This is a genomic window from uncultured Maribacter sp., from assembly GCF_947495965.1.
GTDB lineage: Bacteria > Bacteroidota > Bacteroidia > Flavobacteriales > Flavobacteriaceae > Maribacter_B.
Window position 1 is genome coordinate 115,344 of the sequence record NZ_CANMBB010000009.1, and the last position, 48,669, is coordinate 164,012.

General features: G+C 32.5%; 41 protein-coding genes and 1 tRNA gene (1 of these 42 cut by a window edge). 17 read left to right on the forward strand and 25 right to left on the reverse strand.

Annotated features, from left to right (window positions below):
• From Q0820_RS15145 to Q0820_RS15165, 5 genes are all read right to left on the reverse strand, one after another.
• On the reverse strand, positions 1–108 hold the beginning of the coding sequence (locus tag Q0820_RS15145) for an App1 family protein (protein WP_298488841.1). The gene continues 891 nt to the left of window position 1, outside the view; 108 of the gene's 999 nt are visible here — the first part of the coding sequence; it begins with the start codon at positions 106–108; the stop codon falls past the left edge of the window.
• Positions 109–193: 85 nt separating this feature from the next.
• The gene (locus tag Q0820_RS15150; RefSeq protein WP_298488843.1) at positions 194–2,479 is read right to left on the reverse strand and encodes a sodium-translocating pyrophosphatase; all 2,286 of its coding nucleotides are present in this window, start codon (positions 2,477–2,479) and stop codon (positions 194–196) included.
• A 110-nt stretch (positions 2,480–2,589) separates the two neighbouring features.
• Positions 2,590–3,117, reverse strand: a complete 528-nt coding sequence (locus Q0820_RS15155) for an inorganic diphosphatase (protein WP_121068922.1) — start codon at positions 3,115–3,117, stop codon at positions 2,590–2,592.
• A gap of 81 nt (positions 3,118–3,198) precedes the next feature.
• Entirely contained in the window at positions 3,199–5,700 is a 2,502-nt protein-coding gene (locus Q0820_RS15160; protein ID WP_298488845.1) for a DUF5686 family protein, read from the reverse strand.
• Between the two features lie 115 nt (positions 5,701–5,815).
• On the reverse strand, positions 5,816–6,793 hold the full coding sequence (locus Q0820_RS15165; RefSeq protein WP_298488848.1) for a pyruvate dehydrogenase complex E1 component subunit beta: 978 nt from the start codon (positions 6,791–6,793) through the stop codon (positions 5,816–5,818).
• Between the two features lie 178 nt (positions 6,794–6,971).
• Between Q0820_RS15165 and Q0820_RS15170 the strand changes: the two genes are divergently transcribed.
• The 8 genes from Q0820_RS15170 (at position 6,972) to Q0820_RS15205 (ending at position 14,391) form a co-directional block, all read left to right on the forward strand.
• On the forward strand, positions 6,972–7,718 hold the full coding sequence (locus Q0820_RS15170; RefSeq protein ID WP_298488850.1) for an electron transfer flavoprotein subunit beta/FixA family protein: 747 nt from the start codon (positions 6,972–6,974) through the stop codon (positions 7,716–7,718).
• 50 nt (positions 7,719–7,768) lie between these two features.
• Positions 7,769–8,737: an electron transfer flavoprotein subunit alpha/FixB family protein gene (locus tag Q0820_RS15175; protein ID WP_298488852.1), complete on the forward strand. Its 969-nt coding sequence runs from the start codon at positions 7,769–7,771 to the stop codon at positions 8,735–8,737.
• 86 nt (positions 8,738–8,823) lie between these two features.
• Positions 8,824–9,453 carry a bifunctional nuclease family protein gene (locus Q0820_RS15180; RefSeq protein ID WP_298488854.1) on the forward strand — a complete coding sequence of 210 codons (630 nt, stop codon included), beginning with the start codon at positions 8,824–8,826 and terminating at the stop codon, positions 9,451–9,453.
• A gap of 19 nt (positions 9,454–9,472) precedes the next feature.
• A complete protein-coding gene (locus Q0820_RS15185; protein ID WP_298488856.1) occupies positions 9,473–10,924 on the forward strand; it encodes a nucleoside transporter C-terminal domain-containing protein in 1,452 nt (483 codons plus the stop codon).
• Positions 10,925–11,035: 111 nt separating this feature from the next.
• Positions 11,036–11,860: a thymidylate synthase gene (locus Q0820_RS15190; protein WP_298488858.1), complete on the forward strand. Its 825-nt coding sequence runs from the start codon at positions 11,036–11,038 to the stop codon at positions 11,858–11,860.
• Positions 11,861–11,955: 95 nt separating this feature from the next.
• Positions 11,956–13,116 carry an ergothioneine biosynthesis protein EgtB gene (gene egtB / locus Q0820_RS15195; RefSeq protein ID WP_298488860.1) on the forward strand — a complete coding sequence of 387 codons (1,161 nt, stop codon included), beginning with the start codon at positions 11,956–11,958 and terminating at the stop codon, positions 13,114–13,116.
• Between the two features lie 16 nt (positions 13,117–13,132).
• Entirely contained in the window at positions 13,133–14,104 is a 972-nt protein-coding gene (gene egtD, locus Q0820_RS15200) for an L-histidine N(alpha)-methyltransferase (protein WP_298488862.1), read from the forward strand.
• Between the two features lie 5 nt (positions 14,105–14,109).
• Positions 14,110–14,391, forward strand: coding sequence for a DUF427 domain-containing protein (locus Q0820_RS15205; RefSeq protein ID WP_298488864.1), 282 nt, complete (start codon positions 14,110–14,112; stop codon positions 14,389–14,391).
• A 46-nt stretch (positions 14,392–14,437) separates the two neighbouring features.
• Here Q0820_RS15205 and Q0820_RS15210 read toward each other — a convergent pair whose 3' ends face one another.
• Positions 14,438–14,734: an isoamylase early set domain-containing protein gene (locus Q0820_RS15210; RefSeq protein ID WP_298488866.1), complete on the reverse strand. Its 297-nt coding sequence runs from the start codon at positions 14,732–14,734 to the stop codon at positions 14,438–14,440.
• Positions 14,735–14,877: 143 nt separating this feature from the next.
• On the reverse strand, positions 14,878–15,963 hold the full coding sequence (locus Q0820_RS15215; protein ID WP_298488868.1) for an aminotransferase class V-fold PLP-dependent enzyme: 1,086 nt from the start codon (positions 15,961–15,963) through the stop codon (positions 14,878–14,880).
• 54 nt (positions 15,964–16,017) lie between these two features.
• Between Q0820_RS15215 and Q0820_RS15220 the strand changes: the two genes are divergently transcribed.
• Positions 16,018–16,404 carry a 2TM domain-containing protein gene (locus tag Q0820_RS15220; protein WP_298488870.1) on the forward strand — a complete coding sequence of 129 codons (387 nt, stop codon included), beginning with the start codon at positions 16,018–16,020 and terminating at the stop codon, positions 16,402–16,404.
• A gap of 14 nt (positions 16,405–16,418) precedes the next feature.
• A complete protein-coding gene (locus Q0820_RS15225) occupies positions 16,419–16,895 on the forward strand; it encodes a dihydrofolate reductase (protein WP_298488913.1) in 477 nt (158 codons plus the stop codon).
• Here Q0820_RS15225 and murI read toward each other — a convergent pair.
• Together murI and pafA are read right to left on the reverse strand one after the other, a co-directional pair.
• A complete protein-coding gene (gene murI, locus Q0820_RS15230; RefSeq protein WP_298488871.1) occupies positions 16,884–17,672 on the reverse strand; it encodes a glutamate racemase in 789 nt (262 codons plus the stop codon). The two genes, Q0820_RS15225 and murI, sit on opposite strands and share 12 nt — an antisense overlap.
• A 5-nt stretch (positions 17,673–17,677) precedes the next feature.
• A complete protein-coding gene (gene pafA / locus Q0820_RS15235) occupies positions 17,678–19,351 on the reverse strand; it encodes an alkaline phosphatase PafA (protein WP_298488873.1) in 1,674 nt (557 codons plus the stop codon).
• Between the two features lie 113 nt (positions 19,352–19,464).
• Here pafA and Q0820_RS15240 point away from each other — a divergent pair, with 113 nt between their 5' ends.
• Both Q0820_RS15240 and Q0820_RS15245 read left to right on the forward strand, forming a co-directional pair.
• Positions 19,465–20,202, forward strand: coding sequence for an ABC transporter permease (locus Q0820_RS15240; RefSeq protein WP_298488875.1), 738 nt, complete (start codon positions 19,465–19,467; stop codon positions 20,200–20,202).
• Entirely contained in the window at positions 20,202–20,969 is a 768-nt protein-coding gene (locus Q0820_RS15245; RefSeq protein WP_298488877.1) for an ATP-binding cassette domain-containing protein, read from the forward strand. The genes Q0820_RS15240 and Q0820_RS15245 overlap by 1 nt, the downstream gene beginning before the upstream one ends.
• Here the strand turns inward: Q0820_RS15245 and Q0820_RS15250 are convergent.
• The 9 genes from Q0820_RS15250 to porV all read right to left on the reverse strand — a co-directional run bounded on the left by Q0820_RS15250 (position 20,966) and on the right by porV (position 30,569).
• Positions 20,966–22,429: a DUF389 domain-containing protein gene (locus Q0820_RS15250; RefSeq protein ID WP_298488879.1), complete on the reverse strand. Its 1,464-nt coding sequence runs from the start codon at positions 22,427–22,429 to the stop codon at positions 20,966–20,968. The genes Q0820_RS15245 and Q0820_RS15250 overlap by 4 nt on opposite strands.
• Before the next feature lie 15 nt (positions 22,430–22,444).
• Positions 22,445–23,524 (reverse strand): mannose-1-phosphate guanylyltransferase, encoded by a 1,080-nt coding sequence (locus Q0820_RS15255; RefSeq protein ID WP_298488881.1) that lies wholly within the window; start codon positions 23,522–23,524, stop codon positions 22,445–22,447.
• An 11-nt stretch (positions 23,525–23,535) separates the two neighbouring features.
• A complete protein-coding gene (locus Q0820_RS15260; protein ID WP_298488882.1) occupies positions 23,536–24,138 on the reverse strand; it encodes a SprT-like domain-containing protein in 603 nt (200 codons plus the stop codon).
• 74 nt (positions 24,139–24,212) lie between these two features.
• The gene (locus Q0820_RS15265; RefSeq protein ID WP_298488883.1) at positions 24,213–24,893 is read right to left on the reverse strand and encodes an SDR family NAD(P)-dependent oxidoreductase; all 681 of its coding nucleotides are present in this window, start codon (positions 24,891–24,893) and stop codon (positions 24,213–24,215) included.
• A gap of 1 nt (position 24,894) precedes the next feature.
• Entirely contained in the window at positions 24,895–25,905 is a 1,011-nt protein-coding gene (locus Q0820_RS15270; RefSeq protein ID WP_298488915.1) for a M28 family peptidase, read from the reverse strand.
• An 82-nt stretch (positions 25,906–25,987) separates the two neighbouring features.
• Complete coding sequence (locus tag Q0820_RS15275) at positions 25,988–27,595, reverse strand: pyruvate dehydrogenase complex dihydrolipoamide acetyltransferase (protein ID WP_298488885.1); 1,608 nt, start codon at positions 27,593–27,595, stop codon at positions 25,988–25,990.
• Between the two features lie 5 nt (positions 27,596–27,600).
• Entirely contained in the window at positions 27,601–28,599 is a 999-nt protein-coding gene (gene pdhA, locus Q0820_RS15280) for a pyruvate dehydrogenase (acetyl-transferring) E1 component subunit alpha (protein ID WP_298488887.1), read from the reverse strand.
• A 199-nt stretch (positions 28,600–28,798) separates the two neighbouring features.
• On the reverse strand, positions 28,799–29,284 hold the full coding sequence (gene cdd / locus Q0820_RS15285; RefSeq protein ID WP_298488889.1) for a cytidine deaminase: 486 nt from the start codon (positions 29,282–29,284) through the stop codon (positions 28,799–28,801).
• Between the two features lie 133 nt (positions 29,285–29,417).
• Positions 29,418–30,569, reverse strand: coding sequence for a type IX secretion system outer membrane channel protein PorV (gene porV, locus Q0820_RS15290; protein WP_298488891.1), 1,152 nt, complete (start codon positions 30,567–30,569; stop codon positions 29,418–29,420).
• Positions 30,570–31,023: 454 nt separating this feature from the next.
• Here porV and gldJ point away from each other — a divergent pair, with 454 nt between their 5' ends.
• Positions 31,024–32,691 carry a gliding motility lipoprotein GldJ gene (gldJ, locus tag Q0820_RS15295; RefSeq protein WP_298488893.1) on the forward strand — a complete coding sequence of 556 codons (1,668 nt, stop codon included), beginning with the start codon at positions 31,024–31,026 and terminating at the stop codon, positions 32,689–32,691.
• A 66-nt stretch (positions 32,692–32,757) separates the two neighbouring features.
• Complete coding sequence (gene murF / locus Q0820_RS15300; protein WP_298488895.1) at positions 32,758–34,035, forward strand: UDP-N-acetylmuramoyl-tripeptide--D-alanyl-D-alanine ligase; 1,278 nt, start codon at positions 32,758–32,760, stop codon at positions 34,033–34,035.
• Between the two features lie 325 nt (positions 34,036–34,360).
• Here the strand turns inward: murF and Q0820_RS15305 are convergent.
• From Q0820_RS15305 to Q0820_RS15335, 7 genes are all read right to left on the reverse strand, one after another.
• Positions 34,361–34,435 (reverse strand) — tRNA-Val (locus Q0820_RS15305).
• Positions 34,436–34,496: 61 nt separating this feature from the next.
• The gene (locus tag Q0820_RS15310; RefSeq protein ID WP_298488897.1) at positions 34,497–35,708 is read right to left on the reverse strand and encodes a folylpolyglutamate synthase/dihydrofolate synthase family protein; all 1,212 of its coding nucleotides are present in this window, start codon (positions 35,706–35,708) and stop codon (positions 34,497–34,499) included.
• Positions 35,705–36,604 carry an energy transducer TonB gene (locus Q0820_RS15315; RefSeq protein WP_298488899.1) on the reverse strand — a complete coding sequence of 300 codons (900 nt, stop codon included), beginning with the start codon at positions 36,602–36,604 and terminating at the stop codon, positions 35,705–35,707. The genes Q0820_RS15310 and Q0820_RS15315 overlap by 4 nt, the downstream gene beginning before the upstream one ends.
• Entirely contained in the window at positions 36,604–36,990 is a 387-nt protein-coding gene (locus Q0820_RS15320; RefSeq protein WP_121068890.1) for a biopolymer transporter ExbD, read from the reverse strand. The genes Q0820_RS15315 and Q0820_RS15320 overlap by 1 nt, the downstream gene beginning before the upstream one ends.
• Before the next feature lie 11 nt (positions 36,991–37,001).
• Complete coding sequence (locus Q0820_RS15325) at positions 37,002–37,694, reverse strand: MotA/TolQ/ExbB proton channel family protein (protein ID WP_298488901.1); 693 nt, start codon at positions 37,692–37,694, stop codon at positions 37,002–37,004.
• A 59-nt stretch (positions 37,695–37,753) separates the two neighbouring features.
• Positions 37,754–39,148 carry a sodium:proton antiporter NhaD gene (gene nhaD, locus Q0820_RS15330; RefSeq protein ID WP_298488903.1) on the reverse strand — a complete coding sequence of 465 codons (1,395 nt, stop codon included), beginning with the start codon at positions 39,146–39,148 and terminating at the stop codon, positions 37,754–37,756.
• A gap of 208 nt (positions 39,149–39,356) precedes the next feature.
• Complete coding sequence (locus tag Q0820_RS15335; RefSeq protein ID WP_298488905.1) at positions 39,357–40,589, reverse strand: Glu/Leu/Phe/Val dehydrogenase dimerization domain-containing protein; 1,233 nt, start codon at positions 40,587–40,589, stop codon at positions 39,357–39,359.
• A gap of 274 nt (positions 40,590–40,863) precedes the next feature.
• On the opposite strand from Q0820_RS15335, the gene Q0820_RS15340 reads away from it, so the two are divergent.
• The 3 genes from Q0820_RS15340 to Q0820_RS15350 all read left to right on the forward strand — a co-directional run bounded on the left by Q0820_RS15340 (position 40,864) and on the right by Q0820_RS15350 (position 48,313).
• Positions 40,864–42,006 carry an acyl-CoA dehydrogenase family protein gene (locus tag Q0820_RS15340; protein ID WP_298488907.1) on the forward strand — a complete coding sequence of 381 codons (1,143 nt, stop codon included), beginning with the start codon at positions 40,864–40,866 and terminating at the stop codon, positions 42,004–42,006.
• Positions 42,007–42,341: 335 nt separating this feature from the next.
• A complete protein-coding gene (gltB, locus tag Q0820_RS15345) occupies positions 42,342–46,847 on the forward strand; it encodes a glutamate synthase large subunit (RefSeq protein WP_298488917.1) in 4,506 nt (1,501 codons plus the stop codon).
• 2 nt (positions 46,848–46,849) lie between these two features.
• Positions 46,850–48,313, forward strand: a complete 1,464-nt coding sequence (locus Q0820_RS15350; protein ID WP_298488909.1) for a glutamate synthase subunit beta — start codon at positions 46,850–46,852, stop codon at positions 48,311–48,313.
• Positions 48,314–48,669: the final 356 nt, after the last annotated feature.

A 48,669-nucleotide genomic window follows, 5' to 3' on the forward strand; every position in this document is an offset into this window, starting at 1 on the left:
ATTTATATCTATATTCTCATCTTCTAAAGCTCGTCCTCTTAAATATATATGATCTAAAGTACCATAGGTCTTAAAAGGAATAATTTGCAACTTATCTTTCTTAAACATAGCTCTAATTACACTAGAAATTAAAAGTATAAAAAAACCGCCTTACAAAGTGCAAGACGGTTAAATATAAATTAATTAAAAAAAATTATTTTTTAGTATTCTCTTCATTTTTAAATGCTGCATAAGCTACATTCATTTCTTTATTATTCTCTGTTTTTATAGTTGTTTCTATATTTACACTATTAGTATCCTGAACATGATTTGCAAGACCCTCTTCTGTAATTGCAATACTAGGGGCTATTACCAAAGCAACAACAGACATTAATTTTAACAAGATATTTAAAGAAGGCCCGGAAGTATCTTTAAAAGGATCCCCTACGGTGTCTCCTACTACGGCAGCTTTATGAACATCCGTACCTTTTCTTCCATCTTCTTCTATGGTTTTCTTTGCATTATCCCAAGCTCCTCCTGCATTGGACTGAAAAATAGCCATTAAAACTCCACAAGTAGTAACACCCGCGAGTAAACCTCCCAACATTTCAGCACCACCAATACCAACTATTTTACCTCCAAAACCAACAATTACTGGAACAGCAATTGCTAACAAACCAGGTAAAACCATTTCTCTAATGGATGCTTTTGTAGAAATATCTATACACTTACCATAATCTGCCACACCATCTGCAGCATCAAAAATTTTTCTATCTTCCTCTGAAGCTTTACTCATATCAGAATCATACTTACGCATAATACCCAGTGCTGCTTTTAATTCAGGAATATCTCTAAATTGACGACGAACTTCTTCTATCATTGCCATTGCCGCTCTACCAACAGCGTTCATAGATAAAGCAGAAAAAACAAAAGGCAACATACCTCCTATTAACAAACCTGCCATAATATCTGGTCTAGAAACATCTATAGAAGTTACATTTGCTGTTTTCATAAAAGCTGCAAATAATGCTAACGCTGTTAATGCTGCAGAGGCAATTGCAAACCCTTTTCCTATTGCAGCAGTTGTGTTACCTACAGCATCTAACTTATCTGTACGTTCACGAACTTCGCTCGGCAACTCTGCCATTTCTGCTATACCACCTGCATTATCACATATAGGACCGTAAGCATCTACCGCTAATTGAATGCCTGTATTTGCTAACATACCTACTGCCGCAATAGCAATACCGTATAAACCTGCTTGGCTATGCGAAATAATAATTGCTGCTGCAATTAAAAGTATAGGAATTGCTGTAGACATCATTCCCACACCTAATCCTGCAATTATATTTGTTGCAGCTCCTGTTTCCGATTGCTTAACTATATCCATAACAGGTTTTTTACCTGTTGCAGTATAATACTCTGTTACTTTACCCACTAAAAGACCTGCAACTAAACCTGCTATTGTAGCCCAAAAAACTCCCATAGAAGTATAAGTTACACCTGCTTCTACCCATGATTCTGGAAGCATTTTTTGAATAATAAAAAAAGATGCTACCAACATTAACCCTGCAGAACCAAATTCTCCAATATTTAATGCCGTTTGCGGGTTTCCGCCATCCTTAACACGAACAAAAAATGTCCCTAGAATAGACATAACAATACCTGTTGCCGCTAATACTAATGGAAGATATACTGCTCCTAAACCATCAAAAGATGTAGCAAACTCTGGCAAACCAACATAAACAGCGCCAAGTACCATTGTTCCTATAATAGACCCCACATAAGATTCAAACAAATCTGCTCCCATACCTGCAACATCTCCAACATTATCCCCAACATTATCTGCTATTGTAGCAGGGTTTAAAGGGTGATCCTCTGGTATACCAGCCTCAACCTTTCCTACTAAATCTGCACCAACATCTGCTGCTTTTGTATAAATCCCTCCACCAACACGTGCAAACAAAGCTATAGAAGATGCACCTAAAGAAAATCCAGAAAGAACATTTAACACCTCTCCAATACTCCAGCCTTGTCCGCTATATATCATAAAGAGTCCGCTTAAACCCAAAACTCCTAAACCAACTACACCAAGTCCCATTACAGCTCCACCTGCAAATGCAACTTCTAAAGCTTTTCCTAAAGATTTTCTTGCTGCTTGTGTTGTTCTAACATTAGCTTTAGTAGCTACCTTCATACCTATAAATCCTGCTAATGCAGAACAAATTGCCCCAACTATAAAAGATACGGCTACCATACCATTAGATCCTTCTTCTGAATTTCCTTTAAAGTAAAGTAATACCGCAACTGCTATTACAAATACAGCTAAAACTTTGTATTCTGCTTTTAAAAAAGCCATTGCCCCGTCTGAAATATTCTTGGCAATTCTTGCCATTTTTTCCTCTCCTTCGTCTTGTTTAGATACCCAAAGGTTTTTTACGAATACAAAAATTAAGGCCAGAATACCAAAGCCCCATAAATAGTTCACAAATACTTCCATAGTTTATTATTAATTTGATATTTATATGGCATTAAATATACGAAATCAATAATAATAAAAAAGCCACTCTTAAAATTAAGAGTGGCTTTTTATTCTACACTATAGATTTACTATATAGTAAAGGTACGTTTCTTTTTGTGTTCGCTTTTTTCATAACGCTCTACACATTCATGATAAATTTTAACTGCGTCTGCTGCATTTCCCCAACCACCAGTATCTACTTTCTTTTTCTCAAGATCTTTATAAACTTTAAAGAAATGCTCAATTTCTTTTAATCTATGTGGGTTTATATCTGAAATATCATGCTTATTACTCCATATAGGGTCAGATACAGGTACACAAATTACTTTTTCATCTGGTCCTTTTTCATCGGTCATATAAAATACACCTATAGGTCTAACCTCCATAACCACCATAGGGTAAGTTGGCTGGTGCCCTAAAACCAAAACATCTAATGGATCGCTATCCAAGGCTAATGTTTCTGGAATAAAACCATAGTCACCAGGGTACATCATGGAAGAAAATAACATTCTATCAAACCTAATTTTATGTAATGTAAAATCGTACTCATATTTATTTCTACTTCCTTTTGGAATCTCTATTAAAACATCAAAAGTTATGCTTTTCTTTTCTGCCATTATTGTATTTTTTTTTGTCATGTACAAAGTTAACAAATGAACGCTAGCTCATTAATGAAATTGTATTAATTCTATAATAATTTAAAAATTAAACCCAAAAGTTCCTGTTACACTAAAGGGTCTTGCTTCTGGAGTATCTAAATAATTACCTCTAAAGTTAAAATCTATTCTAAATATTTTAAAAATGTTTCCTATTCCAAAGGAGTATTCATAATACACTTTATCTGATGGTGCTATTAATGGCGTTGTACTATTTGCTGGCGCATTTAATGCAATATTTTCATCTGACAATTGCCCCCAAACTCCACGCAGTCCTACAATTTCTCTTAAATTCCATTTTCTTATTAACGGAATTCTAGAAAATAACCTGCCATTAAAATTATGTTCTAAATGCAATGACGCATAAGTATCTGTAACAAATTCGTAAAAATCTAAATTTGGAAAAGTACCATAATTAGAAAAGAAAGTTTGATTACCCGGAATAACACTTAATAACCCTAGAGGCACTTCGCCAAAAGTTTTACCAATTTCTACAGTACTATACAATCTTCCAAAACCTCCTACTTGCCATGGCTGACTATATGAAAACTGAAGTTTACTATAATTAAAATCGCTATTCATAGCGCCTTTTAACCCTTTTGTATAATTTAATAATAGTGTACTATAGTTATCATTAATATCTCTACGCTCTACACCATGGCCTATTGTTTTTTTTCCTGGTGTATATATTACTATTGTGTTTAGATTAAATTGCTTAACCTCTGATGCTATTCCTGTTACAGATTCAGGGTCTACGTAATCTAAACTAAAATCGCCAGGTAATGCAGAGCTAAGCGTCCTAAAGTTTGCTCCCAAAGAAACCCTAACATTTGTTAGTGGCTCTACCTCTACACTAAGTGCGCTTAAATTAATATTGGTAAGCCTATTATTTGCACCAACAGTTAACAAAGAGGAAGATGCTATGCTTCTTCCTAAAACATCATTGGTAGCAGTTAAACTTACTCCCAATTGTTCTATATCTCTTCTATTTCCACCAGAGATTATTAATCTACTTTTATTATCTAACAAAAACTTACCAGATATACCATGCTTAACTTTTTGATCAGCAAAACCATATGCGGCATAACCTTCTACTCTCCATGGATCGTTTGGTCCAAAATACGTTCTTGCACCTAACCTTACTCTAGCACCTTCTGCATCATTATAACCAAAAACATCGTAAACAGAACCAATATCTAAATTCCATTTGTCTATTTCTACGTAGCCAGACCCCAGAATACTAACTAAGTTATAATACGACTTAAATTTAGGAACAGTTTTTAACGTATCTATTAACTTATAAATTCCTTTTTCATCTTTATTTAAAGACTCTAATCTATTCTCCTTCCAAAATGCGTCATCTTTTACAACTACCTCTGGATCAAAAGGGTTCCCATCTTTCTTATAAAAATCTCTAGGTTTTTCTTTATCAAAATCATAAGCGTTATAAACCGTAGTTCTTTTACCGTAAACTCCTTTTGATTTTTCTTTCTTTTTAAAACTAAAATCGCTCAGCATATAGTCTCTCTTTAAAAGAAAAACGGAATCGTTCATTACATCAAAATCTTGCTCAATATAAATTTCCTTAACCCAGTTTATATTGGCACTTTTAGTAACTTCTAGATTTATATTTTTAATAGCGTATGTAGAATCATTTACCCAAAAGTCTCCTTTAAATGTTAATTCATTTTTTCTTCTTGGATAGTATACAATATTATAGCACCACTTATTATCTATAAAAGCACTATCTCTAAGCGCATAATTATAGGTATCTATTCCTGTTCTAGATAAAGGGCTAGTAAAACTTTTATCAAAAAACTTTAAGTAATTATCATAAATATCATAATCCTGATACAAATCTTCTACAAATGCTATTATTGCTTGGTTGTTATCAAAACCAGAATTTTTATTCCCTAAAATTTCTTCTTTTTCTTCTTTTATAATATTATCCCCATATACCTTAGAAAAAGTTTCGTTTAAGAAAATTGGCAAGTACGTTTTTCCCGTAATCTTTGAAGTATCTAAATCTTGAAATACAAATTCTAGCCCTTTAAATATTTTACGTTGCATTAAGGCACTATCTATAGTATTTAAATCAAACTCTACCTTTTCATATTTATCAAAAGCATATTGTTTAAACTTACGAACTCCATTCTCTCTTTTTTTAGCCCATATTTTTCGAAGAATATCTACTGCTGGGTTATTTTTTTTAGATTGCTTACCTGCTATAAGAACTACTTCATTTAATTGTTCGCTAGATTCTGCTAGCTTAATTTCCATTTCGTAATTAACCTTGGAATTAAGATTTATGGTCTGCGTTTCATACCCTATAAAAGAAACCACAAGGGTATTATAACTTGCATCTGATTCTAAATAAAACCTTCCATTATCGTTTGTAATGGTTCCTTCTGTAGAATTCTTAAAAAGTATATTAGCAAATGCAACAGGTTCTCCCAAATCATCTAATACTATTCCAGAAACTTTAGTTTGCGCATTTACTAGTAGTGCAAATAAAAAAAGGAAAAGAAAAGTTATTTTTTTCATTATTATTTTATGTTCTATTTAATGGTACTAACAAATAACGTACCAATAAAAAAGCCTCGCCGACTAATTTAAGTTGGCGAAGCTACTATTCTTTTACAAATATGTAAGTGTTTATTTACTTATATAACACTTTTTTAACGGCCGTAACCACATCCGAAGCATTTGGCAGCCACTCTTCTAATAAAACTGGAGAATATGGCGCTGGGGTATCTGCTGTATTTATTTTTATAACCGGTGCATCTAAATAATCAAATGCATTAGATTGTATGTGGTATGTAATTTCTGTTGCTACATTACCAAAAGGCCAAGCTTCTTCTAAAATTACTAGACGGTTTGTTTTCTTAACAGAATCTACAACTGCTTTATAATCTAAAGGCTTAACAGTACGTAAATCAATTATTTCACAACTAATACCTTCTTTTTCTAACTCATCTGCCGCTTTATCTGCCTCTTTAATGATTTTACCAAAAGAAACTATAGTAACATCTGAACCAGATCTACGAATATCTGCAACACCTAAAGGAATTGTAAATTCCCCTTCTGGCACCTCACCTTTATCCCCATACATTTGCTCAGATTCCATAAAAATTACAGGATCATTATCTCTAATTGCTGCTTTTAGCAAACCTTTAGCATCTTTAGGATTAGACGGTACTACTACTTTTAATCCTGGGCAATTAGCATACCAACTTTCAAAAGCTTGCGAGTGTGTTGCAGCTAATTGTCCTGCAGACGCTGTTGGCCCTCTAAATACTATTGGACATGGAAACTGACCTCCAGACATTTGTCTAATTTTAGCTGCATTATTTATAATTTGGTCAATACCAACTAAAGCAAAATTAAATGTCATAAACTCTATAATAGGTCTATTTCCTGTCATTGTAGAACCTACACCTATTCCTGCAAAACCTAATTCCGCGATTGGGGTATCTATAACTCTTTTAGGACCAAATTCATCTAACATTCCTTTAGAAGCTTTATAAGCACCATTATATTCTGCAACTTCCTCCCCCATTAAATAGATAGATTCGTCTTTTCTCATTTCTTCAGACATAGCCTCTGCTATAGCTTCTCTAAACTGTATTGTTTTCATGTTTATAACAATTGAATTCCTAAATTAAATACCTAAAAGGCAAGCAAAAATAGGGAATTATATATCAAAATAATAACCATTTTAATCAAAAAAAGTTATAAATTTACTATGCGTGCATAGTAAATTCGGAAATTATTAACTATCTTAGCCCTATTATATTTAAAAGCTTATTTAATCGATGAAAATATTAGTTTGCATAAGTAACGTACCAGACACCACTTCAAAAATTAATTTTACAGATGGTGATACAAAATTTGACACCAATGGTGTGCAATTTGTCATAAACCCAAATGATGAATTTGGCCTTACAAGAGCCATGTGGTTTAAAGAAAAACAAGGTGCAACAGTCCATGTAGTGTCTGTTGGAGGCCCAACAGTAGAGCCTACAATTAGAAAAGCCCTTGCAATTGGAGCAGATGAGGCCATACGTATTAACGCAGAACCTACTGATGGTTTTTTTGTTGCGCAACAATTAGCAGAAGTTGTTAAAAATGGAGACTATAACCTTGTTATAGCCGGTAGAGAATCTATTGATTATAACGGCGGTATGGTTCCGGGGATTCTTGCTTCTTTATTAGACATGAATTTTGTAAATACTTGTATTAGTCTAGAAATAGATGGCGAAAATGTTACCGCACAAAGAGAAATAGATGGCGGTAAAGAAACTCTAACCACTTCTTTACCACTTGTTATTGGAGGTCAAAAAGGTTTAGTACAGGAAAGCGATTTAAAAATTCCTAACATGAGAGGAATTATGATGGCCAGACAAAAAAAACTAACTGTTGTTGAACCTATAGATGCATTAAACGCTACACAGGACACTAAATTTGAGAAACCAGCAGCAAAAGGAGCCGTTAAATTAGTAGACGCTAGTAATGTGGATGAACTTATAAGTTTATTACATAATGAAGCAAAAGTAATTTAGTATTAATTCTTTATTCCTCTTAATTAGGAATATTTTAATTTAAGAAAAAAATGTCAGTTTTAGTATATACAGAATCCGAAAACGGAAAATTTAAAAAAAATGCTTTAGAGGTTGCCTCTTACGCTTCAGAAGTTGCTAAGTTATTAGGAACAAATGCCGTTGCAATATCTATTAATGCAACAGAAAATGAAACTTTAGGTACTTATGGTATTAGCAAAGTATTAAATGTTAGTAATGATAAGTTATCTGTGTTTAATGCAAAAGGGTATGCAAATACTATTGTACAAGCAGCAAAGGCAGAAAACGCAAAAGTTATTATTACTAGTTCTAGTACAGATGCTAAATATTTAGCTCCTTTAGTAAGCGCATCATTAAAAGCTGGTTACGCTCCTAATGTTGTTGCTGCTCCAGAAAGCACAAGTCCTTTTACTTTAAAAAGAACCGCTTTTAGTAATAAAGGGTTTGCCTTAACACAAATAAATACAGATATAAAAGTTGTTGGAGTATCTAATAATTCTTTTGGGATTATAGAAAATGCTACTACAGCAGCTATAGAAAATTTTGATACCTCTTTAGAGGATGGTAATTTTTCAACTAAATCCACAGAAGTAGATAAGGTTGTTGGAAAAGCTACAATAGCAGATGCAGATATTGTTGTATCTGGCGGTAGAGGATTAAAAGGTCCAGAAAATTGGGGTATGATTGAAGAACTTGCCGATGTTCTTGGCGCTGCAACAGCTTGCTCTAAGCCTGTATCCGACTTAGGTTGGAGACCGCACGGAGAACACGTAGGACAAACAGGAAAACCTGTTGCAAGTAATTTATACATTGCTATTGGTATTTCTGGAGCTATACAACACCTTGCTGGTGTAAGTGCTTCTAAGACAAAAGTTGTTATTAATACAGACCCTGAAGCTCCATTTTTTAAAGCTGCAGATTATGGTATTGTAGGTGATGCCTTTGAGGTTGTACCGCAGCTCATCGAAAAATTAAAAGAATTTAAAGCGCAAAACGCTTAATTTTTGTTAATTTGTGCCTTTCTAAAGGGTTGTTTAAATAAATGGATACTCAACTTATTTAAACAACCCTTTTTTTACAACTATTTATGAGCTTAGTAAGATTAAAAATAAAAGGGATTTCCTATAGCCAAACTCAAAATGGAGCTTATGCCCTTATTTTAAATGAAGTTGAAGGTGATCGTAAACTTCCAATTGTAATTGGCGCTTTTGAAGCACAGTCTATTGCAATAGCTTTAGAAAAAGAAATTAAACCCCCAAGACCACTAACACACGATTTATTTAAAAATTTCTCCGATAGGTTTGATATTGTTGTAAAACAAGTAATTATACACAAACTAGTAGACGGTGTTTTTTATTCTAGCATTATTTGTGAAAGAGATGGTATTGAAGAAATTATTGATGCAAGAACTAGTGATGCCATTGCATTAGCATTACGTTTTGACGCCCCTATATTCACATATAAAACTATCTTAGATAAGGCTGGTATTTTCTTAAAATTCTCTTCTAAAAACAAAGAAGAAGAGAATGATGATAGTATAATGGTTGATGAAATTTTACAAGAAGGCGGAGACCCAATAGAAATTGAATCTGGCGCAACAGATGGCTACACAGAGCTTACCACAGATGAACTTCATAAAGAACTAAATAAAGCTGTAGCAAATGAAGATTACGAAAAAGCAGCTAAGCTAAGAGACGAAATATCTAAAAGAAACTAAATTTTTTAAAATAGTTTGCATGAAAAATTTGCCATGGCTAATTTTTATTTTTTTCATTTTTGGCATTTTTTCTTATGCTCAAGACGCAACAGCGCAAGACACTATTATTAACAATACTACAATTGTTAATGACATTTCTACTACAATACCTACAATAGTTCCTAATGCAGGCTTTTCCATGCATAGTTTATGGAGAGGTATTTTAGGAATGGTAGTTATAATTGCTATCTCTTTTTTATTTAGTTCTAATAAAAAAGCAATTAACTGGAAAACTGTTGGTATAGGTTTAGGGATACAATTATTAATTGCTATTGGCGTACTAAAAGTTCCTTTTATTCAAAAAATATTTGAAGGATTAGGAAATATTTTTGTTAGTATATTAGATTTTACCAGAGCAGGAAGTCAATTTTTATTTGAAGGTTTGGTAGTAGATATGGATACCTTCGGATTTATTTTTGCATTTCAAGTACTCCCTACAATCATCTTTTTTTCTGCACTAACCTCTTTATTATTCTATTTAGGAATTATACAAAAAGTAGTAAAAGGCCTTGCCCTACTTTTATCTAAAACCTTAGGAATATCTGGTCCAGAAAGTCTTTCTGTTGCAGGTAATATTTTCTTAGGTCAAACAGAAGCTCCTTTACTTATAAAAGCTTACTTAGAGAAAATGACAAAATCCGAAATCTTATTAGTTATGATAGGTGGCATGGCAACCGTTGCTGGTGCTGTTTTAGCTGCTTATATAGGATTTTTAGGAGGGGATGACCCTGTGCTACGGTTACAATTTGCAAAACATTTACTAGCGGCATCTGTAATGGCTGCTCCTGGTGCTATTGTAGTGTCAAAAATTTTATACCCGCAAACCGAAAAAATAGATACTAATGTAACTGTATCTACAGAAAAAATAGGTTCAAATATACTAGACGCTATTTCAAACGGAACAACCGAAGGTTTAAAGTTAGCTGTAAATGTAGGCGCTATGCTTTTAGTTTTTGTTGCTTTTATTGCCATGATAAATGGTATATTAGAATGGACTGGAGACATAACCCACCTAAACAGTTGGATTGCTAATAATACTAGCTATGAAAAATTTTCTTTAGAAGCTATTTTAGGAACCATCTTTGCCCCTTTAATGTGGCTAATAGGTGTTGCCAATGAAGATATTATGCTCATGGGACAATTATTAGGTATAAAATTAGCAGCAAGTGAATTTATTGGTTACATACAACTAGCAGAACTTAAAAACATGGCTAACGCTACCCATTTTACATATAACAAATCTATAATAATGGCCACTTATATGTTATGCGGCTTTGCAAACTTTGCATCTATAGGAATACAAATAGGAGGCATTGGTTCTCTTGCTCCTGGCCAAAGAAAAACCCTATCCGAATTTGGAATGAAAGCTGTTCTTGGTGGCTCTTTAGCCTCATTATTATCAGCAACTATTGCTGGAATGATACTTGGTTAAATTTTACATGACATTAATATATAGTTAATAATTATTAATAATTATCACTCTTTCTTTTACTACTTAAGTATTTCTATTCACTAATTTTACTTTATTAAGTTAATCATCATTATGAAACAATATCACGATTTATTAAAACACGTATTAGAAACTGGTAATCAAAAAGGAGATCGTACAGGAACAGGAACCGTGAGTGTTTTTGGACATCAAATGCGTTTTGATTTAAGTGAAGGTTTTCCAATGGTGACCACTAAAAAATTACACCTAAAATCTATTATTTACGAACTTTTGTGGTTTTTAAAAGGAGATACCAATATTAAATATCTTCAAGAAAATGGTGTTAGAATATGGAATGAGTGGGCTGATGAAAACGGAGATTTAGGTCCTGTTTATGGCCACCAATGGAGAAATTGGAATAGTGACGAAATTGACCAAATAAAGGAAGTTATTCACTCTTTAAAAACAAATCCAAATAGCAGAAGAATGTTAGTTTCTGCTTGGAATCCAAGTGTTTTACCAGACACCTCTAAATCTTTTTCTGAGAATGTTGCTAACGGTAAAGCAGCTTTACCTCCTTGCCATGCATTTTTTCAGTTTTATGTTGCTGACGGAAAACTATCTTGCCAATTATACCAACGTAGTGCTGATATCTTTTTAGGTGTTCCTTTTAACATTGCTTCTTATGCTTTATTTACAATGATGATGGCACAAGTTTGTGGTTACGAGGCTGGGGAATTTATTCATACTTTTGGAGATGCTCATATATACAATAATCATATGGAGCAAGTAGAATTACAACTTAGTAGAGAGCCAAGAGCTTTACCCAAAATGATATTAAACCCAAAAATCAAAGATATTTTCGATTTTAAATTTGAAGATTTTACTTTAGAAGATTATAATCCGCACCCACACATTAAAGGGGTTGTTGCTATTTAATATTTTTTTATAAAAGTAATTTTTAAGTAATCTTCATAAGATTGCTTAAAGTTTGTGTATTCTTAATTCCTATCTTTAAAGCAAATAAGCTTGTAATGACCACTACAAAACCCTTGCTTCAATTTTTTCTTGAAACGCGAAAACATACAGAAGATATTTGCAGCCCTTTAGAGATTGAAGATTATGTTGTACAACCTATAGAAGATGTTTCTCCTCCCAAATGGCATTTAGGACATACTACTTGGTTTTTTGAAGAGTTTATTTTAAAACAGCATCTGAGCAACTATAAATTATTTGATGAAGATTTTTCCTTTGTTTTTAATAGTTATTATGAGGCTGTTGGCAAAAGAGTAATACGCTCTAACAGAGGAAATATGTCTAGACCATCTGTCCAAAAAGTATACGAATATAGAAACTATGTAACTAAAGCAATTGAAGAGTTAATTATAAAAACCAATAGCCAAGAAATAAACAGTTTACTAGAAATAGGCATTCATCACGAAAAACAACACCAAGAACTGCTCCTTACTGATATTAAATTTATCCTAGGAAATAACCCACTATTACCTTCTTACAATAATATAATTAAAGAACACGAAACACAAGATTACCAACAAGAATGGTTAAAAGTCAAAGAAGGGGTTTATGAAATTGGACATAATAATTCTTCTTTTTGTTATGATAATGAGTTAGGAAGACATAAAGTTTATCTTACTAATTACGAAATAGCAAATAAGCTTGTTACCAATAAAGAATTTATAGAGTTTATTACTGCTAATGGTTATAAATTACATAATTTTTGGCATGCAGAAGGATGGGATTGGGTGCTTAAAAATAATATTACTTCTCCTTTATATTGGCATAATATAGATGGCAAATGGCACCATTACACTTTAAATGGACTACAAGAAATAAATTTAAATTCCCCTGTTACTCATATTTCTTATTTTGAAGCTTTTGCATATGCACAGTATAAAAAATTAAGACTACCAACTGAATTTGAATGGGAAGTAGCGCAAAATAAATTTAACTGGGGAGACAGATGGGAATGGACAGAAAGCGCCTATTTGCCTTATCCTGGATACACTAAAGCAGAGGGTGCCTTAGGAGAATATAATGGCAAATTTATGGTAAACCAAAAAGTATTAAGAGGAGGCTCTATTGCCACTCCTACGCTACATACAAGACCTACTTACCGTAATTTTTTTCAAACAAATTTAAGATGGCAATATACCGGGTTAAGGTTAGCCAAATAATTACGACAAAAAGAAAATGCAAGAAAACACTACCATTATTTTCACTAACGCTTTTGAAGAAGATATTTATAATGGTTTAACTGATTACCCCAAACATTTATCTTCAAAATATTTTTACGATACTAAAGGAGATAGGCTATTCCAAGAAATAATGGCGATGCCAGAATATTACTTAACAGATAGTGAGTATGATATTCTTTCAAAATACAAAGAACAGATTTCTTCTTTATTTCAAAAAAACAGTCAATCTTTTAACTTAATTGAACTCGGAGCTGGTGACGGAAAAAAAACAAAAATTTTACTAGAACATTTATCTAATTCTAATGTAGATTTTGTGTATCAACCTATAGATATTAGTCAAAATGCTTTAGACCAATTAGGTAGTTCTATTAAAGAAGAATTTCCTAAAATAAAAGTAAACAAGGTACAAGGAACCTATTTTAATGCCCTTAAAAAAATTGAAGTCCCTAGTACTTCTAGAAAAATTATTCTTTTCTTAGGTTCTAATATTGGAAACATGGAACATAAAGAGGCTATAAAATTCTTAAGTTCCATTACCCAACATATGAACTCTGATGATTTATTATTTGTTGGATTTGATTTAAAGAAAAATCCGCAAACTATACTAGACGCTTATAATGACCAAACAGGTATAACTGCTGCTTTTAATAAAAATATTTTGACAAGAATTAACACCTCTTTAAATGCTAATTTTAATTTAGACACTTTTAAACATTGGGAAACATATAATCCAGAAACTGGAACTGCAAAAAGTTATTTAGTTTCTACAATTGCCCAAGAAGTTTTAATAGAAAAATTAGAGCTCAAAATTAATTTTGACGCATGGGAAACTATACATACTGAAATTTCTCAAAAATATGATGAACGCACAGTACAAATGCTAGCAAAAAATGCAGGCATGACTATTGAAACAGAATTTAGTGACCAAAAGAATTACTACAAAAACTATATTTTCAAGAAAAAATAAATCTTATGAAAGCAATTTGGAATAATACAATTATAGCAGAAAGTGACGATACAGTTGTTATTGAAAATAATCATTATTTTCCTTCTGAAAGTATTAAAAAAGAATACTTTAAAGAAAGTGATACACATACTACTTGCCCGTGGAAAGGAATAGCCTCCTATTACACACTAAATGTAGATGGAAAAGAGAACGTTGATGCTGCTTGGTTTTATCCGGAAGTAAGTGAATTAGCCCGAACAATTAAAGGTAGAGTTGCCTTTTGGAAAGGTGTAGAAATAACAAAATAACTTAAAAAAGAAAGCCTGAATGTAAAACATACAGGCTTTTATATTATTATAGTTCTAATATTGCATTTTCAGAACCTGCAAAATCGTTCCATTGGTAACGATCCGCTTCTGGTTCATTTACATAAGAGCCATCTATTATATACTTATATTCAAATGTATTTTCTTTAGGTAAATCAAAAGTACCTTTAAAAGTTCCATTCTTAAGTTTTTTCAAAGCTGATCCTTTAGGTTTCCAATTATTGAAATCTCCAACAACTTCTACTTTTTTTGCCTCCGCTGCTGGTACTGTAAAAGTAACCTTACAAACTGGCTTAGATTTTAAATACTTTTTTACTACTGCCATAACATATTAAATTAAAATATAGAGTAAAACTAATACAATAACTCTCTCATTAACAAGGATTAATAAATTATTATCAATTTGACAATTTACATACCCCATAACGTAATTTCTTACAAAAAAATTGTTTCTTATTTCTATTATTCTTAATTAAGAGATTTTATGATACCAATAATATCATCTATATCTTTTTCTGTATTATAAAAATGGAAACTAAGTCTAATACCATCTCCTCTTTGAGAACATATTACGCCATTATCAGTTAAATGATTAAATAGTTTACTATCCCCTTTTATATTAAATATAGTACTATGGCTTTTTCTTTGAGCAACTACCTCATCTAACAAACCTAATTTAGAAAATTCTAATGTTGCTTTAGCTGCTATAACTTTAATTTGAGTTTCTATTTTATCTATCCCAATACTCTTCATATAATTAATAGAAAAATTTAAGCTCCCAAAAGCAGAACATGATAAATGACCAGGTTCAAAATGTTTTACAAAAGAAATACTATCTTTTTTTTCTTCCTCTGCTCCTGCTGAAGAAAAGCCGACTGTAGGAATTGTAAACCTATTTTTTACAGTCTCATTAAATAGAAAAAAACCATTTCCATAACCAGACAAAAGCCATTTATAGGCACTTGCTCCTAAAATATCTATTCCTGATTCTTGAAAATTAAAATCTGAAGTTCCACAAAATTGAGTTCCATCTGCAATAATTAATAATTCTGGATTTTCTTTTTTTAGTTTTTTTATAAAATCTAAATCTATCTTAACACCATTTAACCACTGTACTATACTTAAAGCTAAAACATCAATATTTTCTTTTGCTATAAGATTTTCTATATCCTCTTCTAATTGTGCTGTTATGGAAATTTCAAAAGTTTTAAAAGAACGTGTTTCAAAAGGCCATTTTACAGAAGGATAATCACTCTCTAATAAAGCTATTTTAGAACCTTCTTTTAAGCTATTTAAAATCATATTTATTCCTAAAGAAAAATTAGAAACTAAAGCCACATCATCACTTTTACAATGAAATAAAGATGCTACAGATTCTCTAGTTTCTTCTATTATTTTAAGCCCTTCCGTTCGCATTGCGCTTCCTTTCAACAAAAAATCTAGGTCATGTTCTTGCCTCCAATCTAATAAATCATCAGAAAACAATCCAAAAGCTGCTGTATTAGCATAGATATACTGTCTTAATACCGGAAAATTGCTTCTAACCTTATTCATGTTGCAAACTTATTTAGTAATTACTTTATCTTTGAAGTAAAGATAAGTATTGCTATGTTTTCCAAGAATAAAAAAACATCTCAATTAGATACAGAACAACATGAGCTATTAGAAAATGCGCAAACCCGTATTAAGCAAAAAAAACGCTTATACGCTCACTTTGTTATTTTCTTAATTGGTAGTGTGTTTCTTATCCTAATTAATAAAATTCTTAAATATGGTGTAGAGTACAATTGGTTTATTTGGGGTATTACCTTTTGGGGCTTCTTGTTTGTAATTCATGTTTTTAATGTTCTTTTTACTCAAAAATTTATGGGAAAAGAGTGGGAACGTGAGCAAAGAGAAAAATTAGTAGCCAAACAGAAAAAAAGAATCTTAGAAATCCAGAAAGAAATTGAAACAGAGTTTCCTTTAAACAATATTAATAAAAAAAAAGAGTAGTGTACAACATAACAATGATAGCCGCTGCGGCAGAAAATAATGCGTTAGGAAAAGACAACGATTTATTATGGCACTTACCGGATGACTTTAAAAGGTTTAAAGCTTTAACCACTGGACATAAAATTATAATGGGAAGAAAAACTTTTGAAAGTTTTCCTAAACCACTACCAAATAGAACGCATATAATTATTACAAGAGACCATAACTATTTTGTAGAACACCCAAGTTGTATTGTAGTACATAGCATTGAAAATGCTCTAAAATTAGTTACTAAAGAAGATTGTTTTATTATTGGTGGCGGTGAAATTTATAAACAAGCCGAAAAGTTTTCAAATAAAATTGAACTAACAAGAGTACATGCTTCTTTTGATGCAGATACTTTTTTTCCTGAAATTAATCCTAAAAATTGGAAGCTAGACTCTAAAGAACACCACCCTGTTGATGAGAAACATAAATATGCTTTTACTTATTTAACTTATCTAAAAGTCTAAAAAAGAAATTTTTGTAGTAACTCCTTCTTTTTCTACCAGGCTCTTTAAAACACTACTATCTACATTACTATAAAGGGTATGCTCTCCTTTTTTTGTAGAAGGGTTTACTATTTTATTTTTCTCTAAAATAGCTTTTGTCTGTTTTGCTACAGCCTCACCAGAGTCTATTATTTTTATTTTTCCTGGTACTATTTCTTTTATTAAAGGGATTAAGTATGGGTAATGGGTACATCCTAAAACTAAATAATCTATACCTTCTTTTAACATAGGCTGCAAATATTCATGTAATAGATTTTTTAATTCTACACTTTGTAATTCTCCTTTTTCAATAAGTGGCACTAAACCCTCCCCTTCTCTTTCTATAATTTTTATACCACTTGCATGGTTTTCAGACGTACTATGAAATAAGCTACTAGACAAAGTGCCTTTTGTAGCCAAAATGCCAACTATTTTAGACTCTGACTGTAATGCCGCTGGTTTTATAGCTGGCTCTATTCCTATAAATGGGACATTATAATTTTCCCTTAAATAATTTATAGCGTTTGTTGTTGCTGTATTACAAGCAACCACTATTAACTTGCACCCTCTTTCTAATAAATACTCTGTATTTTTTATGCTAAGCCTTAAAATTTCTTCTTTAGACTTTTTCCCATAGGGAGCATTCTTACTATCTGCCAAATATATTATGTCTTCATTAGGAAGTAAAGATTCAATTTCTTTCCAGATAGATGTTCCCCCCACACCAGAATCAAATATACCTATAGGCATTATACTCATAATTTCTAATAGTTTAAAACAGGTACAATTGGTTTTCCTGTAGTTCCGTTTGGAAAAGCAATACCTAACAAAGTAGCAATAGTAGGTGCTATATCTGAAATTTCAGTTCTAATTACTGTATTCCCTTTCTTAATACCTTTTCCATAAAACAATAATGGCACATGGGTGTCATATATTTGTGGGGATCCGTGTGTAGAACCTGTTTTTCCATAACTTATTACTCCTGGAGCTAAAACAAACAATATATCTCCAGACCGCTTTTGATTGTATCCATTTTGTAATATATAAGGTATACCCCTAGTATATTGCTGACTCCACATTTGTTCTGCGGTATACACCCTATTTACAACATTATACTTTAGAATTTCCTTAGCTATAGATTCTTGCACAACACCAACTTCTAACTCTAAGTTTTTAATAATTTTATGGTCTAAAAAAAGCTGAAAATTAGAAAAACTCTTTACTATATCTGTTGTTCCATAAGCATACTGTAAAAACTCATTTAATTTAGATTTTAGGCTTTTAAATTCTGCATGTCCTGCCGGTATTTTATTATCTTTTAAATACCCAGGAACATGTATTGCAGCATGGTCTGCTGTTAAAAATAAAGTATATTCTCCTTTTCCTACTTTCTTATCTAATGCATTAAAAACCCTTGCTAAGTCTTGATCTAATCTTAGGTAAGTATCTTCTATTTCTTTTGAATTTACCCCAAATTTATGACCAACGTAATCTGTACTAGAAAAACTTATAGACAAAAAGTCGGTAATTTCATCTTTTCCTAAATTTTCTCCATCTAAAGCGGCAATGGCAAAATCTGCAGTTAAACTATTACCAAAAGGTGTGTGCTTTAAAATTTCATATTTATCATTAGCGTCCCACAAAATTGGAATATTATGAGGAAAAGTAGGTGTATTCTCCCCTTCAAAAAGACCTTCGTAGGAGGTGTTATCTAAACCACTTTCTAAGTATGTGTTTATATCCTTTAAAGTATTCCATTCTTTCTTATAGCTATCTACACTTCTTGAATTGTTAAAACTAACCACCCACTTTGGTAAAGAATTCCTATAAAAAGAACTTGTTATCCAGTTTCCTTCATTTTTTCCATAAAACCAATATGCGCCATTTGCTGTATGTCCTCCTGGCATAACTGCCCCTCTATCTTTTAGTGCAATTGCAATTGTTTTTCCTCTCATTTGCGTGTGTAAGCGTAACTGATCTGCTATTGTAGTTACTTCCATTCTATGCGGAGACATTTTACCTGCATCTGAAGTAGTTCCTACAGAAGCATACGTGGCATCAGATGCGCAATACACCATTTTATCTAACTCTTTATCATACCAATCATTCCCAATTATACCATGTGTTGCAGGAGTTGTTCCTGTGTAAACAGAAGCATGCCCAGGGCCTGTACTAGTAGGTGCATAATTAAAATGGTTATTTCTACAATTAAAGCCATCATGTAACAATCTTTTAAAGCCCCCTTCTTGAAATTTATTGGAAAACCGAGTTAAGTAATCATAGCGCATTTGGTCCACTACAATACCAACAACTAATTTTGGAGCACTAAACTCCTCCATAGTTTTATCTTTACTCTTCTTTTTTTGTCCATAACTAATACTAAAAATACTAGCAAAAAAAAGTAATACTAAAAAAGTTCTAATGTTTTTAAAATGCATATATAATAAATTGATTAAGTAAAAGTAAATAAAATCCCTCTCAAAAAAATTAAATGCAAGTTAAATGACAGTCATTATTGTTATTTTTACATAAAGAAATTTATATTTATTAAATGAATTATTTAGCATCAATTGGTAGCTATGCAATAATGATAAAGGAGGTTTTTAAAAAACCTACCAAATGGAGCATTATGAAGTCTTTGATTCTCAAAGAGATTGACGAACTTATATATGGCTCTCTTGGTATATTAATATTTATATCTTTCTTTATTGGAGGTGTAGTTGCCATACAAACAGCTTTAAATATCACTAGTGAATTAATTCCAAAAAATTTAGTTGGTTTTGCTACTAGACAATCTATAATATTAGAATTTGCTCCTACTTTTTGCTCTATAATTATGGCAGGTAAAGTAGGTTCTTATATAACTTCTAGTATAGGAACCATGCGAGTAACAGAACAAATTGATGCCTTAGAAGTTATGGGGGTTAATGCTTTAAACTATTTAGTATTTCCGAAGATTGTAGCATTAATGTTGTATCCCTTTATAATTGCAATTGCCATGTATGTGGGCATTTTTGGAGGTTGGTTTGCAGGAGTTTTTGGAGGCTTTAGCACTAGTGCAGATTTTATTGAAGGCATACAATTAGACTTTATTCCTTTTCATATTACCTATTCTTTTATTAAGACAATGGTCTTTGCTTTTGTATTAGCTACAATACCATCTTACCATGGTTTTTACATGAAAGGTGGTGCTTTAGAAGTTGGTAAAGCTAGTACCACCTCTTTTGTATGGACAAGTGTTGTAATTATCATTATAAATTATATATTAACACAACTTCTTTTAGGCTAATGATACACGTAGACAACATACACAAATCTTTTGATGGAACACATATTCTTAAGGGAGTAGAAACTCAATTTGAAAAAGGAAAAACAAACCTTATTATTGGGCAAAGTGGTTCTGGAAAAACTGTTTTTCTTAAATGCTTATTAGGGCTTTTTATGCCTGAAGAAGGAACAATTTCTTATGATGGAAAAATATACCGAGATTTAACTTTAGAAGAAAAACGTAATTTAAGACAAGAAATGGGTATGGTTTTTCAAGGCAGTGCTTTGTTTGATTCCATGACAGTATCTGGCAATGTTATGTTTCCCTTAGAAATGTTTACAAAACAAGCTAAATCTGAAATGCAAGACCGTGTAGACACTGTTTTAAAAAGAGTTAATCTTGTTGATGCCCATCACAAATACCCATCCGAAATTTCTGGAGGTATGCAAAAAAGAGTTGCCATTGCTCGTGCTATTGTAATGAACCCTAAATACTTATTTTGTGATGAACCAAATTCTGGTTTAGACCCAAGAACCTCTATTATTATAGACAACCTTATTAAAGAAATAACGGAAGAATTTAATATAACTACCGTAATAAATACTCATGATATGAATTCCGTTATGGAAATAGGAGAAAAAATAGTATTCCTAAAAAACGGTCATAAAGAGTGGGAAGGCACTAAACATGAGATTTTTAAAACAGATAACAAAGCGGTAACAGATTTTGTTTATTCTTCTGATTTATTTAAAAAAGTAAGACAAATGTATATTGAAGAAAGAAACTAATCTTGGATTATTTCTGTCAATAAAATTGTACTGTCTTTTAGTCTTATTTTAAGCCAATTATGTAGTTTCTTAGATTCCTTAATTATTTCAACTCTTTTAGCATTTCGTTTCCATTTTGCTTCAAAAACAGATACCGTATCTAATTTCTTAAAATCTGTTCTTATTGCGTTTGAAAAAGCTAAATACTCCAAATTATCATAGTTAGTTTCTGCTTCTGCACTAATCTCTTGAAATGGAATTTGTTTCGCATTCAATTTATTAAGTCTTTTAAGTTCAGATTCTAATAATTTAATTTTTTCATCTTTCCCTAAAAGCTCATTTTTTTGTGAAGTATATAATTCTTCTACATACTTTAATTGATCTCCTTCTTCACTTTTAGAACCTTGAATAATTTGCAATTCTGCATTTCTTAATCTTGAAAATCCTTCCGCTTCGTTCTTTTGCTTATTCCAAGTGGCAATAACATTATCAGGAATAGTTTCATTACCCATAAAAACCAACTCAATAAATGGTTCTTTTCCTCCATTAAACTCAATATCTGTAAAATCTTCCATAAACCTACCAGAGCCAGAGAATTGGTATGGCGCTACTTTTTCGGCAATAAAATTTTGTGCTTGTTTCCTAAAAAGAGACTCTTGTAATGCATCCCAAAAAGTTATACCCGCAGGTATCATTACTAAAATTGCAACTAAAGACGCTATTCTAGCAATACGCCTTCTCTTTTGAGAATTTACATAACGTACCATTGGAAAACGCAATAATTTTAATACCAAGAATGTTGCTAAAGCAATAAAAATGGTATTAATACAGAATAAATACATTGCACCAGCTGCATATTGGTAATTAGTTATTGCTAAACCAAAACCAACGGTACATAACGGTGGCATTAAGGCAGTAGCAATAGCAACACCAAAAATAACCGAAGCCATGGTTCCTTTTTTTGCGCGTGCAATTACCAATGCTAAACCTCCAAAAAAAGCGATAAGAACATCTCTAATATCTGGAGCTGTACGAGCCAATAATTCTGATGACTCATCTCTTAGCGGGAATAAAACAAAAAACAAATAGGCAGTAAGTATACTAAGAACCACCATTACAGCAAAGTTCTTTAAAGATCTTCGTAATGTGTCAATATCATTTATAGCCAATGACATTCCTATCCCTAAAATTGGCCCCATAAGTGGAGATATTAACATGGCTCCAATTACAACAGCAGTAGAGTTTGCATTTAAACCTATAGAGGCAATAAATATAGAACAAATGAGAATCCAAGAAGTATGCCCTTTAAATGGTATATCTGCAATAATAGCTTCTTTGGTGGCGTCTAAATCTGTATTCTGACGAATATCTAACAATTCTTTTAAAAACTGTTTTACACTACCTAAAAGCCCTTGAAAGTCTTTTTTTACTTCCTTACTGCTAACCTCTTCTACTGGGTTCTCTAAATTCTCTTTATCCAAATTTTCCACTCTTAATTAAGCATACTCTTCACCATAAGTATCTTTAACTTTACTTAAAACTTTCTTAATATCTTGCTCTTTAGTTTTTGGGTAAATTAAAAGAACTTCTTCTTTATCCACAATAATATAATCATTTAAACCATCAACCACAACAATTTTTCCTTTTGGAGATCGTATCATGTTGCCCTGTGCGTCTTCTAAAATTACTTTACTATTTACAATTGCATTATTTTCTGAATCTTTATCTAACTTATCATATAAAGACCCCCAAGTTCCTAAATCATTCCAATCAAAAGTAGCTGGTAAAACATAAATTGCTTTAGATTGTTCTAAAATAGCATAATCTATAGATATATTTTCTGCCTTTGGGTAATTTTCATTTATAAATTCCTGTTCTTCAGGTGTATTATAAACTGCTATACCCTTTTCAAATAAAGTATATTGACTAGGCTGAAAGTTCTTAAAAGCATTTACAATAGTAGAAACACTCCACATAAAAATTCCCGCATTCCACAAGAAATTCCCTTGTGCTAAGAAATCTTTTGCAGTTTCGTAATCTGGTTTTTCTCTAAATTGATTTACTTCTTTAATATCTGAAGTACTCTCTTTATTATACTCTATATAACCAAATCCTGTATTAGGAAAACTGGGTTTAATACCTAAAGTACAAAGAGCTTCTTCTTTTTCGCACTTTTCAAAACATGCCGTAACATCTTTTGTAAAAGCATCTTCATCTTCTATCCAGTGATCACTTGGTGCAACTATCATAACGCCATTAGGATTCATTTTCTGAATTTTTAATGAAGCATATAAAATACATGGTGCAGTATTACGCATAGCAGGCTCTAGAACCACTTGCTCTTGAGAAACCATTGGTAATTGCTCCAAAACCAAATCATTATACCTAGCATTTGTTAGAATAAGAATATTCTCTGTAGGAACAAATTTATTTAACCTCTGAAACGTTTTTTGAATTAACGTGGTTCCTGTACCCAACATATCATGAAATTGCTTAGGATATTCTGATGTGCTTATAGGCCAAAAACGAGACCCAACTCCTCCGGCCATTAACACGGCGTAATAATTCTTATTCATTATTATTAATTTTAATCTTTTATTAATTCTACTTCTGCATTGGGCTGAAAAAGAAACATTCTTCCTGTTGCAACTTCAATACATTCTATTCTTTTAACTCTCTTATTTCCTTTTTTGTATAATTTACCATTGTAAATTCTAAAAATACTTCCAATAGGTATTTCAAAAACGTAGGAATTTTCTGATTGTTGTGCGTCGTACTTCTTTAATGCTATAGACAAATTCGCATCTGTACTACTACTTGCCTTAGGATTTTTAAAATGCTTTGCAATTAATGGTAGAATTGATGACGGAAAAATCTCAGGTCTTATAAACGGTAACATTAGAAATTGAAATGTTTTTTTCCACTCTAAACCATGAGGCTTAATAGAACGTCCATATTTCTCAAAAGCTACTAAATGAGCTATCTCATGAACTAACGTAATTAAAAAACGATATTTATTTAGAGTAACATTTACGGTAATTTGATGTTGACCGTTTGCTAACCTCCTATAATCCCCATGCCTTGTAACACGCTCATTCACTATTTTTAAATGAACTTCGTTAGTTTTTATAAGTTCCGCACACAAGGTTACAGCCCTCTCCGGCAAATATTTTACGAGTGTACTTTCCATTATATCAAAAATAATATATAAAAAGATTAAAAATTAAATTATATATAATTTAAAGTAATCTAAGAAAATTATACCTAAGGCGTGCTGTTAGAGACCTGAAGCATTTTACCATTGTAAAATTTCTGTCCGTTTAAAGAAAATTCTTTAATATAGGTTGCCATTTCTATAGCTGTTGTTGGCGCTTCATATCCAGGAAATGCTTCTTCTAGCATTTCGGTCTGTACAGCTCCTAGTGCCAAAACATTAAAAGATGGACCGTTTTCTTTAAACTCTTCTGCCCATAGCTCTGTTAATGTAATTACTGCTCCTTTACTAGAACTATATGCAGATAAACCAGGAAACTTAACGCTCCCTTGTACACCTCCCATAGAACTTATAGTTAAAACATGTCCTTCTTTTTTAATAAAAGGTAATACTGTTTTGGTTATTTCTGCAACGCCAAAAACGTTTACTTTGTAAACATTAATAAACTCCTCTGTAGAAATTTCTAAAAAAGGCTTATTTAATAAAGCTCCTGCATTATTAATTAAAACATCAACAGTCTTCCAATTTTCAGTTAAGAATTCTGTTACAAGTGTATAATCCTCTTTTCTATTTAAATCAAAAGGGATAGCAGTTATTAGTTTATTATTTAAATCATTAATTGATTTACTATTTCTTGATAATGCTAAAACATTATGACCTTCTTTTGCAAAAAGTTTTGCAAGCTCAAATCCTATTCCACGACTTGTTCCTGTTATTATAACATTTGCCATTTTAATATTTTATTTCTTTAGTAGTAGAATTCGCAATAGCCTCAATCATAGGGATTGATTTATTTATAACATTCACCATATGATTAAAATCTATTAACTCAACTTCATCTCCTACTTTATGGTAGTGATTAAAGTTTGTAAAATCGAAAGTGCAAAAAGTTTGCGATGGCACATTAAATTCTTGATGAAAAGGAAAATTATCCGATCTTTTAAATAAATTAAATTCCTTTGCCTTTGGTAAAAAACCTATTAATTTCTCTTTCGCATACGTATTACCTACCTCTGCTAAATTAGAAGACTCGTAACCCGTAACATACATTAAGTAATCTTTTCCTATTAAAGGCACTCCCACCATTTCAAAGTTTAACATCGTGTATAAATTAAAAATTTCCTTTTTTAACCTTTTCGCCAAATGTTTAGATCCTAATAAACCTTTTTCTTCTGCGGTAAATAAAACAAATAATATACTACGTTTATTTTTCTTTGAATTTCCAAAATAACGAGCAATCTCTACTACTGTTGCAGTACCAGAAGCATTATCATTTGCGCCATTTGCAATTACATCTGTAGTTCCAGGTATTTGCCCTATATGGTCATAATGCGCTCCAATTATAAGAAATTCCTTTTTTAGTTCTGGGTCATTACCCTCTAGGTAACCTACAATATTATATGCAGATTTTTTAAAATTAGAAATAGTATCTCTATAGGTTAAAAAATAAGGTGCTATCCCATTTTCTTTAAATTCATTTTCTATAAAAACTGCTGCTTTTTCTATTCCTTCACTTCCAGAATCTCTCCCTTGCAAATCATCCGAAGCTAAATATGACATTATTCTAAAAACCTCTTCTGTATTAGAAGATAAAGTAGTGTCCTTAGTGTTTTCTTTTTTATTAATATTTTCAGTAACCTTAGGGTTTATGCTTTCAATATTAGAAATATTAGTTTCTTTTAATTTTGTTGCGCCACAACCATAGAAAAGAATTACACAAAATAATACAACAAGTCTATACATCATATTTTTTTAAGTTTTAAAGATAAAAAAAGCATCCAGATAAACCTGAATGCTTTTTAAGACTATTTATGTTTTAGCAGTTTTATGCTAACATAGTTACAGGATTTTCTAAATAAGACCTCAACGTCATTAAAAATTGAGCTCCTACAGCACCATCTACAGTTCTATGATCACAAGCCAAAGTAACTTTCATTGTATTTCCTACAACTATTTCTCCGTTTTTAACTACAGGCTTTTGCACAATAGCTCCTACTGATAAAATTGCCGAATTTGGTTGATTTATTATAGAAGTAAATTCTGTAATTCCAAACATACCTAAGTTAGAAACCGTAAAAGTACTTCCTTCCATTTCTGATGGAGTTAACTTTTTATTTCTTGCTTTACCAGCCAATTCTTTTACAGAAGCCCCTATCTGAGACAAACTCATTTGGTCTGTAAACTTTAAGACTGGAACCACTAGACCTTCATCTACCGCAACTGCAACACCTACACTAATATGCTTATTATACCTAGTAGTATCTCCATTCCATGAAGTATTTACTTGTGGATGCTTTTGTAAAGCCATAGCACATGCCTTTACTACTAAATCATTAAAAGATACTTTAGTATCTGGCAAACTATTTATTTGTGCTCTAGATGCTTTTGCATTATCCATATCTACTTCAATTGTTAAATAAAAGTGTGGTGCAGATGTCTTAGAATTAACTAATACTTTTGCTATAGTTTTACGCATAGAAGAATTTTTTACTTCTTCTGAGCTTTCTTCTCCTACTGGCAGTATAATTGGAGCAGCACTTGCTACAGCAACTGCGGCTGGCGCAACTGAAGTAGATTTAGAAGGAGTAAACTCTTCTACATCTTTCTTAACTATTCTTCCTTGATCTCCAGAACCTTTAACTTCACTTAAGTTAATTCCTTTATCCTTTGCAATTTTTTTAGCTAATGGCGAAGCAAAAACTCTTCCTCCATTATTTACCGTTTGCGTTTCTTTTACTGGAGCTGCTTCTTTTTTAGCAACAGGTTTTTCCTCTTTAGATTCTGCTTTTGGAGCAGCAGCTACAGGAGCACCATTTAACAAACCATCTACATTTGTCCCTGCTGGGCCAATTATAGCAAGTAAAGTATCTACAGGAGCACCTTCTCCTTCGGCAACACCAATATGTAAAAGAGTTCCTTCATTAAAAGACTCAAATTCCATAGTAGCTTTATCCGTTTCTATTTCTGCTAGGATATCTCCTTCTTCTACTTTATCTCCAACATTTTTTAACCATGAAGCAACAGTACCTTCTTCCATGGTATCACTAAGCCTTGGCATATTTACAATTACAACTCCTTCAGGAATTTCTGCAGATGCCACAGCTGGTGCTTCTTCTACAGGAGCTACCTCTGCAACAGTTTCAGCAGCAGCTTCTGTTGCTCCTCCACCGTTCAACAAACCAGAAATATCTTCTCCTTCTTCCCCTATTATAGCTAATAAAGTATCTACTGGAGCACCATCACCTTCGGCAATTCCTATATGAAGTAATGTACCTTCGTTAAAAGACTCAAACTCCATTGTAGCTTTATCCGTTTCTATTTCTGCTAGGATATCGCCTTCTTCTACTTTATCCCCTACATTCTTAAGCCATTTGGCCACTGTACCTTCCTCCATTGTATCACTGAGGCGAGGCATATTAATTACTATTGCCATTTTACTTATTTTTTATGTTCTACAAAAGGAAAATCTTCTTGCTCATAAACCATATCGTATAATTGGTTTATTGGAGGATAATCAGACTCTTCAGCAAATTTTTCACATTCAGAAACTAATGCCTTCACATCTTTAGCCACTTGCTTAATTTCTTCATCTGTAGCGTATTTATTTTCTTTTATAACGTCTAGAACTTGGGTAATAGGATCAATTTTCTTGTACTCCTCTACCTCTTCTTTTGTTCTATAATGTTGCGCATCGGACATAGAGTGTCCTCTATAGCGATATGTTTTCATTTCTAAGAAAGTTGGTCCACCACCACTTCTTGCTCTTTCTATTGCTTTACTCATTTCTTGCGCAACCGTAACTGGATTCATCCCATCTACAGGTCCACAAGGCATTTCATACCCTAATCCTAATTTCCAAATTTCTTCATGAGATGCTGTACGTGATACAGATGTACCCATAGCATACCCATTATTTTCACAAACGAAAACAACTGGTAAGTTCCATAGCATTGCTAAATTAAATGTTTCATGTAATGAACCCTGTCTAACAGCACCATCTCCCATATAACATAAAGTAACAGCGTCACTACCATGATACTTATCTCCGAAAGCCATACCAGCTCCTAATGGAATTTGACCACCTACAATACCGTGTCCTCCGTGGAATCTATGTTCTTTAGAGAAAATATGCATAGAACCACCCATACCTTTAGATGTTCCAGTAACTTTTCCATAAAGCTCTGCCATTACTCTTTTAGGGTCTACACCCATCCCTATTGGCTGCACATGATTTCTGTAAGCAGTTATCATTCTATCTTTAGTTAAATCCATAGCATGCAAAGCTCCGGCTAAAACTGCTTCTTGTCCATTATATAAATGAAGAAACCCTCTTACTTTTTGTTGTATATATACTGCTGCTAGTTTGTCTTCAAACTTTCTCCAAAACAGCATGTCTTTGTACCAATTTAGGTAGGTTTCTTTAGTAATTTTTTCCATTAATCAGGTCTTTAATTAGGATTCTATATAATTGGCCGAATAAACTAATTGGCTCTCCAGTTACAGAGAGCAAAAATACACATATTAATTAATGGATAAAAAAAAATAAACTAAAACGTACAGGTAAAAATTAACCTTTAAAATAGCTTTTGTTAAAAAATGTCTTATCCTTTTATATAATAAACTACTTAAGGATACTTTACAACAAAAAACTACTTGTAAATGCCAATGGCAAAATATCTGCTATTGCATTGCATTTTATTACTTTACCAGTTTCTCCCATCAAAAACAATTCTATAGGACTTTCTTGATTTATTTCATATTCTGAAATTGCTTGCCTACAATTACCACATGGAGCTGCTGGTGCATCTACTTTATAATTAATTGATGTTGCCGTAATTGCAATAGCTTTTATTTTAACTCCTGGATAATTAGCGCCTGCGTAAAAAACCGCAACACGTTCTGCACATAAACCAGATGGATACGCAGCATTTTCTTGATTATTACCTAATACTATTTCGCCATTTTCTAAAAGAACAGCTGCACCTACAGTAAAATTAGAATATGGGGAATACGCATTTTTTCTTGCTTCTATTGCTCGTTTCATTAATTTTTCATCTCTATCTCCCAACTCATCAATAGAAGAAAAGACAGAAATATCAAAACTCACTTTTTTCTTTATCATAAAAGAATGCCACTTATTTAAAATTTAGAATACAAGTTAGCTTATATTTTTTTCAAAATAGCAAGCTAACTTAAAATTAGCGCAAAAAAAAACCACACTATTGTGTAGTTTTTTTATAATTTATACTGTGGTTTTAATCATTATAGAACTCTTCTCCTAAATTAAAAGTTAGAGAAAAACGCAATGTATTTTCCAAAGGATTTCTTACCTGCGAAGTAGAAAATAAATACGATAAATCTATCTGAGCAGAATTAAATCTAAAACCTGCACCTAAAGTAAAAAACTTTCTAGAACCCTTTTCTTCACTCTCATTAAAGTAACCTGTTCTTATCATAAAAGAATCTTGGTACACATACTCTGCTCCTAAAGCCCATGTAAACTCTTTTAACTCTTCCCCAAAACCATCTGGCGCATCTCCAAAAGATTTAAAAACCCCTTGAAAAGCTCCTATATTTTGGTATTCATCATTATCTTCTCCATTTACCTCTCCATCATTATTAAAATCTTGCGGAGTTGGCACTAATAATTTATTAAATTCTGATGTTATTCCTATAGTATTATCTTGATCTAATATAAAATCAAAACCAACTCCAAATTTTAAATTAGTTGGCAAAAAGTTTTCTTGCCCTCCAGCGTCATATTGAATTTTACCTCCTAGATTAGAAATATTAAAACCTGCTCTCCAGCGACCGTCAAAACTCTCATAGGCCTTTTCTTTAGAACGGTAATATCCTGCTATATCTACAGCAAATGAACTAGCTGCCTGCGAATCTTCAGAACCTGATGTTTGCGGTATTTTTAAATTAGACCTTATGTATCTACCTCCAACAGCCATAGAAAACTCTTCACTTAACTTTAAAGAATAAGAACCGTCTATTGCTAATTCATTAGGCTTTGCAAGAGTCCCTGGATCGTTTGCAAATTGCCTTAACTCTATTTCACCTAAAGTAAAATAACGTAAACTAACTGCAAAAGCACTACGCTCGTTTAATTTATTATAATAACTAGCATTTAACAATGCTATGTCTGTAATTATACTTTCTAGATATGGCGTATAACTTACACCTATACCCATTTTACGTTCCGCAAATGCAAACTTTGCCGGATTCCATTGTTGTGAAAAAGCATCCGTAGATGTTGCTACACCCATATCTCCCATACCTGCTGCTCTTGCATCAGAAGCAATTGTTAAAAAAGGAACTGCTGTGGTTATTACACGGTCTGAGTCTTGCGCGTTTATTTTAATCACAAAAACTAGTAAAAAAAGTAATGAAAATATTCTCATTTTATAAAGGGGTTGATTTCTATTTAATACTGTAATACTTATAGATGAATAACATTAAAACATATGTATACAAATGGTAAACGACCATTTTAAAAATATCTTGTATAACCACTTAACATTTTATAAATAATTTTGTAAGAAAAATATCTCAAGTGTTTAAAAAGGAACATCACCCCACTATTAATAGCCCAAAACAAGTTATTATTCCTTAAACAATATTATTGAAAAAGAATACGCTTTCTAATACTAGAAAAGAAAATAAGGCGTTATAAATTCTAAACCACGTCTTTTAAGACTTATAGTTCTCAAGCATGATTTAAAAAATATTTTTATTCTATAAAATATTATACACAAATCGTCGTTTTATAAGCCGAAAGTAAGACTAAAATTAATCTAAATACAAATTTCAATACCATATATAATGTGGTAAACAATTTGAACTCAAGTCCTAATTATGAAAAAACAGTTTATTAAAGTTGTACTCTCATGTGCCGTAATAGCGGGAGGTTTTTCAGTTACCAGCTGTAAAAAATCTTCATCATCAAAGAATGTATCGAGAGCTACCGGCTGGAAAATAAATGCTAAAGAAGGAGGTTTCCAATACAACTCAGATTTTAAAGAGCAAGAAACTGCTCCTGGTCTTGTGTTTATTGAAGGTGGTACTTTTACTAAGGGTAAAGTACAAGATGATGTAATGCACGATTGGAACAACACCCCCACTTCTCAGCATGTACAATCCTTTTATATGGATGAAACAGAGGTAACCAATGTTATGTATTTAGAGTACTTAGATTACCTAAAAAGTGTATACCCACCTGAAAATCCTAAATATGCAAATATTTACAAAGGTGCTTTACCAGATACCTTAGTTTGGAGAAACCGATTAGGTTTTAATGAAACTATGACAAACAATTACTTGCGTCATCCTGCCTATGCAGAGTACCCAGTAGTTGGTGTAAACTGGATACAGGCTACTCAATTTGCGGAATGGAGAACTGACAGAGTTAATGAAGTTATGCTAGAGAGAGAAGGATATTTAGCTAAAGATGCTAAATACAAAGCATTAACTGGAGAAGATGCAGGTACTTTTAACACAGAAGCTTACTTAAATAGACCTGAGTCTGTTTATAATGGTCAAATAGATTCTCTACAAGGAAAAATGAAAAAAGATAGTACTAGCTCTTTTGCAAACAGAAGTAGTGGTGTTATTATGCCAGAGTATAGATTACCCACGGAAACAGAATGGGAATATGCTGCACAAGCACAATCTGGAACTAGAGAATATAACAACTACAGAGGTAGAAAAAAATATCCATGGGATGGTGATTATACTAGAAACGGACAACGTGTTGGTCGTGGAGATCAGTTAGCGAACTTTAAACAAGGTAAAGGTGATTACGGCGGAATTGCTGGATGGTCTGATGATGGAGCAGATATTACAGCTCAAGTAATGTCTTACAAACCAAATGATTTAGGCTTATATGATATGGCTGGTAATGTTGCCGAGTGGGTTTCTGATGTATATAGACCTATAGTAGATGACGAGGTAAGTGATTTTAACTACTACAGAGGAAATATTTACATGAAAACTGCTATTGGAAAAGACGGCAAAGTAAATGTATTAAGAGACTCTATTGTTTACGATACATTACCAAACGGAAAAATAGTTGCTTTAAATTTACCTGGAGAAATTAAAATGGTTCCTGTGGATGAAGAAGAAACTTATTTAAGAACAAACTTTTCTTCTAGTGATAATAGAGGTTATAGAGATGGTGATGCTAGTTCTTCAAGATTCTATGATAGGTTTAGTGATGATGAGGATGAAGAAAACCAAAGAAAAATGTACGATGCTCCTAAGCACTCCGTACAAAGAGATTCTGCTGGTGTAATTACAAGACAATACGACCAATCTAACAACAGAACATCATTAATTAATGATGAAGTAAGAGTCTTTAAAGGAGGTTCTTGGAGAGATAGAGCATATTGGTTAGATCCTGCGCAAAGAAGATATATGCCACAATATATGGCAACAGATTATATTGGATTTAGATGCGCAATGTCTAGAGTTGGTTCCAAATCTAAAACCAAAAACAAAACAATAAGAGGTAAGAAAGCAAAATAATACTTCTTTAAAATAAATTGATTAAAAAGCCCTTTTAAAAAAGGGCTTTTTTTATATCTTCGAATCATGACAATACAAGAACTACACCAGCACTTTTTAGACCATAAATTAGTTAGTACAGACACAAGAAAAATAAGCAAAAACAGTATTTTCTTCGCCTTAAAAGGGGATAACTTTAATGGTAACGCGTACGCAAAAGAAGCGCTTTCTAAAGGAGCATTCTTAGCTATTGTAGATGAAAAAGAATATGTCAATAATAAAGACATTATTTTAGTTAATAACGCTCTTACTACACTACAACAACTTGCCAATTATCATAGGAATTATTGTAGCGCTAAAATCATTAGCATAACTGGTAGTAATGGAAAAACCACCACAAAAGAACTTATAAATGCTGTATTATCTACACAATATAAAACCATTGCTACTAAAGGAAATTTAAATAATCATATTGGAGTTCCTTTAACTTTATTATCTATTAAAGAAGACACAGAAATTGCTGTTGTAGAAATGGGCGCTAATCATAAAAAGGAAATTGCCTTTTTATGCTCTATTGCAGAGCCTGATTATGGTTATATCACAAATTTTGGAAAAGCACATTTAGAAGGCTTTGGCAGTTTAGAAGGCGTTATTGAAGGGAAAAGTGAGTTATATGATTATTTAACCACTAACAAAAAAAAAGTATTTTTAAATGCCGATGACCCTATACAAAAAGAAAAACTAGATACTTATATACAAAAATTTGGCTTTTCTCAAGAACAAAAAGAATATTACAATATAATACTTTTAAGTGCCTCCCCATTTGTATCTATTCATGTTGAAAAAACTATTATTAACACTAAACTTATAGGGAAATATAATTTTACAAACAGCTGTGCAGCTATAGTTATTGGTAAATATTTTTCCATTGCTTTACCTGCAATCCAAAAAGCTATTGAAAGTTATACTCCTGAAAACAATCGTTCTCAAATAATAGAAAAAAAAGAGTATAAAATTATTCTAGATGCTTATAATGCCAACCCAACTAGTATGACTGCTGCATTAGAAAATTTTAGCACTCTTAAAGATAATACTAAAGTATTGTTTTTAGGCGATATGTTTGAGCTTGGAAAAACCTCTCAGGAAGAACACCAAAATATTGCTGATTTAGCACAAAAATTAAATTTTAATTCGGTGTACTTAATTGGTGAAAATTTTAATCGGACCAAAACTAATTTACAAAAATTTAATTCTTTTGAATCCCTTAAATTATATTTAAAAGAAAATAACTTACCTGAAAATTCCACTATATTAATTAAAGGCTCAAGAGGTATGGCTTTAGAAAGAATTCTTGATATTATATAACAACTTTAAAAGAATTAAACCTAAATCAATTAAACAAACTCATCTCTTTTTTAATTAGGCATTAAATTTCTCAAGGACAAGACCAAGGAGTACTCAGCAGAAAAAGATATTCAAACTTTCCCCATCGAGGCAAGTTTGGGAATATTATAGGCACAATTCAGAGGTGTTAGAAACATTGAATTCTTTCTTTTCAGACTATCTAATATTTTTGCCTAATTCTTAAATCCCACAACTTTTTGACTTGATCCCTTGATCCCTTATTTTAGGACGGGACACTAATAAAACAAAAAAAGCTTCCAAAAAAATTGGAAGCTTTTAATTACTGTGGGCCCTACTGGATTCGAACCAGTGACCCCCTGCTTGTAAGGCAGGTGCTCTGAACCAACTGAGCTAAGAGCCCTTGTTAAGGGTGTGCAAATATATAATAGTTTTTGGTTTACCCAAAGAAAAAAAGAAAAATTTTAAACTATTTCTGCAACTACAAAATTACTCCCTCCAACAAAAATAAAGTCAGATTCTTTTGCATTTTTCTTTGCTGTATTTAAAGCTTCTGAGACTGAGTTATATACACTCCCGTTTAAATCAAAAAGTTTCGCTTTACTTTTTAAATCACCCTCATTTAATCCTCTAAAAATATTTGGCATACAAAAATAATATTTTGCATTTTTTGGAAATAACGGCAATACCGTTTCTAATTTCTTATTTTTTACAAAACCTAAAACAATATGTAAATCTGTGTAATTCTGTTTTTTTATCTGATCAACAACTAATTTTAATCCCTCTTGGTTATGAGCAGTATCACAAACTAATAAAGGTTTAGAGCCTAGTACTTGCCACCTACCTAATAAACCTGTATTACCTACTACATTTTTTAAACCTTGCTCAATATTCTCTTCTGTGACTTTAAAAGTCTTTAAAACCTTTAAAAGAGTTACTACCCCTTTTATATTTTTTGTTTGATACGATCCTAATAAATCAGTTATATATTCTTTAGTATCCAAAGTAGATGCAAAAATTATTTCTGCATTATTCTTTTTAGCTATATCATTAAAAACATTAGCTGTTTCCTCTTGGTATTCACTAATAACAACTGGAATATTCTCTTTTATAATCCCTGCTTTTTCAAAAGCTATTTTTGGTAAAGTATCTCCTAACATATCAGTATGATCTAAACCTATATTTGTAATCAAAGAAGCTTCTGGCTTAATTATGTTCGTAGAATCTAACCTACCACCTAAACCAACTTCAACTATAGCTATATCTACTTTTTCTTTTTCAAAATAAGCAAAAGCCATACCTACTGTCATCTCAAAAAAAGAAAGTTTATTTTCTTCAAAAAAAGATTGATTTTCCTTTACAAAGTTTACAACATACGTTTCTGATACCGGCTCTCCATTAATACGTATACGCTCTCTAAAGTCCTTTAAGTGTGGCGATGTATATAAACCAACCTTATACTCAGCTTCTTGCAGAACAGAAGCTAACATATGACTACTAGAACCTTTACCATTAGTCCCAGCTACATGGATACTCTTAAATTTTTTATGCGGATTTTTTAAATGGAACGCTAAACTCTTAATATTATCTAACTTTCCATTAAAGGCAGATTTACCTTTTTCTTGATACATTGGAAGTTGCGTAAACATCCAATCTAGTGTTTCTAAATAGGTCACTCTCCTAGTTTAAAATTAACAACAACAAAGCCAACTTGTTTACTTGGCGCATTAGAATCTAAATTCCATTTATGCATAAATGCCGTTCTTTTTGCCGGCTCTAGTAAACAATCACTATTGTTTGTCGTGCCTTTAACACCGGGTGTTGCACTTATAACCTTACCGTTTCTATCTACAATAATTTTAACAACTACCCTACCAGACTCATTACACTCTTGTGCAACTTTACCTTTATTAACTAAAGACCTTCCATTTAACCCATAACCGCCAGTTCCAGTTCCTGAACCTGGACTACCATAATAACTAGTTGCATAAGGATCTCCATCTGGTTGCCCTTTATCCCCTGCTCTATTATCATCTCCTTCACTTCCTGATGCAGTGCCGTCAGATTTATTTAAACCACCCATCATAGCATCTAACTTTGCTTTCTTTGCCGCTTTTTCCTTTCTTATTTTTTCTTCAGCATCCCGTTTTTCTTTAGCAACTCTTGCTGCTTCTGCTTTAGCTTTTTTTGCAGCATCATCTGCTTTTTTCTTTGCTTGTTGCTGTTGCTTTATCCTTATAGACTCTTCACTCTCTTGTGTTAATACTTTTTCTGCTGGAGTTTCTTCTGCGATATGCTGCTCAGGAACCTGCTCTTGAATTTGTTCTTCCACAACTTCTTCTTGCATAGTTTCTTCTGGAGGACTATCTAAAGGTTCTGACCTAATTTTTTCTTTAGGCTGTACTTTTCCGCTACCAAAACTCGTAGTTCCAAAATTTACAGAAATTCCGTTTTCCTCAGGAGGATCCATATAGGTAAGACCTATATAAAAAAGCACAAGTAATAGCACACTTAACAAAAGTGTGGTTATTGTAAAAGAATTTTTCTTGTGTTTAGTGTCTAAAAATGCCATTAATTTGGTCGCACCGCCAAAATAACCTTATAACTATTTCTATTTGCAATATCCATAACGTTTACTGCCTCTTTAATAGCAACACTTTCTTCTGCTCTAAGAATAATAGTGGGTTTTTCTTGTCCTTCTAGTGCCTTTTTTAATTCAATTTCAATGTATTCTCCGTTAATTCTTTCATTATTAACGTAGTATTGTAAATTCTTATCTATACTAACAGATACATTCTGTGTATTAGTAGATTTCCCTTTTGCTTTAGGTAATAACAAATCTAAAGCATTAGGCGAGTTAGCAGTAAGCATAAAAAATATCAACAACAGAAACACTATATCTGTCATTGAGGACATGCTAAAGTCTGGACTTACTTTATTTCTTCCTTTTAATTTCATACTTATAAATCCTATAGAGGTTCATTTAATAAATCTAAGAACTCTACAGCATTAGCCTCCATCTTATGTACTACTTTATCTGTTCTATTCACTAAATGGTTATAACCCATATAAGCAATAATACCAACAATAAGACCTGCTACAGTGGTTGTCATAGCGGTATAAATACCAGATGCTAAAGATCCCATCTCTGCTTGCCCTCCACTACTTGCCATTTCATGGAAAGCCAAAATCATACCAATAACAGTACCTAAGAAACCAATCATAGGTGCAGCTCCAGCAACTGTAGCCAAAACACTTACATTCTTTTCTAACTTATATACTTCTAATGTACCTGCATTTTCAATTGCGGTATTAATATCATCTAAAGGTTTTCCTATTCTAGAAACCCCTTTTTCTGTTAATCTTGCTACCGGAGAATCTGTTTGCGCACATAATAATTTAGCAGCTTCTAGCTTACCATTTGTTACATAATCACGAATTTGGTTCATGAAATTTTTATCTATTTTAGAAGCTGCATTTACTGCCAACAATCTTTCAAAATAAATATATAAAGCAACTGCAAGCATAATAAACAATACAGATATAATTATTACACTACCTGTACCACCATTAAAAATTAAATCTATTACAGATAATGTTTTCTCTTCGGAGAGTACATCTCCAGCGGCAGAATCTTGCGCTAAATCTTGAAATAATAACATATAATTTCTCTTATAGGAGTTGCCTTTATAACGGTAATTTATCTATTAAATTATGCGGCTTATATAAATTGTCTTAATATAATAAATACTATTGCACCAGATAAAAACCCTACGAAAGCTAACCAAGCAATTTTCTTTAGGTACCAAAAGAAATCTATTTTCTCCATTCCCATTGCTACAACGCCAGCTGCAGAACCTATTATTAACATACTACCCCCTGTACCAGCAGCATAAGCAATAAAGTGCCACAATTGATTATCTAAACTTTCTGAAAACATTCCTAAACTAGCAGCAACTAACGGGACATTATCTATTACAGCAGAACCAACTCCTAATAGTAATACAACTAAATCTGAAACACGTGTACCTGCTAACTCTGTTCCTAACATTGGTGTAGACTCTTGTAACCAGCTAGCAAAACCAAATAACTGGCCTAAAGATTCTAATGCAGCAACTGCCATTAATATTCCTAAAAAGAACAGGATACTTGGCATTTCAATTTTAGATAATGAAGAATGAACTGGGCTATGATGAGCTGCCATATGTTCACCGCCAGTGTCATCTAAACTAGTTATATTAAATTTACTGTTACTATAAATTTCTGCAAAAGTTGCAACCACACCTAAAGAAAGCATCATTCCAACATATGGAGGTAAATGAGTTACTGTTTTAAATATTGGAACAAAAACAATAGCTCCCAAACCTAGATATAGCATTCTTGCGCTAAATTTTCCTGGCGCTTTATCTTCCTCTTCAGAAACATTTAAATCTCCTTTAAACGCTGGTAAAAAAGAAGCAATAAATGCTGGAACCAACATACAAACAAGAGAAGGCAAAAGAAGAAAACTCACTAATTTTCCTGTGGATACTTTATTTCCAATCCACAACATAGTTGTAGTTACATCTCCAATTGGAGACCAAGCACCACCAGCATTAGCAGCAATAATTATAAGACCTGCATACCATATTCTTACATCTCTTTCTTTAACTATTTTTTGTAAAATAGATATTAAAACAATAGTTGCCGTTAAATTATCTATAATAGCAGATAAAATAAATGCTAAGAAGCAAAATATCCATAAGATTTTACTCTTACTTTTTGTTTTTATAAAACTTTTTATTGTTGCAAAACCATCAAAATAATCTATAATTTCCACTATGGTCATAGCTCCAAGTAAGAAAACTAATATTTCTGATGTTTTCCCAAGATGATGTAATAAAGTCTCCTCCATTAAATGAAGCTTACTTTCGTGTTCCATGCCTCCAAAATTATCCACAAGGGCATGTGCACTAGAATCAAACCAAGTACCAAAACCATCAATACCCAAAGCTATTAATGCCCAACATACAGCCATCATTACCAAAGCTGGTATTAGTTTGTCAATTTTTAAATTGTGTTCTAATGTTATTGCTAGATATCCTAACACAAATACAAGAATAATTGCTGATTCCATTCTAGATAATTTTTAATTAAAATTGGTTGTTAAAAAAATATTTAAAAAACTCTTCTTTCCAATCTAAAAGAATTTTGGCTAAAGATATTCAAAATTGTACTCTTAACTGCATAAGTTGTAATAGAAAATAGTAACTCTATATTAATTTTTTATCAAAAAAAAGGGTACATATAAAAAGATATACCCTTTTAATATTTTTTTAAATTGACTACACCAATTGCTTCAATGCAATTTCAAATCCTGTTTTACTAATATTTAATGTAGAAGAATTTTGTTTGTATATTTTTAACAATGCTTCCTTAATTGTATTTGAAGTATCTGTAAAAATCAACTCATCATCTATACCAACTCTTTTTTCCATAAAATATGCAAACACCCTTGCCATTCCGCAGTTAGAAATAAAATCGGGAATTAAACTTACTTTACCATCGGTATATTCCATTATAGGTCCAAAAAATATTTCCTTATCGGCAAAAGGAACATTAGCCCCACAAGATATAACCTCTAAGCCAGTATCTATCATTTTAGATATTTGTTCCTTTGTAATTAATCTAGATGCTGCACACGGCACAAAAATCTCTGTAGCTAAGGTCCAGATACGTTCATTGATTTCCTCAAAAGGAATAAAGTCTGCTTTGGGAGCAACTAAAGTATTTCCGTTTTTACTTAAGAAAAGACCTTTAATCTCATCAAATGAAAAACCTTCTTCTTTAATAATTCCCCCATCACGATCTATAATACCCACTATGGTAGCACCCATTAATGCCAAATAATATGCCGCAGCACTTCCCACATTCCCAAAACCTTGAACCACAGCTCTTTTTCCTTTTACATCTCCTCCGTAAATAGTATAATAATGCTTTACTGCCTCTGCAACACCATACCCAGTAATCATATCGGCAACGGTATACTTCCTAGAAACTTCTGGAGAATAATTAGCGTTTTCTATAGCTTTTATAACTCCTAATCTAAGTTGCCCTATTCTATTTATTTTATCTGCCTCTGAGGGTTTAAAATGCCCATTAAAAACACCTTCTTGCGGGTGCCAAACTCCAGCATCTTCCGTAATAGGAATTACTTCATGAATTTCATCTACGTTTAAATCCCCTCCAGTTCCATAATAACTTTTTAATAATGGCGCAACAGCGTTATACCAACGCTTTAAAACTCCTTTTTTCCTAGGGTCATTGGGATCAAAATTAATCCCAGATTTAGCACCGCCAATAGCAGGCCCAGATACCGTAAACTTTACTTCCATAGTTTTTGCCAAAGACAAAACCTCATTAACATCTAACCCTTTTCGCATTCTGGTTCCTCCTCCGGCGGCACCACCACGTAATGAGTTAATTACAGTCCAACCCTCGGCCTCTGTCTCAGAGTCTTTCCAATTAAAAACTATTTCTGCTTGTTTATTCTCGTATGTATATAGTAATTCTTTCATAAGAATTGATTTTTTATGATATTATTAGTTTGCAATACTTGTTTTATGTACTCTCCGAAAAAAATAAATATAACTCCCCTTTCGGGGTTACTGCTGTCTCATAACTAATAATTAAACATCAATTCTATGTAATGTAGTGATGCAAATATAAAAAAATGAAATCATTTTGTTAAATTACTTTGACATTATTTAACAAAAAACAAAGATTTGAATAATACGATATTCGCATTATAACCTTATATTAGCATCATCATTTTATCATAATTTCAAACATATGGACTTTACTTTAACAGAAGAGCAAAAATTAATACAACAGGCAGCAAGAGATTTCGCGCAAACCGAACTGCTTCCAGGAGTAATAGAAAGAGACGATGCTCAAAAATTTCCCGCCGAACAAGTTAAAAAAATGGGAGAGCTTGGTTTTCTGGGAATGATGGTAAATCCTAAATATGGTGGTAGCGGTTTAGATACTGTTTCTTATGCCATTGTTATGGAAGAATTATCTAAGGTAGATGCTTCATCTTCTGTTGTCGTTTCTGTAAATAACTCTTTAGTCTGTTATGGTATTGAAGCTTATGGAACAGAGGAACAAAAAGAAAAATATTTAACCAAATTAGCCACTGGAGAAATTATAGGTGCTTTTTGTTTATCTGAACCCGAAGCTGGTAGTGATGCCACCTCTCAAAAAACAACAGCTATAGATAAAGGGGATCACTATGTAATTAATGGTACTAAAAACTGGATTACTAATGGTAGTACTGCAAGCATATATATTGTTATAGCACAAACAGATAAAGAAAGAGGACACAAAGGCATTAATGCAATAATAGTAGAAAAAGGAGCTAAAGGTTTTGAAATTGGCCCTAAAGAAAATAAACTAGGAATTCGTGGTAGTGATACACATTCTTTAATTTTTAACGATGTAAAAGTTCCTAAAGAAAATAGAATTGGTGAAGATGGCTTTGGTTTTAAATTTGCTATGAAAACGTTATCCGGAGGAAGAATTGGTATTGCTGCACAAGCTTTAGGTATAGCGGCAGGTGCGTATGAATTAGCAAAAAAATACTCCAAACAACGTAAAGCATTTGGGACAGAAATTTCTAATCACCAAGCAATTGCTTTTAAATTGGCAGACATGCATACTCAAATAGAAGCTGCAAGGCACCTAGTATATAAAGCCGCATGGGACAAAGACCAAGGGCATAATTTTGACTTATCTGGGGCAATGGCTAAACTCTACGCATCGCAAGTTGCCATGGATACTACTGTAGAAGCCGTACAAATACATGGCGGAAATGGTTTTGTTAAAGATTACCATGTAGAAAGATTAATGCGTGATGCTAAAATTACGCAAATCTATGAAGGCACTTCAGAAATTCAAAAAATAGTAATTTCTAGAAGCATTCTAAGAGACTAACCTCTTTTTTAAAAACGTTATTTACAACCTTACCCTATTATCTCATGGGTAAGGTTGTTTTATTTTTACTACAAAGCTTGTTACTGCATTAATATATTTGGGGTTATTTGTTACAAAACAAGACATACTTAAAACTACCCCCCTAAAAACCTTTCAGAACTATCTATAATGCACTACTTTTATCATTATGATAATTTTAACCTTTTAAAAATCCATTATTAGGCAATTTTTATCATTTTATCCTAATCATTGAATTTATTATGTCATTTATTCTTAATCATTGAATAAAACATAAATAAATTGATATTTTTGAAGAAATACCATAATCTATGAAGTTGAAAAAACAAGGGTTGTACCTACCAGAATTTGAACATGAAAACTGTGGAGCAGGTTTTATTTGTAACCTTAATGGGGAAAAGAATAACCAAATAATACATGATGCTTTAGAGATTTTAGTAAAACTAGAGCACCGTGGAGGGGTTAGTTCTGATGGAAAAACAGGCGATGGAGCTGGTTTACTAATAGATATTCCGCATGATTACTTTAAAAGGGTATGTGAATTTACTATTCCTGAACAAAGAAAATATGCCGTAGGTATGGTTTTTTTACCTAAAATTAAAAACCAATACAATTTCTGTAAAAAAGAATTTGAAAAAGAAATAACTGACCAGGGCTTAACTATTCTAGGATGGAGAACAGTTCCTGTAGATTCTTCTAATTTGGGAGAAATTGCCTTAGCATCTGAACCAAACATAGAACAAGTTTTTATTGGACAAGGAGATTTAGAAGAGAATATTTTTAAAGCTAAATTATATGCTGCTCGTAAAATTACGGAACATACCATTCGTAATTCTAAAACTTCGCAAGGCAACTACTTCTATGTTGCAAGTTTATCTAATACTACCTTAATATATAAGGGTATTATAATGCCTGAAGATATTGGACCATATTATACAGATTTACAACAACCAGATTTAGTTACAAGATTAGCTTTAGTACACCAACGTTTTTCTACGAATACAATGCCTACATGGGAACTGGCACAACCATTTAGATTCTTATGTCAAAATGGAGAAATAAACACCCTAAGAGGTAATGTTTCTAGAATGCGTGTACGCGAAGAAATAATGAAATCGGATATTTTTGGAGATCAGTTCGAAAAACTTTTCCCAATAATTTTACCAAACAAATCCGATTCTGCCTCTATGGATATGTCTGTTGAACTATTAACGTTAACAGGACGTTCATTACCAGAGGTTATGATGATGACTATTCCAGAAGCATGGGAAAAACATGCTACAATGTCTGAGGAAAGAAAAGCATTTTATGAGTACAATTCCTGCATAATGGAACCTTGGGACGGACCCGCTTCTGTTCCTTTTACAGATGGAGATTATATTGGAGCATTATTAGACCGTAATGGCTTAAGACCATCTAGATATACAGTCACAAAAAGCGGAAAACTTATTATGTCATCCGAAGTTGGTGTTGTAAACATAGACCCTGAAGACATTGAAAGCCATGGACGTTTAGAGCCAGGAAAAATGTTTTTAGTAGACATGAATAATGGACGTATTATTGATGACGAGGAAATAAAAAATAAAATTGTTACAGAAAGACCATATAAAAAATGGTTGAAAGAGAACAATATGCAACTAAAAGATGTTCCAAACACAAACGAAGTTTGTCCTATTGAAACATTAGACCTAAAAACAAGACAACGCCTTTACAATTACACCATAGAAGATATACAAGAAGTAATTGTTCCTATGGCACAAGCAGGTAAAGAAGCATTAGGTTCTATGGGTATAGATACCCCATTAGCTGTTTTATCTGACAACCCGCAATTAATATCAAACTACTTTAAACAACTATTTGCACAAGTTACCAATCCGCCTTTAGATGGTATTCGTGAAGAAGTAGTTACCGATATTAGTTTAGCTCTAGGTCATGACAAAAATATTTTTGACATAACACCGGAACAATGTCATAAATTAAGAATACAAAACCCAGTAATTTCTAATAATGATTTAGAAAAAATTAGAAATATTAATGTAGAAGGTTTTAAAGCAGACACTATAGAAATGCTTTATACTAAAGACCAAGGAATGAATGGTTTAGAGGATGCTCTAGATGACATCATTATCAAAATAACAAAGTCTTTAGAAAAAGGTACTAATATCATAATATTATCCGATAGAGGAGCAAAAGAAGGTCTAGCACCTATTCCTGCTTTACTAGCATGTTCTTTTGTGCATCACCAAATGAATCGTTTACGTAAGCGTTCTTATTTTGATATTGTAATAGAATCTGCAGAACCAAGAGAACCGCATCATTTTGCTACTCTATTTGGTTACGGAGCTTCTGCTATTAACCCGTACATGGTTAATGAAATTATTAGAGAGCAAGTAAAAGAAGGGTTTATAAAGTTAGATGAGCAAAAAGCTGTAGATAACTTTAATAAAGCTATTGGTAAGGGAATACTAAAAGTGATGAATAAAATTGGAATCTCTACTTTACACTCCTATAGAGGTTCTCAAATATTTGAAATAGTTGGTTTCAATTCAAATTTTGTAAATAAATACTTCCCTTATACTGCTTCTAGAATTGAAGGTATAGGCCTTTATGAAATTGAAAAAGAAATTACAAAAAGGTATAAATATGCTTACCCAGACACGTATATTGATAAGCGTCTTGGACTAAACATTGGTGGAGAATATAGATGGAGACGTAATGGAGAACGCCATTTATTTAACCCAACAACAGTTGCTAAATTACAGCAAGCTGTACGTTTAAATGATCAAAAATCTTACGATACATACAAAAATGCTATTAACGAACAGTCTAAAAATCTTTTAACTATTCGTGGATTATTTGAGTTTAACAACTTAGACCCTATTCCCCTTGATGAAGTAGAACCATGGACAGATATTGTAAAACGTTTTAAAACGGGAGCAATGTCTTACGGCTCTATTTCTCGTGAAGCTCATGAAAATTTAGCTATTGCAATGAACCGTTTAGGTGGAAAATCTAACTCTGGTGAAGGTGGTGAAGACAGAAGACGTTTTCAACCAGATGCCAATGGAGATAATAGAAACTCTGCAATTAAACAAGTTGCATCAGGGCGTTTTGGAGTAACTTCTCATTACCTAAGTTCTGCAAAAGAAATACAAATAAAAATGGCTCAAGGTGCTAAACCTGGAGAAGGTGGGCAATTGCCAGGGCATAAAGTTTTACCTTGGATTGCAGAAACTCGTAATTCTACTCCATTTGTAGGATTAATATCTCCTCCTCCGCATCATGATATATATTCTATTGAGGATTTAGCACAATTAATTTACGATTTAAAAAATGCTAATAGAGAAGCTAGAATAAATGTAAAATTAGTATCCGAAGTAGGTGTTGGTACTATTGCTGCTGGTGTATCTAAAGCAAAAGCAGATGTAGTATTAATTTCTGGTTATGATGGTGGTACTGGAGCATCTCCATTAACCTCCTTAAAACATGCAGGTTTACCTTGGGAACTTGGTTTAGCAGAAGCACAACAAACATTAGTACTTAATAACTTACGTTCTCGTATTGTTGTAGAATGTGACGGGCAATTAAAAACTGGTCGTGATGTTGCTATTGCAGCACTGTTAGGCGCTGAGGAATTCGGTTTTGCAACTGCACCTCTAGTTGCTTCAGGTTGTATTATGATGCGTAAATGCCATTTAAACACCTGCCCTGTAGGCATTGCTACTCAAGATAAAGATTTAAGAAAAAACTTTAAAGGCACTCCAGAACATGTAATTAATTTCTTCTACTATGTTGCTAATGAGCTTAGAGAAATCATGGCAGACTTAGGGTTTAGAACTGTAGACGAAATGATTGGTCAAACCCAAAAAATAGACACCAATAAAGCTATAAAGCATTATAAAGCTAAGGGATTAGATTTATCTGCTATTTTATACCAACCTGCAGAGTACAATAATTCTACTTTAAAGAATACAGAAAAGCAAGATCATAATTTAGAAAATGTAATGGATTTTCAAATACTGAAAGATGCGCACGCCGCAATTTTCAGAAAAGAGATTACAACTTTAAATTACCCTATACATAACACCGATCGCTCTTTAGGAGCAATAGTTTCTAATGAAATATCTAAAATTTATGGCCACTTAGGATTACCTGAAGACACTTTAAACCTTAATTTTAAAGGCTCAGCTGGTCAAAGTTTTGGTGTTTTTGGAGCAAGTGGAATTACATATACTGTTGAAGGTAACACTAATGATTACTTAGGAAAAGGGCTTTCTGGAGGTAAAATAATTATTAAAAAACCTGCTGAAGCAGACTTCATAGCAGAACACAATATAATAGTTGGTAATGTTTGTTTATTTGGAGCTGTAAAAGGAGAAGCATACATAAATGGTATTGCTGGGGAACGTTTTGCAGTTCGTAATTCTGGAGCTACAGCTGTAGTAGAAGGAGTAGGAGACCACTGTTGTGAATACATGACTGGTGGAAGAATTGTTGTCTTAGGAGATACTGGACGTAATTTTGCTGCAGGTATGAGTGGTGGTTATGCTTACGTATTAAACAATAACGGAAAATTTACTAACGGCCTATGCAACGAAGAAACTGTAGATTTTGACCCTATATCAGGAGAAGATGAAAAAGAATTAAAAGGTTTAATACAAAAACATGTTGCCAATACTAATAGTAATAGAGGTAAAGAAATTTTAGCTGATTGGGAAAATAGTATATCTAAATTTGTGAAAGTAATGCCTAAAGAATACAAAGTAGCTCTGGAGCGTATTGCAAATGAAGAACCAATGGTAGAAGAATTAACAATAGCATAATTATGGGAAAGACAACAGGATTCAAAGAATTCGAAAGAAAAGACGAACAATACATTGCTGTTGAAAAGCGTGTTAAAGATTATAAAGAATTTACAGTTCCTTTAAGTGATAAAGAAATTACGGAACAAGGATCACGCTGTATGGATTGTGGTATACCTTTTTGCCATAGTGGTTGTCCATTAGGGAATCTTATTCCAGATTTTAACCATATGGTTCACCAAGGAGAATGGCAAAAAGCCTCATTAATTTTGCATTCCACAAATAATTTTCCTGAATTTACAGGTCGTTTATGCCCTGCACCATGTGAACAAGCATGTGTTTTAGGTATTATTGAAGATCCAATTTCTATAGAAAATATTGAAAAAAATATTGTTGAACGTGCTTTTAAAGAAGGTTGGATAAAACCTCAAATTCCTAAAACAAGAACAGGAAAAACTGTTGCCGTTGTAGGTTCTGGGCCTGCAGGTTTAGCTACTGCACAACAACTAAATAGAGCTGGTCATTTAGTAACAGTTTATGAAAGAGATGATGAAGTTGGTGGTTTATTACGTTATGGAATACCTAATTTTAAAATGGAAAAAGGTATTATTGACCGTAGAGTTGAAATTTTAAAAGCCGAAGGAATTATTTTTAAAGTAAACTCTAATGTTGGGAAAAATGTTTCTGTAGATGAGTTAAAAGCTTTTAGCGCTATTGTTTTAGCTGGCGGAGCAACAGAAAGACGTTCTTTACCAACACCAGGTATTGATGCGGACGGTGTTGTACAAGCAATGGATTTCTTAACACAACAAACAAAAGTTGTTTTTGGTAAAGAAGTAAAAGACCAAGTACTAGCAACAGATAAAAATGTAATTGTAATTGGTGGTGGAGATACTGGTTCTGACTGTGTAGGAACATCAAATCGTCAAGGAGCAAAATCGGTAATTAATTTTGAAATTATGCCAAAACCACCTGGACACCGCTCACCTACTACACCTTGGCCTTATTGGCCATTACAATTAAAAACATCTTCTTCTCATAAAGAAGGTGTAGAACGTAACTGGTTAATTAATACTAAGGAATTTATAACCAATAAAGAGGGGAAATTAACTGCTTTAAAAACCGTAAATGTAGAATGGGAAATGGTCCAAGGTCAACGTCCAAAATTAATTGAAGTTCCTGGAACTGAAAAAACATGGCCATGTGACTTAGCTTTACTTGCACTTGGATTTACGGGACCAGAAGGGTATCTAGCAGAACAATTGGGCATTAAGAAAGATGCTCGTTCAAACTATGAAGCTAAGTACGGTAAATACCAAACTAATGTTCCAAATATATTTTCTGCTGGAGATATGCGCAGAGGACAATCCTTAATAGTTTGGGCAATATCTGAAGGAAGAGAAGCTGCAAGACAAGTAGATAAGTTTTTAATGGGTAAATCTGATTTACCATCTAAAAATATGACTGGAGATTTACCAGGAATTTAAACTATAGTTATAGCAACTACAAAAGGCTGTTTTAGTAATAAGACAGCCTTTTTTATATGCACTATATTAACAAATTAAATAGCATTTCTAGTACGTCATATTAGATACACAAATTAGAACAATCTACATTTAATACCTATACCAACATCGTAATATCAAGTAAATACAATAGTATTACGTAATTATACCACTACTTAGGTACTTATTAGACTATTAATACCTCTTAAAACTACTTATAACAATAAAACTAACATCTTAGATTATTACTACCACTTAATACTCCAAACATTTAGGCATAAAAAAAGTCCGATACGTAATGTATCGGACTTTGAAGAAGGCGGCTTCCTACTCTCCCA

Excerpts from the sequence above, each read along its gene's own strand:
- Q0820_RS15150 (WP_298488843.1), bottom strand. The coding sequence starts at position 2,479 with ATGGAAGTATTTGTGAACTATTTATGGGGCTTTGGTATTCTGGCCTTA.
- Q0820_RS15155 (WP_121068922.1), bottom strand. The coding sequence starts at position 3,117 with ATGGCAGAAAAGAAAAGCATAACTTTTGATGTTTTAATAGAGATTCCA.
- Q0820_RS15160 (WP_298488845.1), bottom strand. The coding sequence starts at position 5,700 with ATGAAAAAAATAACTTTTCTTTTCCTTTTTTTATTTGCACTACTAGTA.
- Q0820_RS15165 (WP_298488848.1), bottom strand. The coding sequence starts at position 6,793 with ATGAAAACAATACAGTTTAGAGAAGCTATAGCAGAGGCTATGTCTGAA.
- Q0820_RS15170 (WP_298488850.1), top strand. The coding sequence starts at position 6,972 with ATGAAAATATTAGTTTGCATAAGTAACGTACCAGACACCACTTCAAAA.
- Q0820_RS15175 (WP_298488852.1), top strand. The coding sequence starts at position 7,769 with ATGTCAGTTTTAGTATATACAGAATCCGAAAACGGAAAATTTAAAAAA.
- Q0820_RS15180 (WP_298488854.1), top strand. The coding sequence starts at position 8,824 with ATGAGCTTAGTAAGATTAAAAATAAAAGGGATTTCCTATAGCCAAACT.
- Q0820_RS15185 (WP_298488856.1), top strand. The coding sequence starts at position 9,473 with ATGAAAAATTTGCCATGGCTAATTTTTATTTTTTTCATTTTTGGCATT.
- Q0820_RS15190 (WP_298488858.1), top strand. The coding sequence starts at position 11,036 with ATGAAACAATATCACGATTTATTAAAACACGTATTAGAAACTGGTAAT.
- egtB (WP_298488860.1), top strand. The coding sequence starts at position 11,956 with ATGACCACTACAAAACCCTTGCTTCAATTTTTTCTTGAAACGCGAAAA.
- egtD (WP_298488862.1), top strand. The coding sequence starts at position 13,133 with ATGCAAGAAAACACTACCATTATTTTCACTAACGCTTTTGAAGAAGAT.
- Q0820_RS15205 (WP_298488864.1), top strand. The coding sequence starts at position 14,110 with ATGAAAGCAATTTGGAATAATACAATTATAGCAGAAAGTGACGATACA.
- Q0820_RS15210 (WP_298488866.1), bottom strand. The coding sequence starts at position 14,734 with ATGGCAGTAGTAAAAAAGTATTTAAAATCTAAGCCAGTTTGTAAGGTT.
- Q0820_RS15215 (WP_298488868.1), bottom strand. The coding sequence starts at position 15,963 with ATGAATAAGGTTAGAAGCAATTTTCCGGTATTAAGACAGTATATCTAT.
- Q0820_RS15220 (WP_298488870.1), top strand. The coding sequence starts at position 16,018 with ATGTTTTCCAAGAATAAAAAAACATCTCAATTAGATACAGAACAACAT.
- Q0820_RS15225 (WP_298488913.1), top strand. The coding sequence starts at position 16,419 with ATGATAGCCGCTGCGGCAGAAAATAATGCGTTAGGAAAAGACAACGAT.
- murI (WP_298488871.1), bottom strand. The coding sequence starts at position 17,672 with ATGAGTATAATGCCTATAGGTATATTTGATTCTGGTGTGGGGGGAACA.
- pafA (WP_298488873.1), bottom strand. The coding sequence starts at position 19,351 with ATGCATTTTAAAAACATTAGAACTTTTTTAGTATTACTTTTTTTTGCT.
- Q0820_RS15240 (WP_298488875.1), top strand. The coding sequence starts at position 19,465 with ATGAATTATTTAGCATCAATTGGTAGCTATGCAATAATGATAAAGGAG.
- Q0820_RS15245 (WP_298488877.1), top strand. The coding sequence starts at position 20,202 with ATGATACACGTAGACAACATACACAAATCTTTTGATGGAACACATATT.
- Q0820_RS15255 (WP_298488881.1), bottom strand. The coding sequence starts at position 23,524 with ATGAATAAGAATTATTACGCCGTGTTAATGGCCGGAGGAGTTGGGTCT.
- Q0820_RS15260 (WP_298488882.1), bottom strand. The coding sequence starts at position 24,138 with ATGGAAAGTACACTCGTAAAATATTTGCCGGAGAGGGCTGTAACCTTG.
- Q0820_RS15265 (WP_298488883.1), bottom strand. The coding sequence starts at position 24,893 with ATGGCAAATGTTATAATAACAGGAACAAGTCGTGGAATAGGATTTGAG.
- Q0820_RS15270 (WP_298488915.1), bottom strand. The coding sequence starts at position 25,905 with ATGTATAGACTTGTTGTATTATTTTGTGTAATTCTTTTCTATGGTTGT.
- Q0820_RS15275 (WP_298488885.1), bottom strand. The coding sequence starts at position 27,595 with ATGGCAATAGTAATTAATATGCCTCGCCTCAGTGATACAATGGAGGAA.
- pdhA (WP_298488887.1), bottom strand. The coding sequence starts at position 28,599 with ATGGAAAAAATTACTAAAGAAACCTACCTAAATTGGTACAAAGACATG.
- cdd (WP_298488889.1), bottom strand. The coding sequence starts at position 29,284 with ATGATAAAGAAAAAAGTGAGTTTTGATATTTCTGTCTTTTCTTCTATT.
- porV (WP_298488891.1), bottom strand. The coding sequence starts at position 30,569 with ATGAGAATATTTTCATTACTTTTTTTACTAGTTTTTGTGATTAAAATA.
- gldJ (WP_298488893.1), top strand. The coding sequence starts at position 31,024 with ATGAAAAAACAGTTTATTAAAGTTGTACTCTCATGTGCCGTAATAGCG.
- murF (WP_298488895.1), top strand. The coding sequence starts at position 32,758 with ATGACAATACAAGAACTACACCAGCACTTTTTAGACCATAAATTAGTT.
- Q0820_RS15315 (WP_298488899.1), bottom strand. The coding sequence starts at position 36,604 with ATGGCATTTTTAGACACTAAACACAAGAAAAATTCTTTTACAATAACC.
- Q0820_RS15320 (WP_121068890.1), bottom strand. The coding sequence starts at position 36,990 with ATGAAATTAAAAGGAAGAAATAAAGTAAGTCCAGACTTTAGCATGTCC.
- Q0820_RS15325 (WP_298488901.1), bottom strand. The coding sequence starts at position 37,694 with ATGTTATTATTTCAAGATTTAGCGCAAGATTCTGCCGCTGGAGATGTA.
- nhaD (WP_298488903.1), bottom strand. The coding sequence starts at position 39,148 with ATGGAATCAGCAATTATTCTTGTATTTGTGTTAGGATATCTAGCAATA.
- Q0820_RS15335 (WP_298488905.1), bottom strand. The coding sequence starts at position 40,589 with ATGAAAGAATTACTATATACATACGAGAATAAACAAGCAGAAATAGTT.
- Q0820_RS15340 (WP_298488907.1), top strand. The coding sequence starts at position 40,864 with ATGGACTTTACTTTAACAGAAGAGCAAAAATTAATACAACAGGCAGCA.
- Q0820_RS15350 (WP_298488909.1), top strand. The coding sequence starts at position 46,850 with ATGGGAAAGACAACAGGATTCAAAGAATTCGAAAGAAAAGACGAACAA.